General features: G+C 40.8%; 57 protein-coding genes and 2 pseudogenes (1 of these 59 running past the window's edge). 10 read left to right on the top strand and 49 right to left on the bottom strand.

Translation table 11 applies throughout. The features are described from left to right. Window positions 1-104 precede the first annotated feature (104 nt). Entirely contained in the window at window positions 105-1,454 is a 1,350-nt protein-coding gene (gene trkA / locus ACFSN5_RS02535) for a Trk system potassium transporter TrkA (protein ID WP_004225985.1), read from the top strand. A 10-nt stretch (window positions 1,455-1,464) separates the two neighbouring features. Beyond that, a complete protein-coding gene (locus ACFSN5_RS02530; protein ID WP_165209156.1) occupies window positions 1,465-2,904 on the top strand; it encodes a TrkH family potassium uptake protein in 1,440 nt (479 codons plus the stop codon). Window positions 2,905-3,006: 102 nt separating this feature from the next. Here the strand turns inward: ACFSN5_RS02530 and ACFSN5_RS02525 are convergent, their stop codons facing one another. From ACFSN5_RS02525 to yycF, 3 genes are read right to left on the bottom strand one after another with little or no spacing between them, the layout of a single operon-like run. After that, window positions 3,007-3,816, bottom strand: a complete 810-nt coding sequence (locus ACFSN5_RS02525; protein ID WP_165209776.1) for an MBL fold metallo-hydrolase — start codon at window positions 3,814-3,816, stop codon at window positions 3,007-3,009. Then, window positions 3,806-5,170, bottom strand: coding sequence for a cell wall metabolism sensor histidine kinase VicK (vicK, locus tag ACFSN5_RS02520; RefSeq protein ID WP_165209153.1), 1,365 nt, complete (start codon window positions 5,168-5,170; stop codon window positions 3,806-3,808). The genes ACFSN5_RS02525 and vicK overlap by 11 nt, the downstream gene beginning before the upstream one ends. After that, entirely contained in the window at window positions 5,163-5,870 is a 708-nt protein-coding gene (gene yycF / locus ACFSN5_RS02515; RefSeq protein ID WP_165209779.1) for a response regulator YycF, read from the bottom strand. Before yycF ends, vicK begins: the two co-directional genes overlap by 8 nt. A 222-nt stretch (window positions 5,871-6,092) precedes the next feature. Between yycF and ACFSN5_RS02510 the strand changes: the two genes are divergently transcribed. Genes ACFSN5_RS02510 through ACFSN5_RS02495 form a run of 4 tightly spaced genes read left to right on the top strand, consistent with a single transcriptional unit; the run spans window position 6,093 to window position 9,080 of the window. After that, window positions 6,093-6,857, top strand: coding sequence for an amino acid ABC transporter ATP-binding protein (locus ACFSN5_RS02510; RefSeq protein WP_165209150.1), 765 nt, complete (start codon window positions 6,093-6,095; stop codon window positions 6,855-6,857). Window positions 6,858-6,870: 13 nt separating this feature from the next. Further along, window positions 6,871-7,692: a transporter substrate-binding domain-containing protein gene (locus ACFSN5_RS02505; RefSeq protein ID WP_165209147.1), complete on the top strand. Its 822-nt coding sequence runs from the start codon at window positions 6,871-6,873 to the stop codon at window positions 7,690-7,692. Between the two features lie 17 nt (window positions 7,693-7,709). Then, a complete protein-coding gene (locus tag ACFSN5_RS02500) occupies window positions 7,710-8,414 on the top strand; it encodes an amino acid ABC transporter permease (protein ID WP_165209144.1) in 705 nt (234 codons plus the stop codon). Window positions 8,415-8,429: 15 nt separating this feature from the next. Next, window positions 8,430-9,080: an amino acid ABC transporter permease gene (locus ACFSN5_RS02495; protein WP_165209141.1), complete on the top strand. Its 651-nt coding sequence runs from the start codon at window positions 8,430-8,432 to the stop codon at window positions 9,078-9,080. A gap of 272 nt (window positions 9,081-9,352) precedes the next feature. Here ACFSN5_RS02495 and ACFSN5_RS02490 read toward each other — a convergent pair whose 3' ends face one another. From ACFSN5_RS02490 to ACFSN5_RS02475, 4 genes are all read right to left on the bottom strand, one after another. Continuing rightward, window positions 9,353-10,258, bottom strand: a complete 906-nt coding sequence (locus tag ACFSN5_RS02490; protein ID WP_165209773.1) for an HAD family hydrolase — start codon at window positions 10,256-10,258, stop codon at window positions 9,353-9,355. Between the two features lie 61 nt (window positions 10,259-10,319). Further along, window positions 10,320-11,051: a DUF4767 domain-containing protein gene (locus ACFSN5_RS02485; protein ID WP_241154180.1), complete on the bottom strand. Its 732-nt coding sequence runs from the start codon at window positions 11,049-11,051 to the stop codon at window positions 10,320-10,322. Between the two features lie 317 nt (window positions 11,052-11,368). Then, window positions 11,369-11,851, bottom strand: coding sequence for a hypothetical protein (locus ACFSN5_RS02480; RefSeq protein WP_165209770.1), 483 nt, complete (start codon window positions 11,849-11,851; stop codon window positions 11,369-11,371). 21 nt (window positions 11,852-11,872) lie between these two features. Further along, window positions 11,873-13,009, bottom strand: a complete 1,137-nt coding sequence (locus ACFSN5_RS02475; protein ID WP_165209135.1) for a LysM peptidoglycan-binding domain-containing protein — start codon at window positions 13,007-13,009, stop codon at window positions 11,873-11,875. 270 nt (window positions 13,010-13,279) lie between these two features. Between ACFSN5_RS02475 and lysS the strand changes: the two genes are divergently transcribed. After that, on the top strand, window positions 13,280-14,770 hold the full coding sequence (gene lysS, locus ACFSN5_RS02470; RefSeq protein ID WP_165209132.1) for a lysine--tRNA ligase: 1,491 nt from the start codon (window positions 13,280-13,282) through the stop codon (window positions 14,768-14,770). Between the two features lie 172 nt (window positions 14,771-14,942). Here the strand turns inward: lysS and ACFSN5_RS02465 are convergent, their stop codons facing one another. The 14 genes from ACFSN5_RS02465 to rplK all read right to left on the bottom strand — a co-directional run bounded on the left by ACFSN5_RS02465 (window position 14,943) and on the right by rplK (window position 28,569). Beyond that, window positions 14,943-15,893 (bottom strand): sensor histidine kinase, encoded by a 951-nt coding sequence (locus ACFSN5_RS02465; protein WP_165209129.1) that lies wholly within the window; start codon window positions 15,891-15,893, stop codon window positions 14,943-14,945. After that, entirely contained in the window at window positions 15,890-16,558 is a 669-nt protein-coding gene (locus ACFSN5_RS02460; protein ID WP_165209126.1) for a response regulator transcription factor, read from the bottom strand. Before ACFSN5_RS02460 ends, ACFSN5_RS02465 begins: the two co-directional genes overlap by 4 nt. A gap of 130 nt (window positions 16,559-16,688) precedes the next feature. After that, on the bottom strand, window positions 16,689-18,647 hold the full coding sequence (locus ACFSN5_RS02455; protein ID WP_165209123.1) for an ABC transporter permease: 1,959 nt from the start codon (window positions 18,645-18,647) through the stop codon (window positions 16,689-16,691). Between the two features lies 1 nt (window position 18,648). Continuing rightward, the gene (locus ACFSN5_RS02450) at window positions 18,649-19,401 is read right to left on the bottom strand and encodes an ABC transporter ATP-binding protein (RefSeq protein ID WP_165209120.1); all 753 of its coding nucleotides are present in this window, start codon (window positions 19,399-19,401) and stop codon (window positions 18,649-18,651) included. Window positions 19,402-19,625: 224 nt separating this feature from the next. Then, entirely contained in the window at window positions 19,626-20,315 is a 690-nt protein-coding gene (locus tag ACFSN5_RS02445) for a methionine ABC transporter permease (RefSeq protein WP_165209117.1), read from the bottom strand. Next, on the bottom strand, window positions 20,315-21,376 hold the full coding sequence (locus ACFSN5_RS02440) for a methionine ABC transporter ATP-binding protein (RefSeq protein WP_165209114.1): 1,062 nt from the start codon (window positions 21,374-21,376) through the stop codon (window positions 20,315-20,317). The genes ACFSN5_RS02445 and ACFSN5_RS02440 overlap by 1 nt, the downstream gene beginning before the upstream one ends. Further along, complete coding sequence (locus ACFSN5_RS02435; protein ID WP_165209111.1) at window positions 21,369-22,742, bottom strand: M20/M25/M40 family metallo-hydrolase; 1,374 nt, start codon at window positions 22,740-22,742, stop codon at window positions 21,369-21,371. Before ACFSN5_RS02435 ends, ACFSN5_RS02440 begins: the two co-directional genes overlap by 8 nt. A gap of 177 nt (window positions 22,743-22,919) precedes the next feature. Beyond that, a complete protein-coding gene (locus ACFSN5_RS02430; protein ID WP_165209108.1) occupies window positions 22,920-23,810 on the bottom strand; it encodes a MetQ/NlpA family ABC transporter substrate-binding protein in 891 nt (296 codons plus the stop codon). 165 nt (window positions 23,811-23,975) lie between these two features. Then, window positions 23,976-24,809: an amino acid ABC transporter substrate-binding protein gene (locus tag ACFSN5_RS02425; RefSeq protein ID WP_165209105.1), complete on the bottom strand. Its 834-nt coding sequence runs from the start codon at window positions 24,807-24,809 to the stop codon at window positions 23,976-23,978. Between the two features lie 166 nt (window positions 24,810-24,975). Further along, window positions 24,976-25,836 carry a CvfB family protein gene (locus ACFSN5_RS02420; protein WP_165209102.1) on the bottom strand — a complete coding sequence of 287 codons (861 nt, stop codon included), beginning with the start codon at window positions 25,834-25,836 and terminating at the stop codon, window positions 24,976-24,978. Between the two features lie 61 nt (window positions 25,837-25,897). Beyond that, the gene (gene frr, locus ACFSN5_RS02415; RefSeq protein ID WP_165209099.1) at window positions 25,898-26,455 is read right to left on the bottom strand and encodes a ribosome recycling factor; all 558 of its coding nucleotides are present in this window, start codon (window positions 26,453-26,455) and stop codon (window positions 25,898-25,900) included. A 22-nt stretch (window positions 26,456-26,477) separates the two neighbouring features. Then, a complete protein-coding gene (gene pyrH, locus ACFSN5_RS02410; RefSeq protein WP_004226566.1) occupies window positions 26,478-27,209 on the bottom strand; it encodes a UMP kinase in 732 nt (243 codons plus the stop codon). Window positions 27,210-27,358: 149 nt separating this feature from the next. Further along, complete coding sequence (gene rplA / locus ACFSN5_RS02405) at window positions 27,359-28,048, bottom strand: 50S ribosomal protein L1 (protein WP_165209096.1); 690 nt, start codon at window positions 28,046-28,048, stop codon at window positions 27,359-27,361. A 95-nt stretch (window positions 28,049-28,143) separates the two neighbouring features. After that, on the bottom strand, window positions 28,144-28,569 hold the full coding sequence (rplK, locus tag ACFSN5_RS02400) for a 50S ribosomal protein L11 (protein WP_165209093.1): 426 nt from the start codon (window positions 28,567-28,569) through the stop codon (window positions 28,144-28,146). Window positions 28,570-28,747: 178 nt separating this feature from the next. On the opposite strand from rplK, the gene ACFSN5_RS02395 reads away from it, so the two are divergent. Beyond that, a complete protein-coding gene (locus tag ACFSN5_RS02395) occupies window positions 28,748-29,107 on the top strand; it encodes a DUF3397 family protein (RefSeq protein WP_165209090.1) in 360 nt (119 codons plus the stop codon). 177 nt (window positions 29,108-29,284) lie between these two features. On the opposite strand, the gene ACFSN5_RS02390 is transcribed toward ACFSN5_RS02395, so the two are convergent. Continuing rightward, on the bottom strand, window positions 29,285-30,538 hold the full coding sequence (locus ACFSN5_RS02390) for an NRAMP family divalent metal transporter (protein WP_165209087.1): 1,254 nt from the start codon (window positions 30,536-30,538) through the stop codon (window positions 29,285-29,287). 217 nt (window positions 30,539-30,755) lie between these two features. Between ACFSN5_RS02390 and ACFSN5_RS02385 the strand changes: the two genes are divergently transcribed. After that, window positions 30,756-31,586 (top strand): exodeoxyribonuclease III, encoded by an 831-nt coding sequence (locus ACFSN5_RS02385; protein ID WP_165209767.1) that lies wholly within the window; start codon window positions 30,756-30,758, stop codon window positions 31,584-31,586. Between the two features lie 143 nt (window positions 31,587-31,729). On the opposite strand, the gene ACFSN5_RS02380 is transcribed toward ACFSN5_RS02385, so the two are convergent. Genes ACFSN5_RS02380 through ACFSN5_RS02370 form a run of 3 tightly spaced genes read right to left on the bottom strand, consistent with a single transcriptional unit; the run spans window position 31,730 to window position 34,146 of the window. Next, on the bottom strand, window positions 31,730-32,467 hold the full coding sequence (locus ACFSN5_RS02380; RefSeq protein WP_165209084.1) for an ABC transporter permease: 738 nt from the start codon (window positions 32,465-32,467) through the stop codon (window positions 31,730-31,732). A 1-nt stretch (window position 32,468) separates the two neighbouring features. Then, window positions 32,469-33,221 carry an ABC transporter permease gene (locus ACFSN5_RS02375; RefSeq protein ID WP_165209081.1) on the bottom strand — a complete coding sequence of 251 codons (753 nt, stop codon included), beginning with the start codon at window positions 33,219-33,221 and terminating at the stop codon, window positions 32,469-32,471. 13 nt (window positions 33,222-33,234) lie between these two features. Beyond that, window positions 33,235-34,146 (bottom strand): ABC transporter ATP-binding protein, encoded by a 912-nt coding sequence (locus ACFSN5_RS02370; RefSeq protein WP_165209078.1) that lies wholly within the window; start codon window positions 34,144-34,146, stop codon window positions 33,235-33,237. 764 nt (window positions 34,147-34,910) lie between these two features. Here ACFSN5_RS02370 and ACFSN5_RS02365 point away from each other — a divergent pair. Continuing rightward, window positions 34,911-35,149, top strand: a pseudogene (locus tag ACFSN5_RS02365) (exodeoxyribonuclease); the annotation flags it as partial. A gap of 62 nt (window positions 35,150-35,211) precedes the next feature. Here ACFSN5_RS02365 and ACFSN5_RS02360 read toward each other — a convergent pair. The 24 genes and pseudogenes from ACFSN5_RS02360 to ACFSN5_RS02245 all read right to left on the bottom strand — a co-directional run. After that, on the bottom strand, window positions 35,212-35,397 hold the full coding sequence (locus ACFSN5_RS02360; protein ID WP_277423761.1) for a M13-type metalloendopeptidase: 186 nt from the start codon (window positions 35,395-35,397) through the stop codon (window positions 35,212-35,214). Window positions 35,398-35,407: 10 nt separating this feature from the next. Continuing rightward, window positions 35,408-37,255 (bottom strand): M13 family metallopeptidase, encoded by a 1,848-nt coding sequence (locus ACFSN5_RS02355; RefSeq protein WP_165329214.1) that lies wholly within the window; start codon window positions 37,253-37,255, stop codon window positions 35,408-35,410. Between the two features lie 184 nt (window positions 37,256-37,439). After that, window positions 37,440-38,048, bottom strand: a pseudogene (locus tag ACFSN5_RS02350) (lipase); the annotation flags it as partial. Window positions 38,049-38,082: 34 nt separating this feature from the next. Beyond that, window positions 38,083-38,805, bottom strand: coding sequence for an ABC transporter (locus ACFSN5_RS02345; RefSeq protein WP_165209072.1), 723 nt, complete (start codon window positions 38,803-38,805; stop codon window positions 38,083-38,085). Window position 38,806: 1 nt separating this feature from the next. Continuing rightward, window positions 38,807-39,481, bottom strand: a complete 675-nt coding sequence (locus tag ACFSN5_RS02340; RefSeq protein WP_165209069.1) for an ABC transporter ATP-binding protein — start codon at window positions 39,479-39,481, stop codon at window positions 38,807-38,809. A gap of 74 nt (window positions 39,482-39,555) precedes the next feature. Next, entirely contained in the window at window positions 39,556-40,743 is a 1,188-nt protein-coding gene (locus ACFSN5_RS02335) for a hypothetical protein (protein ID WP_241154248.1), read from the bottom strand. Between the two features lie 504 nt (window positions 40,744-41,247). Next, entirely contained in the window at window positions 41,248-42,111 is an 864-nt protein-coding gene (locus ACFSN5_RS02330) for an Rgg/GadR/MutR family transcriptional regulator (RefSeq protein ID WP_165209764.1), read from the bottom strand. A gap of 301 nt (window positions 42,112-42,412) precedes the next feature. Further along, complete coding sequence (locus ACFSN5_RS02325) at window positions 42,413-42,766, bottom strand: arsenate reductase family protein (protein WP_165329215.1); 354 nt, start codon at window positions 42,764-42,766, stop codon at window positions 42,413-42,415. Between the two features lie 12 nt (window positions 42,767-42,778). After that, entirely contained in the window at window positions 42,779-43,273 is a 495-nt protein-coding gene (locus ACFSN5_RS02320; protein WP_165329216.1) for a methylated-DNA--[protein]-cysteine S-methyltransferase, read from the bottom strand. Next, window positions 43,270-43,500, bottom strand: a complete 231-nt coding sequence (locus ACFSN5_RS02315; RefSeq protein ID WP_165209060.1) for a DUF6440 family protein — start codon at window positions 43,498-43,500, stop codon at window positions 43,270-43,272. The genes ACFSN5_RS02320 and ACFSN5_RS02315 overlap by 4 nt, the downstream gene beginning before the upstream one ends. Window positions 43,501-43,598: 98 nt before the next feature. Beyond that, window positions 43,599-44,780: a phosphoglycerate dehydrogenase gene (locus ACFSN5_RS02310; protein WP_165329217.1), complete on the bottom strand. Its 1,182-nt coding sequence runs from the start codon at window positions 44,778-44,780 to the stop codon at window positions 43,599-43,601. 87 nt (window positions 44,781-44,867) lie between these two features. Continuing rightward, window positions 44,868-45,416: a GNAT family N-acetyltransferase gene (locus tag ACFSN5_RS02305; RefSeq protein ID WP_165209054.1), complete on the bottom strand. Its 549-nt coding sequence runs from the start codon at window positions 45,414-45,416 to the stop codon at window positions 44,868-44,870. Between the two features lie 46 nt (window positions 45,417-45,462). After that, window positions 45,463-46,557 carry a 3-phosphoserine/phosphohydroxythreonine transaminase gene (serC, locus tag ACFSN5_RS02300; protein ID WP_165329218.1) on the bottom strand — a complete coding sequence of 365 codons (1,095 nt, stop codon included), beginning with the start codon at window positions 46,555-46,557 and terminating at the stop codon, window positions 45,463-45,465. Between the two features lie 729 nt (window positions 46,558-47,286). Beyond that, window positions 47,287-48,468: an NADP-dependent isocitrate dehydrogenase gene (gene icd / locus ACFSN5_RS02295; RefSeq protein WP_165209048.1), complete on the bottom strand. Its 1,182-nt coding sequence runs from the start codon at window positions 48,466-48,468 to the stop codon at window positions 47,287-47,289. 333 nt (window positions 48,469-48,801) lie between these two features. Next, window positions 48,802-49,668, bottom strand: a complete 867-nt coding sequence (gene rsmI / locus ACFSN5_RS02290; protein WP_165329219.1) for a 16S rRNA (cytidine(1402)-2'-O)-methyltransferase — start codon at window positions 49,666-49,668, stop codon at window positions 48,802-48,804. 3 nt (window positions 49,669-49,671) lie between these two features. Further along, window positions 49,672-49,992, bottom strand: a complete 321-nt coding sequence (gene yabA, locus ACFSN5_RS02285) for a DNA replication initiation control protein YabA (RefSeq protein ID WP_004225156.1) — start codon at window positions 49,990-49,992, stop codon at window positions 49,672-49,674. Further along, window positions 49,985-50,785, bottom strand: coding sequence for a PSP1 domain-containing protein (locus ACFSN5_RS02280; RefSeq protein WP_165209042.1), 801 nt, complete (start codon window positions 50,783-50,785; stop codon window positions 49,985-49,987). The genes yabA and ACFSN5_RS02280 overlap by 8 nt, the downstream gene beginning before the upstream one ends. Next, window positions 50,782-51,645: a DNA polymerase III subunit delta' gene (locus ACFSN5_RS02275; protein WP_165209039.1), complete on the bottom strand. Its 864-nt coding sequence runs from the start codon at window positions 51,643-51,645 to the stop codon at window positions 50,782-50,784. Before ACFSN5_RS02275 ends, ACFSN5_RS02280 begins: the two co-directional genes overlap by 4 nt. After that, window positions 51,642-52,301, bottom strand: a complete 660-nt coding sequence (tmk, locus tag ACFSN5_RS02270) for a dTMP kinase (RefSeq protein ID WP_165209036.1) — start codon at window positions 52,299-52,301, stop codon at window positions 51,642-51,644. The genes ACFSN5_RS02275 and tmk overlap by 4 nt, the downstream gene beginning before the upstream one ends. Before the next feature lie 123 nt (window positions 52,302-52,424). Next, a complete protein-coding gene (locus ACFSN5_RS02265; protein WP_165209033.1) occupies window positions 52,425-53,084 on the bottom strand; it encodes a CBS domain-containing protein in 660 nt (219 codons plus the stop codon). A gap of 503 nt (window positions 53,085-53,587) precedes the next feature. Next, on the bottom strand, window positions 53,588-54,307 hold the full coding sequence (locus tag ACFSN5_RS02260) for a YebC/PmpR family DNA-binding transcriptional regulator (protein WP_165209030.1): 720 nt from the start codon (window positions 54,305-54,307) through the stop codon (window positions 53,588-53,590). Window positions 54,308-54,773: 466 nt separating this feature from the next. Then, on the bottom strand, window positions 54,774-55,865 hold the full coding sequence (locus ACFSN5_RS02255; RefSeq protein ID WP_165209027.1) for a glycerol dehydrogenase: 1,092 nt from the start codon (window positions 55,863-55,865) through the stop codon (window positions 54,774-54,776). Window positions 55,866-55,909: 44 nt separating this feature from the next. Next, window positions 55,910-56,578: a fructose-6-phosphate aldolase gene (locus ACFSN5_RS02250; RefSeq protein WP_165209024.1), complete on the bottom strand. Its 669-nt coding sequence runs from the start codon at window positions 56,576-56,578 to the stop codon at window positions 55,910-55,912. 18 nt (window positions 56,579-56,596) lie between these two features. Then, a protein-coding gene (locus ACFSN5_RS02245) for a glycyl radical protein (RefSeq protein ID WP_165329220.1) crosses the window boundary here: on the bottom strand, window positions 56,597-57,459 show its 3' end. 1,594 nt of this gene lie beyond the right edge of the window; the window shows 863 of its 2,457 coding nt (coding positions 1,595-2,457); its start codon lies off the right edge, out of view; its stop codon occupies window positions 56,597-56,599.

The raw sequence follows: 57,459 nt of genomic DNA, 5'->3' as shown, positions 1-57,459 counted from the left end.
ATCTCAGCTAAGCATCGCACAAATGCAATGAATGTAAGCCCATGCTTAAAAAACATTAAGGCTTATAAAAATTCGGTCCATAGATTAACATATAAGGAAAAGCAATGAAAATTATTGTTGTCGGCGGTGGTAAAGTCGGTACCGCCCTTTGTCGTTCTCTAGTCGAAGAAAAGCATGATGTGACCTTAATTGAAGAAAAGGAAGAGGTCTTGGGGCGTGTTAGCAGACGCTTAGATATTATGGGAATCGTTGGCAATGGTGCCAACTATAAAATTCTGGAGCAAGCTGATGTCCAGCACTGTGATATTTTTGTTGCTATTTCCGACCAAGACGAAGTCAATATGATTTCGGCCGTCTTAGCTAAAAAAATGGGGGCCAAGGAAACCATCGTTCGGGTCCGTAATCCGGAATATTCCAATGCCTATTTTAAGGATAATAATTTCTTGGGCTTCTCCATGGTGGTCAACCCTGAGCTTCTAGCAGCCCGTTACATTGCCAACAGTGTTGATTTTCCAGGAGCTCTATCGGTTGAACACTTTGTCAACGGCCGCATTATGTTGATGGAATTCAAAATCACTGAAAAGAGCAGGCTTTGCGACCTTTCACTCGATCAATTTCGCCGGAAATTTGGTAATATCTTGGTCTGTGCCATCAAGCGTGATGGCCAAGTCATTATTCCTGACGGAGATGATCAGCTGCTCACTGGTGACAAAATCTACGTGACCGGCGACCGCATCGAAATGATTCTCTTCCACAATTTTGTCAAAAGCAAGGTCATCAAGAATATGATGATTATTGGAGCAGGACGAATTACCTACTATCTGCTCAATCTCTTGCGCAACACCAAAATTAAGCTCAAGGTCATTGAAATTACTGAAAAGCGTAGCCAATACTTTAGCCAAGAATTTCCAGAAATCCCTATTGTTTTGGGAGACGGAACCGCTAAAAATATTCTGGTTGAAGAAGGTGTTGAAAACTACGATGCTGTGGCTACACTGACAGGGGTCGATGAAGAAAATATCATCTCTTCCATGTTTCTTGATACCTTAGGAATTGAAAAAAACATTACCAAGGTTAATCGAACCAGCCTTTTGGAAATTATCGACACCGATGGATTTTCCAGCATTGTTACACCAAAATCCATTGCGGTCGACAGTATGATGCATTTCATCCGCGGCCGGGTCAATGCTCAAGAATCGTCAAGTTTGGATGCTGTCCACCATATTGCTAATGGTAAGATCGAAACTCTCCAGTTCGAAATCCGTGAAAAGAATAAAATCGCCGGTAAGCATCTGGCTGATGTGCAACTCAAAAAAGGAGTCTTGGTGGCTGCTATCATCCGTAAGGGCAAACCGCTGTTTCCAACCGGACAGGATACTTATGAGGTCGGTGATAAAATCGTCGTGGTAACCCTGCTGACTAATATCACTGATATTTACGATCTTTTGAAATGAGGTGGCCTGAATGAATCGTTCTATGGTCCGCTACCTCCTAGCGAAATTATTACTGATTGAAGCCGGTCTGCTGACTGTTCCCTTGTTTGTCGCTCTCATCTACCATGAGGATTGGCAGGTATTTGCCAGCCTACTGACTACGATGGGAATTCTTGGTCTGCTGGGCTTGACAGGCTCTGCCTTTAAACCCAAAAACTATCGTATTTATACGAAGGAAGGGATGTTGATTGTCGCCCTCTGTTGGATTCTCTGGTCCTTCTTCGGAGCGCTGCCCTTTGTCTTTTCCGGTCAAATTCCCAGCCTAGTGGATGCCTTCTTTGAAGTCAGTTCAGGTTTTACAACGACTGGCGCTACTATCTTGCCCGATGTCAGCGTCCTCTCCCATGCCCTGCTCTTTTGGCGGAGTTTCACTCATTTAATCGGGGGGATGGGAGTATTGGTCTTTGCTTTGGCAATTATGGAAAATTCTAAAAATGCTCACTTGGAAGTCATGCGAGCAGAAGTTCCTGGCCCCGTCTTTGGTAAAGTAGTCTCCAAACTTAAGAACACCGCTCAAATTCTCTACATTATCTACTTGGGAATGTTTGCTATTTTTGCAGTCATTCTTTGGTCTTGCGGTATGCCCTTTTACGATAGTGTCATTACTGCTATGGGCGGTGCCGGCACTGGAGGCTTCGCTGTCTATAACGATAGCATTGCTCACTACCACAGCAGCCTGATTACAGTTATCGTTTCCATTGGAACCTTGATTTTCGGAGTGAATTTTAATCTCTACTACTTCCTCTTGATTCGGAAGTTCAAGATTTTCTTTGGTGATGAAGAACTGCGAACCTACCTAAGCATTGTAGCCATAGCTACAGGACTGATCTTCCTCAATATTTTCCACCTGTATGGCTCTTGGGCTCAAAGTTTGCGCTACTCCTTCTTTGAAGTTTCCAATGTTATCACCACGACCGGCTTTGGCATTACCGACCTAACCAAGTGGCCCCTTTTTTCTCAGGTTATCCTTTTAGTGCTGATGATTATTGGGGGATCTGCTGGTTCTACAGCCGGTGGTTTCAAGGTTATGCGTTCATTGATTGTCAGCAAGATTACCAAAAATCAAATTCTAAAAACCCTTTACCCCAATCGGGTCATGTCCCTCCATATCAACCATAGCCCGCTGGATAAGGCTACTCAGCACGGTATTCTCAAGTATCTGACTGTCTATGCTATGATTTTCATAGGACTGATTTTATTAATTAGTTTGGACAATAATGATTTTATCATTGTTGTTAGTGCTGTCGCCTCCACTTTCAACAATATTGGTCCAATGCTGGGAACTGCGGATACCTTCGCCATTTTCAGTCCCTGGGCTAAGTTTCTCATGTCTCTAGCCATGATTGCCGGACGTCTGGAAATCTATCCGGTTCTCCTCCTCTTTATCCCAAAAACTTGGTCTAAATATTAAGACTAAATCAAAAGGAGCTGTTCGGTAAGAATGGCTCTCTTGCTAAAAAACGGAGCTAGGTAGAACCAGCTCCGTTTTTTTGTTTATTAGTGCCTGTAGTTTTTATATATCCGTCAGCGGGGTAGCCTCATCCGGCGAGGTATCTAAGATTTTAAAGTCATGACCAACACCAAAATCAGCCTGAATCAGGTTGTTTTCCATAGTCATGTGGGCCAATTCCTTGATATTATTCTCCTTACTGAGATGGCCCAGATAAATCTTCTTGGTCCGATTGCCAATGGTGCGAATCATGGTTTCAGAGCCATCCTCATTAGAGAGGTGACCCTTATCCGATAAGATTCGCTGTTTAAGACTCCAAGGATAGGCACCTGAGCGTAGGATTTCGATATCGTGATTGGACTCAATCAGATAACCATCCGCATTTTCAATCAGAGCTGCCATCCGATCACTGACATAACCCGTATCTGTCAGCATAACAAAACTCTTGTCGTCTTTCATAAAGCGGTAGAATTGAGGATCAACGGCATCATGACTGACACCAAAACTCTCAATATCAATATCGCCAAAGGTCACGACCTTACCCCGCTCAAAAATATGTTTCTGCTCTGGGTCAATCTTACCAATCATATTGTGAGCATCCATGGTCTGCCAAGTTTTTTTATTAGCATAGATAGGCAGTCCATACTTTCGAGCCAAAACACCAACACCGTGGATATGGTCTTTATGCTCATGGGTAACTAATATAGCATCCAAATCTTCAGGTTTACGGTCAATTTCAGCCAGAAGACTGGTAATCTTCTTTCCTGAAAGGCCTGCATCAATCAAGAGCTTCTTCTTGGGAGTTTCCAAGTAAAAGGAGTTCCCTGAGGAACCCGATGCTAAAATACTATATTTAAAACCTTTATTGGTCATCGACTGACTCATCTTCCTCCCATTCATCCTCAAAGTCGTCGGGCTCCTTATCATAAGGGAGAACAATGGTAAAGGTCGAACCCTGACCATATTCACTCTTAGCCCAAATAAAGCCATGATGTTGCTTAATAATTTCCTTGGCAATAGCCAAGCCCAGACCGGTACCACCTTGAGCCCGACTGCGTGCTTTATCTACACGATAGAAGCGATCGAAAATCAAAGGCAGGTCCTTCTTAGGAATACCCAGCCCTTGATCGGAGATCGAAATGATTAACTGAGTATCCGTAGTAGTCATTGAAACTGTAATCTCACCGCCATCAGGCGAGTATTTGATAGCATTATTGAGAATATTATCCAGCACTTGAGTCATTTTATCAGTATCAATTTCAACCCAGATTGGATTGAGCGGATAGTTACGAATAATTTCATAATCCTTATCGGAATCCTGCTGACTCTTAATTTGGTCAAAACGATTGAGAATAACCGTGATGAAAGCTGTAAAATTAGTCATTTCAACTTCTAAATGGCTGGTATCATTATCAATCCGCGACAACTGCAAGAGGTCAGAAATCATCCGCATCATCCGGTTAGTCTCATCCAGCGAAACCTGAATAAAACTAGGGGCTACATCTTCATTAAGAGCTCCTTCATTGAGAGCCTCTAAATAGGATTTAACCGAAGTCAAAGGGGTCCGCAGTTCATGACTGACGGTCGAGACAAAGAGACGGCGCTCTCGTTCCTCCTTTTCCTGCTCAGTTGTATCATGCAAAACAGCAACCAAACCAGAGATAAAGCCACTCTCCCTTCGGTTGAGAGCAAAATTAACCCGCAAGGTGATAAATTCATCGTATTCATTGCGGCGATAAAGAGTCACCTCTGGGGTCTGAGTAATTAAATCGCGATAATCATAGTCATCCGAATCAATCAGATCCATGATATTCATCTCAAGAGCTTCTTCTCGGGTCAGATTCAGCTGTTTACGGGCTGTATCATTAATCATGGTAATCTTTCCAACTCGATTGGTCGCCAAAACTCCATCGCTCATATAGGAGAGGACAGAAGCTAGACGGTTGCGTTCCTGCGAAAGGTTTTCATGGGTCAGATGGAGGACATCCGACAGGTCATTCAAGTTGGTCCCCAACTCAATTAACTCAGAGTCGCCCTTTAAATGGAGATCTTCTGTGTAATCACCAGCAATCAAACTGGTCACCTTTTGACTGATCGCCCGAATAGTCTTAGCATTGCGGTATTCTCGAACTGCCTGATAAATAAAGTAAAGGGCAACCAAAGCCAAGAGAATAAGTAGGGCTAATTCAAAGGTATTAAGATTTTCAACAACAGGATTATTATTCATAAGATTTCATATAATAACCAACGCCACGACGGGTTAAAATATATTCTGGTCGGCTTGGGGTATCCTCAATTTTTTCACGGAGACGGCGGATGGTAACATCAACAGTTCTGACATCACCAAAATAATCATAACCCCAGACCGTTTCTAATAAATGCTCCCGAGTCATAACTTGACCGATATGAGTCGCCAAATGATGGAGCAGCTCAAATTCACGATGAGTTAATTCCAATTCTTCACCGCGTTTTTTAGCAACAAAGGCATCTGGAACAATTTGCAAATCACCAATAATGAGCTCACTGTCTGAAATACTGTTTTCCTCAGCGACGGCCGTTTCAATCGTTTCAGTTCGACGCAAATGAGCCTTGATTCGAGCCAGAAGCTCACGATTAGAAAATGGCTTAGTGACATAATCATCGGCACCAATTTCCAGACCGATAACCTTATCAAATTCACTGTCCTTAGCCGACAGCATGATAATCGGTACATGACTGCCCTTGCGAATCTCCTTAGCCACTTCGAGCCCTTCCAATTCTGGCAGCATCCAATCTAAAATAATCAAATCTGGCTTTTCATTTTCAAACTGCTTAAGGGCTTCCTTACCATCAAAAGCAGTGACAACCTCATAACCTTCTTTAATTAAATTAAATTTAATAATATCTGAAATCGGCTTTTCATCGTCGACAACAAGAATCTTTTTCATCATTCTTACCTCTTTTTTCCTAATTAATTGATATTTTATCCTTTATTATAACAAAAGTCATGAAATAATAGAAATACTAAGGGTTTACAAGTCTATTTCAAGTCTGTATAAATTTTCTGAAAATATTGACAAGAAATCTTTCTTATGATAAAATTTATACCACGTTAGGTTTTCTGACATCGGAATTCAAATCAGCTAACGTCTTCGTCAAAGGAGGAATCTATGGCACTTATCGAATATAAAAATGTAGAAAAATACTATGGTAACTACCACGCCCTTCGTCATATCAATCTTGAAATTGAAAAGGGACAAGTCGTTGTCTTGCTAGGGCCTTCTGGTTCAGGAAAATCAACTCTCATTCGCACTATGAATGCCTTGGAAAGTATCGAAACTGGCAGCCTCAAAGTCAATGGTCATGAAATTTCTCATGCGTCTAACAAGGAATTGGTACAGTTGCGCAAGGAAGTCGGCATGGTTTTTCAGCATTTCAACCTTTATCCTCACATGACCGTGCTAGAAAATGTGACATTGGCTCCTATTCGCGTTTTAGGCATGGATAAAAAAGAAGCAGAGAAAATTGCTGAACAATACTTGACCTATGTTAACATGTGGGATCGCAAGGATTCTTACCCAGGCATGCTGTCCGGTGGTCAAAAGCAACGGGTAGCTATCGCTCGTGGTCTAGCCATGAATCCTGAACTCCTGCTCTTTGATGAACCTACCTCTGCCTTGGACCCTGAAACTATCGGGGATGTTCTAGCTGTCATGCAAAATTTGGCCAAGGAAGGGATGAACATGGTAGTGGTTACCCACGAAATGGGCTTTGCCCGCAGTGTAGCCGACCGCATCATCTTTATGGCTGATGGCGAAATTTTAGAAGATACTACTGATGTGGACGGTTTCTTTGATCATCCAAAAGAACCGCGCGCCAAACAGTTTCTTTCTAAGATTATCAACCATACCAGTGAAAAAGTTTCTATTGAATAAGGAGGGATGACACATGAAAAAAATACCCCTCATACTGGCAACCTTGCTACTTGCTTTAGGAAGCTTTTCCCTTTTCAAGGGAAATTCAGCACAGGCAGCCACCCAAGGCAAACTGCCAGCACAAGTACAAAAAATTAAGAATTCAGGAGCTCTCAAAGTCGGTGTTAAACAAGACGTTCCTAATTTTGGTTACTATGATTCTAAAAAAGATAAATACACCGGTATGGAAGTGGATCTTGCCAAGAAAATCGCTGATACTTTAGGTGTTAAGGTCCAATATACAGCTGTTACGGCTCAAACTCGAGAAGCTCTGCTGGATAATGGTCAAACTGACATCATGATTGCCACTTACACAATCAATGACCAACGCCAGGCTAACTTCAGTATTTCAAAGCCTTACTATTATGATGAAATTGGCTTTTTAGTCAACAAGGCTTCTGGTATCAAGAATCCCAAAAATTTGGACGGAAAAACGATCGGTGTCGCTCAAGGATCTACAACCAAGGCTTCCCTAGAAACCTTTGCTTCTGATAATGGCATTAAATTCAAGTATGTTCAGCTAGGAAGCTACCCTGAATTGGCTACAGCCTTGCGAGCTTACCGAGTTGACGCCTTCTCTGTTGATAAGTCTATTCTGACAGGTTATGTCAGCAAAAACAACAAGATCCTTGATCAAGGTTTTGACACCATGGAATACGGGATTGCCAGCAAAAAATCAAACAGTCAAGTCACCCAATACATCAACGGTCTCTTAGACCAGTGGCAAAAAGATGGTAGTCTGCAAAAGCTGTATAAGAAGTATAACCTCAAGCCTGCCAGCCCTGACAATAAGTAGAAAGGAGCTCTGAGTCTATGTTTATTTTAACGACAACAACTAGTCCTTACGCCCTTTCACGCTGGGCCGATTACTTTGCCAACTTTGGCCAATTTGCTAAAGGCTTCTTTTACACCTTAGGCATGGCCATTTGCGCCCTCTTGCTAGCTCTAGTCCTTGGTTTAGTCTTCGGAGCTATGTCTTCATCTCGCAACAAGTTAGCCAAGGCCATCGCTCGTGTTTATGTAGAACTTTTCCAAAATACACCCCTGCTGGTTCACTTTGTCTTTGTCTACTACGGACTCTCCATTTTAACCAATGGAGCCATCAAGGTCCCAGCTTTCTGGACTTCTGTGATCTGTGTCGGCGTCTATACCGGAGCTTATATGTCCGAAGTCATCCGCTCGGGAATTGAATCTATTCCTAGAGGACAAACCGAAGCTGCTCTCTCTCAAGGGTTTACCTACCGCGAAACCATGTCTATGATTATCCTACCTCAAGCCATTCGGATCATCATTCCACCGATGATTAACCAAGTCGTCAATTTAATTAAAAATACAGCGACAGTAGCGATTATCTCAGGGGCAGATATCATGTTTACTGCCAAAGCTTGGGCCTACGAAACAACTAACTATATTCCTGCCTTTGCAGGAGCTGCCCTGCTTTATTTCATTGTGTGCTTTCCCGTTGCCACCTGGGGCAGGCATGTTGAAGAAGCTAATAAGAAAGCTTATGATTTATAGGGAGGAGGAAAACTTATGTCTGAATTATTTGCACCTTACAACTTAAAATTCCTCGCCCAAGGTCTCTGGACAACCATTTATCTGGCCTTTATCATCATTGTTCTCTCGACTATCTTTGGGATGATTTTGGCTGTCATGCGTAATAGTAAAAATACTGCTTTAAAGCTGATTGCCAGCATCTACATTGAATTTGTCCGCAATGTTCCTAATCTTCTCTGGATTTTTATCGTTTTCTTGGTTTTCCAACTTCAAGCGACAGCGGCAGGGATTACAGCCTTTACCATCTTCACTTCGGCTGCCTTGGCAGAAATTATCCGCGGAGGACTCAATGCCATTGACCGTGGGCAAACAGAAGCTGGCCTTTCACAAGGATTGACTCAGTTTCAGGTCTTACGAATTATCGTTTTGCCACAGGCTATCCGCAAAATGCTGCCTTCAATCATCTCTCAGTTTGTTACCGTTGTTAAGGATACCAGCTTTCTCTACTCGGTTATCGCTCTCCAAGACCTCTTCGGAAAAAGTCAGATCCTGATGGGGAAATATTTTGAAACCAGCCAAATTTTCGCACTCTACCTTACCATCACCGCTCTTTACTTCTTAATTAACTTCAGTATTTCTAGTTATTCCCGCCACCTCTCCAAAAAGTGGGAGCAAGCAGCGGAATAAAGGCTCAAAACCATTCTTATCTCGCTGACAAAAGCAGCTGGTGACTAACAAGGAAGCACTATGCCATCTATCTCCCTTACTCTAAAGCCGTCGTCAATATTGAGTCATCTCATCTCAAAATAAGAAGACAACTTGAGGCCTTATCCACTCTAATAACCCTACCCTTGATAGGATTTTATTACTGACTGTCGGGTACAGGAACTGACCTATCAAAACAGGCAAAAAAGCCAAGCTTGAGACATTTCCAAGTTTGGCTTTTTCTATATTTTTTATTATCGTAAGGCATATTTCATTCGCAATACTCGTTCTTGCTGCTTGCTCAAGCGCAGAAGAATAACCACCTTATCCACACTCATATTGCTCTCTAAAAGTCGCTCTGCTGCCATCATCAAGCCGTTTTCGATTCCCATCTTCAGAACAGGATTTTCTGTGTCATTAGCATCAAAGAAGAACTTGCTGTTAGGAAGGTCAAAGAGGATTTTCACTGCCCCAAAAAGTTGCTCAAAGCTATCAATAGCTACATCATAGACAGGCTTAGTCCCTGTCTTAAGCTTTCTACCACGGTGGTTGAACCACATGGCCTGCCAACCACTGGCCTTAGCACCAACCACATCATTGTCATAGGAATCACCGACGTAAAGAGTGGTGGCGGGATTCATCCCGAATTGCTCTGCTGCCAGATTAAAAATTTCCTTCTCAGGTTTTTGGAAGCCTGTGGCCTGACTAACGAGAACGTGCCCCGGCTCAATATAATCATAGAGACCTAACTTGCGGACTTTCTTGAGCTGATGCTCGGTTGGACCATTGGTGATGATTCCCATAGTAACCCCTTTTTCCTTTAGAAAATCAAGGGTCATCCGCATTTCGTCCAACATGGTGATATTTTCTAATTCGTGCTCGTACACTTCTTGGAAGTGGCTGCCTGCTGCTTCATCTATTTCGCGGTAGCCAAATTCTAAGAGGGTCTCCTTGCAGCGCCAGAAACGGAAATATTCTGTTGTCCATTCCCCAGCCATAACACGAGGAAAACCGATATCAGAATAATGACGGAACCTGATATAAGCTTGGTTTATTTGGCTCATATCAAAGTCTGGAAAACACTGCTCTATAGCCAGACGATAGGGAGCTTGCTGATCATAAATCGTATCATCAACGTCAAAAACAATAGAAGTAATCATGATAGACCTTTCGATTTTATTTCCCAAAAATTATACTATCTTTTGGGCAGAATGACAAACGCTAATCGCCAGTCACAATATCGCTAAAACCAGTTTTTAGCTCTTGGTTTTCCGTTTCCTTAACAACATAACGGTCACCATTGGTATCTTGCGAGTAGAGAACCTTAGGTTCACCAGAAGCACTGATCACAAAAATGTAGCGATGGACGCTGGTACCGTTACCGTACCAATACTCATAAGCATCCACAATTGTCTCATCACTGCTAAGTTTGCTGCCATCCTGCCAATAGACTGGGAGTTCAACCGCTATTTTCTGGTAGTTGGGCTGCTTCATCTGTCTACCCCAGGAATCCATAAAGTCTGCCAACTGACTGGCCTTGTTAGAATTCCAGTACTGGGATTTCGCGTTTTGATGATCAGCTCCTGAGGAAGAATGGGAGGATTGACCTGAGGAAGAACTCTGACTAGAAGAGGACGAGGGCTTTGATGATGAGCGAGATTTGCTGACACGGCTATCTCTCTGACTAGTCTGTTGAGTGCGGACAGGCTGGGACTTCTCTTGCCTTAATTGAAAAACCAACACTGCGATAACAATTAATAAGACAAAAATCAGCAGACTGAGCGCCAGCTGACGCTTATTCTTACGATCACTAGAGGCAGTCTTAGCCTGACTTGAACCCTGCTTTTGCTGATTCGCAAAGGCTTCCTGAACCTCTTTGGGCGTCGGTTTGCGATGATTGATTTCTTCAAAAGCTGCAATCCATTCCAGCTCTTTCTGACTTAATTTTTTCATCAATAACTTTCCTTTCATAAGGTACTAAACGTAAAGCACTCCAAAGAAAATGGAGAATCTGATGGTGCCCCCCTAAGGACTCAGGGACGATAAGCCTTTTATCACAGGAGTGTAGACGTGTTTAAGTAATCATACTTGCCCTTATTGTAACATAGTCGACAAACTACAGACAAGACCTCATTAATGCTTTGTTTCAGGCAAATATTGCCATTCTACCTTCTAATCAAAAAGAACTTAGTTTTCATCACAAAACTAAGTTCTTGTAAAAAACATTATGTATAGCAACATTGGAAGCCATGTCTCTAACGCTTCTAATACTAGTCAATCTGTTTAAAAATCATCTTTTGTTTGACTTGACCTTGACCCGCCTTGGCAATTTGATAAGTAAAATTACTAGAGCTAAAATGTTTACCAAAGGCCAACACATTATTATATTGCCATTGGGAAAGTTGATTTCCTTCAACCTTACCCAAAGTTAGTTTATTATCACTGGCCTTGTATTTCCAACTAGCATTTTTACTCTGTTCCTTATAGACCTGCTCGAATTGTCCACTGCTTCGTGTAGCTTTTAGTGCTTCTGATTTATCTTGAGTTACAATTGCCTTATCGCTATTTTCTGAAAAAGTAACATACATGGTCCGATTATTATCCTTGCCATTGAGTTTACTAGAATATTGATAGGCATGGCCTGAAATCATCTTTTCAACATGGTGGCTAGCATAATAGTAAAAACTACCACCCCCAATAATACAGGCTAAAAGTAATACAACTAGGATGGATATCAATTTACGTTTTGTCATCATTTCTCCCATTCTCTTTTACTAATCGTCTTCGCTGAATTCCGTAACAGAATCCGGTGAGTCTGTTTGACTGGAATCTGAAGAATAATTATCAGTATCTGTACTGTTGTCAGAAGCCTCACTATCCTTGCTACTGCTTGATGAACTATCGTCAGATTCTTCAGATTCCTCAGATTCATTGTAGACACTAACATTGAAACTAATTGTTGATTGGCCATCTTGCATAATATGCAGTTGAACTTCTCTAGCGTCTACCAAATTTCCTAGATAGCCATCTTTATTCAACTGTTCATAAATAGCTTGAGCCACTGCTTTAGCACCTTTGTTCGTAGAAGCGATGTCACTAACAGTTACAGTTTGATCTTGAGCATAGAGTTCTTCCTCTTCCAATTCATTAGTTCGACTGGCCGTATCAGCTCCTGAATTATGTGGAAGGAAATTAATTCCATCATCAAGCAACGCATTTAACTCATTTTGAACAGCATCCTGATAAGTTTCATTGTCTAAAGTCTCATCTTTTTCTGACTGACCACGTTCTACTTTAGCAGATTTTTTAGCAGATGAAGTAGTACTATTGTCTTGGTTATTTGATGATGATTCATTTTTTTCTACCTCAGATGAAGAAGTACTACGACCTTTTTCTACAATAGGATAGGTATGTTCGATATGGTTATCTTCATAGAATGAGGTATTATTGACAATAACAATGGTGTTATTGTCTTGATAACTGAAATTAATAGTAATCGAAGTCTGGGCAACATAGTGTCCAGAACCTTTATAATGATATTCCGCTGGTACTTGACCATCACGCTTGAGAATCAGGATATCTCCAGCATAGATCAAGTCAACATTAGCAATGTGGTTATCGTAGGCCAATTTTTGAACAGAAATACCTGTCGCTTGTGAAATGCCCCAGAGGGTATCACCCCATTGGATAATATAACGTTCACCATCTAGATGATTCACATTGATCTTTTGCGATGACATATTTTGACTAATCTGTGTTGGCGTACTAGCCACCCAATTAGTAATATCTGCCCGCTGAGCGTTGGTTTGATTGTCATAAAAGCTATTGGCAGCCGCCTTAGCTTCTACAGACATTGGCAAAACGAGAGCACTCATCATCAGAGCACAACCCAGAACTTCTTTTTTACGCATTGATAATCCTCCCAAAACTATCTTTTCCTGCCTTTCATCGATAATAAAGACAAGAAAACAAAAAATAATAAATATTAGAAATATTTCAATTTATTTACTTATATTATATTAAAATTTCAAAAACATTGTCAACCTATTTCCCTATTTTCTTAGGTTCTTACTGAACCACTTCTTTCTTTTTGTCTAGAAAGAGAGAAAGCACTTATTTTCCTATATCGCATGTCCCTATTTTATGATAAAATAGATTGGAGTAATTACTGGAGGATAAACATGTCTCAGGAACATAAGCAAGAATTGAATGACCAACAAATTGTCCGCCGAGAAAAAATGGCGGCTTTGTCCGAAACGGGCATTGACCCTTTTGGCCAACGCTTTGAACGAACTGCAAATTCGGCTGAGCTCAAAGCTAAATATGATGATAAGTCCAAGGAAGAACTTCATGAGCTTAACGACACCGCTACTATTGCTGGCCGCCTCATGACCAAACGTGGTAAAGGGAAAGTCGGCTTCGCTCACCTGCAAGATCGTGAAGGGCAAATTCAAATCTATGTCCGTAAGGATGCCGTTGGTGATGAAAACTACCAAATTTTCAAAAAGGCTGATATCGGTGACTTCTTGGGCGTTGAAGGTGAAATCATGCGGACCGATATGGGAGAACTTTCTATCAAGGCAACTCATATTACGCATCTGTCCAAGGCCTTGCGTCCCCTACCTGAAAAATTCCATGGTCTAACAGATGTAGAAACTAAGTACCGCAAACGCTATTTGGATTTGATTACCAATCGTGACAGCTTCGAACGCTTTGTCACTCGCTCACAAATCATTTCTGAAATTCGCCGATACTTAGATAGCCTTGGCTTTCTGGAAGTTGAAACACCTGTTCTTCATAATGAGGCAGGCGGTGCAGCAGCTAAGCCTTTTATCACCCACCACAATGCTCAGGATATGGACATGGTACTGCGGATTGCAACCGAACTCCACCTCAAACGCCTGATTGTTGGTGGTATGGAGCGTGTTTATGAAATCGGCCGCATCTTCCGTAACGAAGGAATGGATGCTACCCATAATCCTGAATTTACCTCTATTGAAGTTTATCAGGCCTATGCGGATTTCAATGATATCATGGATCTGACCGAAGGCATTATTCAGCATGCTGCTAAATCCGTTAAGGGGGATGCTGCTGTCATTTATCAAGGCACTGAAATCAAAATCAACGCCCCCTTCAAGCGTGTGCACATGGTTGATGCCATCAAGGAAGTGACTGGAGTTGATTTTTGGCAGGAAATGTCTTTAGAAGAAGCTCAAGCGCTGGCACAGGAAAAAAATGTTCCACTTGAGAACCACTTTACATCTGTTGGACATATTATTAACGCCTTCTTCGAAGAATTTGTTGAAGAAACGCTGATTCAGCCAACCTTTGTCTACGGACACCCAGTTGAAGTCTCTCCTCTGGCTAAGAAAAATGCAGATGACCCACGTTTCACAGATCGTTTTGAGCTCTTTATAATGGCCAATGAATACGGCAACGCCTTTACAGAACTTAATGATCCGATTGATCAATTGGAACGTTTCGAGGCTCAGGCAGCTGCCAAAGAACTTGGGGATGATGAAGCTACTGGTATCGACTATGACTACATCGAGGCTCTCGAATATGGTATGCCGCCAACAGGCGGACTGGGTATCGGCATCGACCGTCTGGTCATGCTGCTAACCGATACCACAACCATTCGCGACGTATTGTTGTTCCCTACGATGAAATAATAGGAATATAGCCACCCGCTTGACGGGTGGTTTATTTGTTTTTCTCTTTTAGAAAACTGGCTGGAAGTCATAATAAATTTAAAACCACCTTTTTAACAGGTGGTTTTATTATTATGTTAAGAACTAAGATTGACTGACTAGCAATCAAGGACTTGGCCATTGTGATATAGAACTATGATTTTGTAATTCTGACACTGGTTCCCTGACCGACTTGGCTGGTTATTCGGATAGAAAGCCCTAGACTGTCTAATATCTGCTTGGTCATGTAAAGACCAAATCCAGTGGCCTTTTGGTGCTCATGCCCATTATAACCGGTAAAGCCTTCATCAAATAATCTTGGCAAATCTTCTTGTAAAATACCTATACCTTGATCACTGATTGTCACCCCTTGATCAGTCATTATAAATCTGATTTGGCTATTGTCCTGAGAATATTTAATAGCATTGTCCAGGATCTGAGCTAGGGCAAAAGTCAGCCATTTTTTATCTGTCTTGATCTGCCAATCACCCTCAATGGACACCGATAGATTTTTAGAAAGACAGAGTGTCCGATAGCTCTTAACAAGATCGACAGCTATCTCACGCGCCGAGATAAGTTCAAAGCGAAAGTCATCATTATGCCGGCTGAATTTAAGGTAGGCCAGTAAGGTATTGAGATAGTGCTGCAATCGTTGAAGCTGCTGCTCGACTTCACTCTTGTCCAGCTGCTGGGTTTGAGCCATGAACGATAAGGCAGAGATAGGAACTTTCATCTGATGGGACCACATTTTTATCATAGATTCCAACCGATTGCGTTCTTGAGCCGCATCCAATAAAATCTCAGCCTCTTTGGCCTTTAAATCAGCGATAATCGCCTGATAGGCTCGATCACTAGGAGACTGCCATCTTTTAAAATCCGCCGGCTCAAAATTAATTGTAGTATTATTTAGTTGTTGTAGCTTACTATAAAAATGGGCATAAAGCCAGAGACTAAACCCTAACAAAATAACGATATTTAAAGCCAGACTATTGATAAAATACTCCAAAGGCAGGTGATAGAGCCAAAAAGTTAGACAAAACAGACCAGCTATAAGGCCATAAATCAAGTACCAAAGGCCGTATTCTTGTATGTACTTCCTAATCATTTGAGTAAATACCCTACTCCTCTCACCGTATGAATATGATTAAACTCTAAAGGGCTTATCTTTTTACGCAGGCGGGTCATATTAACACTCAAGGTATTCTGATCAATAAAACTCTCGTTTTCCCAAAGCTTTTCCAACAGTTCTTCCTTAGAAACAACCTGATCCTTGTGAGACAGTAAAATAGCTAAAATCTTATTTTCTGTCGGTGATAAGGTAACCTGCCTGTCACCATTAGACAAAAGGCCGTCACGTGTCAGACTAAAATCACCTATCTGCAAAACATCAGCCGTAAACTGCTGGGCTCGGCGTAGAAAAGCTGAGATTTTAGCATCCAAAAGGGGCAGTGAGAAAGGTTTGGCAATAAAATCGTCACCTCCCATATTGAGAGCCATGACCATGTCCATCTCATCATCACTGGACGATATAAAAATAATAGGGACAGTCATAGACTTGCGAATCTCTGTTGTCCAATAAAAGCCATTAAAATAAGGCAAGGTAATATCCATTAAGATGAGATCTGGTCTAAAATTTTCAGCTTCTTGACGGACATCACGAAAATTACGGACACTGGCAACCTGATACCGGTCTGATAGATGCTGGCTAAGGAGCGCTACGATGGTCGAATCATCTTCAACCAGATAAATTTTCCCTTTGGGCTGATTCATAAGTATCCTTTCTATAGCTGGCTCTTGCAACGAGACTACTAGTCATTTTAACTCATTTTAACATAAAAGGACCTGAGTCGAAACTATCGACTGGGTCCTTGGACATTTAATCCTAATAATCAGTTACTCTTCAGCGTTCAATTAGACGATAATAGGTGCGGCTGGTCAGGCGGTAGATGATAAAGTAGATTAAGGCGATAACCGCAACCGTTATAACGCTGACAAGGTAGACCAGATTGGAACTGGTCACACCGAAAACTTGAAGCATCTGCTTGAGCATGGGAATAGCCATCACAAAGTGCAAGGCAGCAAAGGCCAAAGGCATAAAGAAGACGAGGATAATTTGTGAATTGATGGTCTTTTTTACCTGTCCTTCACTCATACCGACTTCTTGCAAGATACGATAAGATTTCTTGTCTTCATACCCTTCAGAATACTGTTTGTAGTAGATAATCAGAGCCAATCCTAGAATAAAACTGCTACCTAAAAGGACACCTGTGAAGAGCAAACCGCCAAAAATCTGGTAACCTTCTGCTAGAGAGGCCTCGCGTGTGTCCAGATGCCCCGCATTTGCATCTTTACTCTGACCGATACCGATGCCATCTGGTGCAACTTTTTTTATTTCCCTATCAGACAGATCCAAGTAGGCCGTATACGTTTCACTCATTGTTGTCATCTTAGATAAATAGGGCTTATACGCTGCTACTATAGCTTTAACTTCTTGACGGTCAGCGACGACCAGAACGCCTGGATTATAGGTCGTAGCAACGTCTGGCATTTGCACAGCTTTAAAGTTCTTGACGATATCATAATGCCGTCCTAATAAATCGAGGGTTTTTAGCCGACTCTTCCCCTTTTGAATATAGAAAGCTGCCTGCTTCTTTTTTAGGTGGGGGAGATTATTGCCTAGTCTTCGGAAATCCTTCTGCGTCAGGACATAGACAAACCCTTGTTGACTAACATCCTCTAGAACATCCTTATCGGTTACACGCACAGATTTTTGAGTGCTTAGGGGCATAAAGATCAGGTTCGTGGTGTAGTCAATAAGGTCCTTATCCGATTTCTCCAGTTTATCTAAGACATCAGCCTGCAAGCGCTGCCGTCCTTCGCCATGCTTAGTGCCATAGGTAATTCTGACGGATTTTGGAAAAGTCTCTCTGGCCACATTTTGAGTATTACTGTAGAGGGATACTGTCGTTCCGATGGTGACCAGAGCCATGACCGCCAACAGGGTAATACTGGCTAGACCTGTTGCATTTTGCTTCATGCGAAAAATCATCTGCGAGGTGGTGACAAAGTGCTCAGGTTGATAGTAATAAGTCTTGTTTTTACGGCGGTGTTTGAGGTACCAGGTCATAAAACTGATATAAAAGAGATAGGTCCCAGCAATAACCAATAGCACAGCGATAAAGAAACGGTACAGTACTACGAGAGCAGCAGAATTGGTAGATGTTAAAGCGAGATAATAAGCCCACCCAAGTGATAAGAGTCCAGCTGCCGCCAAAATAATATTGCCTCTAGGTTCTTTTTCCCCCTGCTCCTGCTTACTAAAGAGGTTGAGAGGGGAAGACTTTCTGATATGCCAGAGAGCTGTTAGCTCCAAGATCAGAAAGATCCCTGCAAAAATAAGAACAGTAAGAATAAAAGGCAGAACGGTCAGCTTTAAATTAAGCTTGTCATAATCGATGATATTGACAAAAATGAGATAGAGAAACTTTGAGAAGACAGCACTGAACACCGATCCCAGAATAATTAACCCCAAAAAGATCATTCCTAACTCCAGCGTCGCTATCACTCCAACTTGAGCTTTATTCATACCCAGAATATTATAGAGGCCAAACTCACGGCTGCGCTGCTTGAGTAAGATTTTATAGCTGTAGCGCTCCATGATAAGAGAAAAGATGGTCAGGACAAAAATGCCTAAAACCAAGGTAGTGGCCCCAGTGTTCATTCCTTTCCCCATAGGACTGAGCAAAATCAGCCAAGAGGAACATAGCAAGGAGAAGAGCAGGAGGCTAGCCAGCATGAAGGGACCATACTGACTCATAGAGTTTTTGAGGTTGCGAACAGCCATTTTGAGATAGAACATCCTACTCACCTCCTAACAGGGCTGACATGGCTAGCGAGATTTCCTTACTAAAATCTTTATTACTCTTATCACCACGGTAGAGCTGGTGGAAAATCCGGCCGTCCTTGATGAAAAGCACACGTTTAGCATGACCTGCGGCATTGGCTGAGTGGGTGACCATAAGCAAAGTCTGACCATCTAAATTAATAGCTTCAAATAGGTTGAGCAGGTCTTCAGAATTGCGGTAGTCTAAGGCGGCTGTCGGTTCGTCAGCCAGCAAAACCTGCGGATTGGCCATCAGGCTTCTAGCCACTGCTACTCGCTGCTTTTGCCCACCAGACAGTTCAAAGGGGCGTTTATCCAATAAATCTTGAATTCTGAGTACAGGAGCCAGATCATTTAAACGATGATTCATTTCCTGATAAGACTTACGATCCAAAACCAAAGGCAAAAAGATATTGTCTCTTACAGACAGAGTATCCAGCAGGTTAAACTCCTGAAAGACAAAACCTAAATTTCTGAGGCGAAAGCCAGCCAGCTGACTCTCCTTGATTTTGGTAATATCCTGACCATTGAGCATGACTGAGCCCTCTGTTGGCTTCTCCAAAGTCGCCAGAATATTCAAAAGCGTGGTTTTACCAGAACCTGACTCTCCCATGATGGCGATAAATTCGCCTGTATCGACCTTAAAATCAACATCCTGCAAGGCATGGGTCTCTTCCTTGGAAAAGCGTGTACGGAAAATTTTCTTGAGATGATTAATTTCTAACAGCATGTGGTCTCCTCTTTTCTATTTATTATAACTTAAGTACCAGCCAGCTTAAAGCTGAATTGGCCTAACAAGTTCTTTGATCTTTAACCATCTTTAGTTTACCGAAAATTTTCCCCTTGAACCTTACAATCGTTCTCTACTTTCTTACAATATTGTAAGAAAGTAAAAAAGCACCCCACCGCTGGATTCTCATCCAGACAAAGCAGGGTACTCTTCTTAGCTGTTTATTATTTATGACTCAACTTTCTTGTTAAAAAGTCACCAGTAAACTGAATGATAAAAATTAAAAGAAGGATAAAGATAGTCGCTACCAGAGTGATATCTCCTTGGAAACGCTGATAGCCATAAGCAATGGCCACATTTCCCAAACCGCCAGCACCAATGGCACCAGCCATGGCTGTTTCTCCAACCAATGAAATCAAGGTAACAGTAGAAACACGAATGAGCTCAGGAAGACCTTCACTGAGATAGATCTTGATGATATCCCATAGTGTTGCGCCGCTAGCCTGTCCTGCTTCAATCACCCCTTTATCCATTTCGGAAAAGACCACCTGAACTTGGCGGGCAAAGAAGGGGAAGGTAGCTGCTGAAAGAGGAACCAAGGCGGCAGTCGCACCAAGCGTTGTCCCAGCGAGAAAGAGTGTGATACCTGATAAGATTGCCAGCAAAATAATAAAAGGAATCGCACGGAAAATTGAAACAATCTTATCCAGCACCCAAAAGACTGGTCGATTTTCAATAACACCGCCTGGGCCCGTCAAAACGAGAAAAAGACCTGCAACCAGTCCCAGAGAAGCCCCTATCAAAAAGCTCCAAAAGGTCATGTAGAGAGTTGCCAAGATAGCAGACCACCAGCCTAAATCACCAGACCAGCCCAACTCATAGGCATTGGGTAAATACTTTTCAATCAGCTCCATTATTTCCTACCTCCCTTTAAAATCGTAACAGATACATCTGCCTCTTCAATAACTTTTAGAGCAGACTCAACCTGTTGACCGGACAGTATCACGACCATCTCCCCAACAGGCGTGTCTCCTAAAATTTCAATATTGGCGTAAAGAATATTGGCCGAAACCTCATAGTCCTTATAAAGCTGATTGAGAAGGGGCTCATCGGTCGAAGCTCCAGCATAACGCAGTAAGACCAGACGATCATTTGTTCCCAGATTCTCAACCACCTCTTGACGATTAATTTTAGCCAAGGCATCATCAATCCCCGTTGCTGTTTTGATAAAATCCTGCGTCAAGGCTTCCCTAGGATTAGAAAAGATTTCCAAAGTGGATCCCTCTTCAATCAAAGAACCATTTTGCATGACAGCTACCCGATTACAGATATCTTTAACAATCTGCATTTCGTGGGTAATCATAACGACTGTCAAGCCCAATTTCTTATTCAAATCTTGTAAAAGAGCCAGAATTTGCTTGGTTGTCTTGGGATCGAGAGCTGAGGTCGATTCATCGGAAATCAGAATCTTTGGATCATTAGCCAGCGCACGAGCAATGGCCACCCTTTGCTTTTGACCGCCAGATAATTGAGCTGGATAATTATCGGAGCGATCTGCCAATCCCACCAATTCCAACAGTTGGTCAACCTTTTTAGCCTTTTCTTCCTTGGATAAATCTGAGTGGCGTAAGGCAAAAGCGATATTTTGCCTAGCCGTTTTTTGAGCCATCAGATTAAAATGTTGAAAAATCATTCCGATTTCACGACGTTTCTGCCGCAATTTAGCAGAATCCAAGGTCACCTTTCCCTTATCAAATAAGGGATCGCCAGCAACTTGAACCTTTCCTGCTGTAGGAATCTGCAAGAGATTGATGGCCCTGACTAAGGTGGACTTCCCAGCACCAGAGTAACCAACGATTCCGTAGATATCCCCTTGATTGATGTGGACCGTCACGTCCTTAACGGCCTCAATGACTTTTTTCTTTTGATGGAAAGTAATATCAATATGATCTAATTGAATAATAGTTTCATTCATATGATTTTATTAACTCCTTAACTAGTTCAATGTGAGTATAATAATCTGCAATCGAAATATTTTCATCTCCGGCATGATCTCGACTGTTAGCATTTCCTAAGCCAAAGGCGACCATAGGAACCTTAAGAGCCTGATGAATCATCTTCATAGGGCCTGTCCCAGCAGCTGTCGGTAGGACTGCTAGACCTGCTGGATAGAATCGCTTAGCCAAATCAATCACACGAAGAATAGGCTCAGCCGACATATCAGAACGATAGCTTTCCTCCCCTAAAGTGTAGGTTACTTGGACAGCATCAAAGCCATGCTTGAGCAGATGACGCTTAATTTTATCAATAACAAATGCCGGTGTCAATCCGGGTACCAAGCGCATCTCCATCTTGGCTTGAGCCGTTGACGGAATAATTGTTTTGACACCTTGGCCCAGATAACCTGAACGGATTCCTTCCACACCAAGAGCAGGTTCGAAAAAGTAGCGTTTCAGAAAAGCTTGTCTATCTTCTAACATAACAGGTAATTCTAAGCCATATAAATCTGTCAGACCTTTTCCATTTTCGATAGCATATTTTTCGACCAATTCCAATTCCCTTTCTGTCGGCTTTTGAACCTGATCGTAAATACCATCAATCAAGATACGCCCTTGATCGTCACGCATACTGTCAATAGCCCTAAGAAGGTACCAAGTTGCAGACTCAATAACACCTCCAAATTTTGAATGGATATCAACGCTAGCACTTTTCACAGATAAATCAAAAGTAACAATGCCCTTATTGCCACCAGTAATCTCCAGCTGCCCCTTGGCATTTTTAATCCCCTGTTCCCAGATTAAAAAATCAGCAGGCAGAAGGTCTTCTCTATGCTTAGTCAAGTACTCTTCTAAATCCGTTGAGGCTGACTCCTCAGCTCCTTCCATCATGAAGGTTATATTAAGGGGTAAGGCACCCACTTCTGCCATATACTGACACACAGCCGTCAGGCGAGCAATAATGTGTCCCTTATCATCATCAACACCCCGGCCATACATATACCCGTCCCTGAGGCTCAGTTTAAAGGGATCCTCTGTCCAGACCTGATCGGCATCCGCTGGGACCGTATCATAGTGATTATAGAAAATAAGGGTCTTAGCCTGAGGATTAGGGCTCTTAAACTTGGCAAGCACCAAGGGCGCCTGATAACTCTCATCAACCAAGACCTCCCCTCCAGCTTGAGAAAAAATATCCTTTAGATAGTTAGCCACTTCTTTCAAGCCAATTCCTTGAGCAAAGATAGATTTTTTGGCAATTAGTTTTCTCAAAACCTCAAGATACTCCTGAGCAAGTTTATCATTCTCAAACTTCGCTATTTGCTCTTTCTCATTTGATCCCATCATTTTGATCTCCTCTACTTAAAATACTAAGCCATTCTCAATAGAAAATAGAAAGTTAACACAGATGCTGCAACATCTAAGAAACGTTATCTTCTTCTGCAGAGTCATAGGCGTGTTCCATTAATAAAAAAGAAGCTGAAAACAGTTACGATCCAGCTCCCCTTATTTATCATCTAGCCTTTAGTTATTACCGGATGATGCTGGTTTTGGAGCACCCTTCCATGCAGCCCGATCAACACCATGAGTGGACTTGTTAATCAATTTTGCAATCTTATCAGACTGGTAAATTTTAACCAAAGTCTTAATAGCATCAGCTTTGTTTGATTTTTTCCAATCCTTCTTAGCCGCAATAACATTGACCCAATCTTTAGACGTTGCATCAATTTTTTCCGTATACAGTGTCGTCTTGTAATCAATCTTACCTTCCTGAGCATAAGCATTATTGATAACCGCAGCGTCTAAAGACTTATTCTTGAGATTGGTAACCAACTGTTCAGCACTAACCTCTGTGATATCAATATTCTTAGAATTTTCGGTAATATCTTTCAAAGTTGCTAGGTCACCATTCTTGGTAGAAAGCTTAATCAAACCAGCAGCCTGAAGCAAGAAGAGAGCACGACTTTCATTTGAAGCATCATTAGGAATGGCAATCTTAGCACCTTCAGGTAGATCTTTAACATCTGAGTATTCTTCCTTACCAGATGAGGTTGTTTTAGAGAAGAGGCGGATTGGACTGATTAGGGTATCCCCTACCGCTACCAAATTCCCCTTATTTTCCTTGTTCCAGTTATTAAGGAAATAATAATGCTGGAAGGCATTGACATCGACCTGACCAGTCGATAGGGCCTTATTAGGTTGGTTATAGTCTGTAAATTGAACATACTTGATGGTGATGCCTTTCTTAGCCGCATCCTTTTTAACCTGATCCCAGACAGGTTTCGTCGTATCATCTAAAGTCATAATCCCAACCTTGAGTTCATTTTTACTATTTGATTTAGAACCACAGGCAGTCAAGAACAGAGTCGCCGCAGCTACTACCGTAATGATACCAATAATCTTTTTCCACTTCATATAGAAGACCTCTTTTCTAATTATCGTGAATTTATTATCCCACAAGGATAGACTGCTTTCAAATTGTTTATTATTGTATAAACTTATAGTTAATAACTATATCGCTAGCATCCGAACATGAGCGACTTTTAACAAAAAAGGAGGACTGACCTCCTTTATGACGATTTATTTTTTAGCAGGTACCTTCATTTCCTTGGCTGTAGGAATATAATCTTTATTGCCTAAATGCTTTTCTGCTAACTTCGCTAAGGTACCATCCTTCTGTAGCTTTTCTAGACGCTTGTTGACATAGCTTTGCAAATCCTTTTGATCGCTAGAGAAAACGAAGTAGATAAATGGTTTTTGCTCAGAAGGTACATCAATGGTCTTCAAATTTGACAGATTCTGACTCTTAATAACTGAATTAACAGTCGGAGCATCAAAGAGTTTAAAATCAAACTTACCATCATTCAAGCTGCCTAAGATCTGAGTAACATCTTCTTCTGTATAATTGATGTCAACCGGATTATCACTGTGCTTCTTATTATAGTCTTCTAATTGTTTAGCGGTCGTTGTCCCTTGAACAACTTGAGTAGAATGACCAGCAATATCATCGTAAGATTTAATATCACTATCCTTAGGCACAGTCAAAACAGTTGGAGTTGTTCCTGTTGGCTCAGAATAGAGATACTTCTTAGCGCGATCAGTAGAGTAAGAAATGTTGTTACCGCCCATTTGATATTTGCCAGAATCCAACCCAGCAAAGACTGATGACCATTCAGTTTTCTTGAACTCAACCTTATATTTATCAGAGCCCTTAAAAACGGCCTTGGCCACTTCAATATCGTAGCCAGTCAAATTACCGTTCTTGTCTTCATAAGAGAAGGGAGCGGTAGTTCCTACAGTTGCAAAATTGACAGTCTCTTTTCCACCAGATGCTCCCTTAGAACTGCAGGCTGCCAAAATGGCAACAGAGGCCACAGCTACGGCACCTAATTTCACAATATTTTTAAGTTTCATAAAAAACTCCTTACAATTTTAATTGTAAACTCATGATATCATCTTTAAGCTAGGCAAACAATTATTTAAAACTTATCAAGCGATAGACAATTTTTATCACCCTTTAATCTTTCTCTATCAGAACAATCCGAACTAAGAAAAAGCCGAGCCAAAACGGCTCAGCCCACTAACCTTTAATCAGTTCTGTCCCAGTTGGATCCTGCTTTATCTTACCACTTTTCATGAGCCCCCCCAAAGCCTTCTTGAATTGTCCTTTAGAAATACCGAAGGTCGCTTTAATATCCTCTGGAGAAGATTTATCATTCAAGGTCATAAAACCGCCATGACTTTCCAGATAGACCAAAATCATCTGAGCATCATTTTCCAGCATCTCAAAGGAGCGTGGCTTCAGCGAAAGATTGAGAGTACGATCAACGTGACGGTAACCAATGACACGCGCTTCCAGCTCCTGACCAAGACGGGGCTCTGAATAACGTTCACTCGGATGGATAAAGCCCAGCATGTTATTATCAGGCAGGTAGACGAAAGTTCCTGACAGTTTGAGACGATAGACGATGGCCCGCAACTTCTCATTCTGCATATTGTCGTAAGCAGGGCCAGCCATCTTTTGGAAGACTTCTGCTTGAGCTGGGAGAGCCCAGATACGGTCCTTTTTATCAACCTCTAATTTTACATAGAGCTTATCCCCTTTCTTAGGCCAAAGTTCCTTGATATCAGGCAAGACATCTAAAGAGACCACAACTTCCTTATCAGGCAGGCCCGTATCGAGGAAGATACCTAAATCTCTACGGACATTGGTCACCACACCCCAGCCATAGCTATCCTGAGTAGCAGAGACCTTAAGAGTTGTCAGGCGAAGCTTTTGACGCTGGTCTAAGTAAACAAATCCTTGAATCATCTGGCCCAGTTGGTACTCCCCTTCCTTTTTATCCAAGGCTAGAGTCAAGCCATCTTTTTGCACATAGTAATAGTGATCATTTTGGTCTGTCACCATAGCTGTGATCGTTTTTGCTAGTAAATTGTTCATCTTATTTCCTCATTGACTAAAAAGGTCCGAGACGCTCTTGTCCCAGACCCCCTCAGTGCCATTAAACGGTTAGCAATTCTTTTTCTTTTTCGTTGGTCATGCTATCAATCTTCTTGACAGCTTCATCGGTTGCTTTTTGGATATCCTTTTCCAATGACTTAAGTTCGTCTTCGGTAATTTCCTTAGCCTTCTCTTGCTTCTTAGCCTCATCCATAGCATCACGGCGGATGTTACGGATAGCAATCTTAGCATTTTCACCAACCTTTTTCACTTCCTTAGCCAGCTCTTTACGTGTTTCTTCGGTCAAGGACGGAATAACTAAGCGAATAACAGAACCATCATTAGCAGGGTTAATACCGAGGTCTGATTCATTAATCGCCCGTTCAATATCTTTGATAGAGTTTTTATCAAATGGTGAAATCAAAAGGACACGAGCTTCTGGTACTGTGATAGAAGCCAATTGATTGAGGGGAGTTGGAGCCCCATAATAATCCACTTCGATGCGGTCCAAAAGGCTAGCGTTTGCTCGACCAGCGCGGATAGCTGAGAACTCACGAGCCAGTGACTCATGCGAGTGTTTAAAACGATCGTTTGCTTTATCAATAATTGAATTTGCCATTATACTTTTTTCCTTTTCTTCCTTAATTTGATGATTTGTTAGAAACAGTTGTGCCGATGGATTCCCCAAAAACGACGCGTTTGATATTGCCAGATTCGTTCATATTGAAGACAACCAAGTCAATATCATTGTCCATAGACATTGTAGCGGCTGTTGCATCCATAATCTTGAGACCGCGTTTGATAACTTCTACATGAGTCAATTCATCAAACTTGACGGCATCAGCATTCTTGCGGGGATCATCATTGTAGACACCATCAACACCGTTCTTAGCCATGAGAATGGCATCAGCTTCAACTTCGGCAGCCCGGAGAGCTGCAGTTGTATCAGTCGAGAAATAAGGAGAACCAATACCGGCACCGAAGATAACAATCCGCCCTTTTTCCAGATGCCGCAAAGCTCGACCGCGAATGTAAGGTTCTGCCACAGATTGCATAGCAATAGCCGTCTGCACACGGGTATCAACACCAACCTGCTTGAGACTATCTGCCATAACCAAGGCATTCATGACCGTTCCCAGCATGCCGGTATAATCAGCCTGAACCCGATCCATACCAGCCGCTGCCGCTGGTTCGCCCCGCCAGAGGTTACCGCCACCAATGACCAAAGCAATTTGGATCCCTAATTCATGCACTTCAGCGATTTCCTTAGCCATAGCTTGGACGGTTGGCAAATCAATGCCAACACCTTTGGAACCCGCCAAGGCTTCACCAGAAAGCTTAATTAAAACGCGTTTATACTTGGGTTCTACCATTATTCCTTCTCCTCATATTTTATCCCTACTATTTTATCATAAAAGAAAGTTTTCTCCTAGCAGTTTAAAAAATAATTCTACTCAAAAAATTCTTGAACAACTGTAAAAAAAAGAGACTGGATATTCCAATCTCTTTTGACAATAAAACATTAAAGCGAGTTATTATCTACCTTAATTCCCACACCTTGAGTAGTGGTAATAGCAAGGTTAGTGATGTAAGCACCTTTAACAGTTGCTGGTTTAGCTTTCACGATCACATCATTGAAAGCCTTGAAGTTTTCAACCAACTTATCAGCATCAAAAGATACTTTACCAATGATAGCTTGTACGTTACCAGCCTTGTCAGCACGATAAGTAATTTTACCGCCCTTAGACTCTTCAACGGCTTTGGCAACATCCATCGTTACTGTACCAGTCTTAGGGTTTGGCATGAGGTTACGTGGTCCAAGGACACGTCCAAGGCGACCAACAATCGCCATCATGTCAGGTGTTGCGATAACAACATCGAAGTCTAACCATCCATCATTGATTTTCGCAACAAGATCATCTTCACCAACAAAGTCGGCACCAGCAGCTTTCGCTTCTTCAGCTTTAGCACCACGCGCAAATACAAGAACGCGCTGTGTTTTACCAGTACCGTTTGGCAATACCATTGCCCCGCGAATTTGTTGATCAGCTTTTTTAACATCAATGTTAAGGTTGTAAGCAACTTCCACTGTTGCGTCAAATTTTGCAAAGTTTGTTTCTTTTGCCAATGCTACAGCTTCTTCAACGCTGTATGCTTTTGAAGTATCTACCTTCTCCAAGGCAGCACGCATTTGTTTGCTTTTTTTAGCCATGTTATCTATTCTCCTTGTGTTATGTGGTCCTATCGATTTTCATCTTCCACACCGTCATCGAGATCCGATGATATCAGGTGCAGCCCGATTCACACTTAATCAGTAACAGTGAATCCCATTGAACGTGCAGTCCCTTCGATCATACGCATAGCTGATTCGATGTTGGCAGCGTTCAAGTCAGGCATTTTTGTTTCAGCAATTTCTTGCACTTGTGCACGTGTTACTGAAGCAACTTTTGTTCGGTTTGGTTCACCTGAACCTTTTTCGACACCTGCAGCCTTTTTCAAAAGAACAGCAGCTGGTGGAGTTTTAGTGATGAAATCAAATGATTTGTCTTCATACACAGAGATAACAACTGGGATCAGCATACCAGCTTGGTCAGCTGTACGAGCATTAAACTCTTTAGTGAATCCCATGATATTGATTCCGGCTTGACCAAGTGCAGGACCAACCGGTGGAGCTGGTGTAGCTTTACCAGCAGGAATTTGAAGTTTTACGACATTTTCGACTTTTTTAGCCATTTGTAATTTCCTCCTTTGTGGTTTTGGCGGTAAGGAAAGATTTTTACCTCCCACAAGTATATCTGGATAACCAGACACACCTTTAATATTATACAGAAATACGCTGATTTTGCAAGGATTTTTGACTTTTTCCTTAGAATAAGTTTACTTTATTCTCTAATCAGGATAAAATAGTCTTATGATATATATTCTCGCAATTCTTTACTTCTTTTTAGTCCCATTTTTAGCCCAATCACTGGTGCGTTATTTCGACCTCAAACGATTTAGTATCAAATTTCCCGACCTCTCCTTGCCCTTCTTAGCTTGGGCTATTATTCATTATTCAGGCACTTATTTTACCCACAGCCTCTTCCCTCAGTATCTCCTGATGATGTGCCTCTTGGCTGTTGCAACATGCCTTTTCATTGTCCGTCGTAATCGGAACAGCAGGCGGAAAATATTCTCTTACCAGCGATTCTTCAAGCTGTTTTGGCGGATGGGCTATCTGCTAACTGCCATCTTCTACATTGTTACAGTCATTTTGATTGCCCTTCGATAAGATAAAAAAATCGGACATCCAAAAGGAAATCCGATTTTTCTATGCTGTTCACTTGTATTCAATATCTTAAATGTGAGGGTGAGACAGACGGCCATGACGGCTTTGCCCTCATCCACAAAGTATTGTAATTTGGGAAGATTACGTATTAGAGATAAGCCTTTTTCCCGACTTCTTGTCTTAAATATGGCCCGTCAGCCAAGCAACAATAAAGAAGATAGCAAATCCAAAGAGATAAATCAAACCTGCGATAGAGAGCCACTTGAGCCATGAGGCAATTTTATGACCGTCATTAATAACCAGCTTATAATTGAGATAAGCAAAGAAAGGTGTGGTGATAAAGGAAGCAATCATGGAGAATCTTACCATATTAGCCACATTTCCGGAGAAAAAGTAAACAACAATAAGACCGATTGCTGCAGTGGCAGTCATCCAAATATTAAGAGCCTTTTGGGATGAATTTTCTCTGTCTAAAATCAAACGCAGAGTTTCATTATTAGCTCGAGAATATCCATCAATAACGGTGATAACTGTACCAAAAATACACAAGAAAGCAATCAGAGCAATCAAGAAACGAGCCCAATCTCCCAAAACGGATGTGTACATCTTAATAAATTGGGCAATATAAGGAGCCGAAGCCCCTTGAATAGCCTTGCCTGAGCCAAATTGAATCAAGGCTCCCAAAGCAAGGAAAATCAAAGCCAAAATAGCTGTTCCGATGTAGCCCACATTAAAATCGAAGAGACCGTCCAAATAGGACATCTTAACGCTCTTTCGTTTTTCTGCTGACCACATAGAATTAATAGCAGAAATTTCAATTGGAGCTGGCATCCACCCCATTAGAGAGACAATAAAGGGCAAGGCCGCTAAACGCCAAGGCGTGGGGGCTACAAAATTAGGAGCATATTCACGGTGTTTAAACATAGCAATCACGACTGCTGCTACCGTCGCCAGAGTTAAGGCCGTCATGACCCATTTAGCCAAGCCGTCTAGGAATTTATAACCGCCAATTAAGAGCATAGCCCAAATTAAGACAATCAAAATGGTAGTCAGCTGAGAAATACTCAGACCAAAGCCATTTGGAAAAATATTATAAAGGATGGCCGCACAGAGAATACCAACAGCTGCTGTGTTGACAATAGCCGAAAAAACATTCAGGATAAAGAAAACCCAAAGAGTCAGTTTTCCCCGCTCTGCATAACCTTCAATCAATGTTTTACCAGTCTGCATGGTATATTCCGAACCAAAGCGGAAGAAAGGATACTTAAAAACATTAATCAAGAGGATAACAATGGCCAACTGCCAGCCATAAATAGCACCGGCTTGAGTTGAAGAAACGATATGGGAACCACCGACGGCCGCTGAAGCCATCAAGATTCCAGGTCCCATAGCCCTGAGTTTTGTCTTCCAAGTGGATGTCACTTGTTCTGTCATAAAGCTACCTCGCAATTCCATAATTTTCTGACTTTTCTGTCAAATGTGCTTCCTATTATAAAGTCTTCTAAAACTACTGTCAAGACTATTTTTGAAATTTTCTGTAAATTTTTGTAACTTTAACAGGTTTACTTCTCATGACCTATTCAGCCAAATAATTCACAGCCTGCTGACCAATCTGCTATAATAGAGGAAATTTGAAAAAAAGGATATGACTATGAAACTTATTTCTTGGAATATAGATTCGCTCAATGCAGCTCTAACAAGCGATTCAGCTCGGGCACTTCTTTCGCGTCAAGTTCTCGATACACTTATTGCACACGATGCAGATATCATCGCCATTCAAGAGACAAAACTATCAGCCAAAGGACCAACCAAAAAGCATATACAAGTCCTAGAGGATTATTTCCCAGACTACAGTCGTGTCTGGCGCTCATCTGTCGAACCCGCTCGTAAGGGGTATGCAGGCACCATGTTCCTCTATAAAACCAGCCTGCCAAAACCAGTTATCACTTATCCAGAAATAGACGCTCCTTCCACCATGGATAGTGAGGGGCGGATTATTACCTTAGAATTTGATGACTTCTTCGTCACTCAAGTCTATACCCCAAATGCCGGAGACGGGCTCAAACGCTTGGACGAACGCCAGATATGGGATCAAAAGTACGCCGATTACCTAGTCCAACTTGATGCCCAAAAGCCTGTCCTTGCTAGTGGTGACTACAATGTCGCCCACAAAGAAATTGACCTCGCTAATCCCAATAGCAACCGCCGTTCTCCCGGCTTCACCGACGAAGAACGTGAAGGCTTCACGAACCTGCTTGCTAAAGGCTTTACCGATACCTTCCGCCATGTGCACGGAGATATCCCAGATCGCTACACTTGGTGGGCACAGCGCAGTAAAACCAGCAAAATCAACAATACCGGCTGGCGCATTGACTACTGGCTGACCAGCAACCGCATCACCAATAAAATTATCAAATCTGATATGATCGACTCGGGCGACCGCCAAGACCACGGACCGATTTTGCTGGAGATAGAGTTATAACATTCCATATAGAAAAGCCACCTATACAAAATGGTATGGTGGCTTATTTGTATTATTGAAGTTAATGTTTATTACTATTAACACGATAGACCTTACTATCCATAGAAATAAAGTGCCTCACATCTTATCTTCCTATTGAACCATTAGGATACTATTTTTTTAAGATGACGAATCTGTAAAAAGCTAGCTCCTAAAACAAGTAACACAGTATAGAGAATCAGTCTCAGCCATTCAAAACTTGTAATCTCTGGATTAACAGCAGTCATCTGATTCATGGAAGCGGCCAGTTTAGCAAAAGGGAGCACATAACCTAATTCTGGGACTATATGTTGCGCCGTTAAAATAAATCCAAACACACCGATCACCATAGCTAGGGCAACAGGTGGAGCAAAACTTTTGATCCGCAAAGACAAGTAGGTCTGAATAGCAACTAGTGATACTGAAAAAAGGCTAGCTAAAATGGCCCATAAAAGCAGGGGTGTTGGAAAAGCCATCTCAAATTTAAAGAGGAGCCCACTGATGGCATAAAGACTCAAAAAATATAATTGCGATATTAAAATTAAGCCAAAGGCAACGATTATTTTTGCCCAAACAATACTAGAAAATGAGTAAGCAGATGTTAAAAGAAGTTTTAAACTATTACGCTTGTGCTCACTATTCCAAATATAGGCGCACACAATACCGATCATACCTGGAAAGAAAAAACTTCCGTAGAAAAGATAAACTTGGGTCCATAGGCTAAGCCATTCTCGTTTAAGAACTCCAATATTACCAGCAAAATTAACACTGCCATAAACAACTGATAAGAGTGGCAGAACCAAAAGTGGTAGCCAGAAACGAGCTCGTCGCAGTTTTAGCAGTTCAATCTTTATTAGAGCCATCCTAATCACCAACCTTTACATGTTTGCCTAATTGAAAGAGAACAATCCCAAGAATAAGAGAAGCTATAAGAGGAAAAGCATTGAAACTTCTCAGATGTCCAATAAATTCACTGCCCACCCTCTCCATATCAACTGATATTAAAAGGCCATACCAACTGTAAATCCAGATATGAGCAAATCCTTTAGAAATAAAGAGAACAAGCAGACCAACCAAAGACCCCACAAGAGCAATTGATAGACTGATGAGCTGATTGCTCCATTTTAGAGATAAAAGGTAGTGCAAGAGGAGCACTACGGCTGACACCAAAACCATAGAAAAAGCAAAAAGCCCCAGACGCGCCAGTGGAATATTGACAGTAAACCCATGAATTTTAACCAATAGCAGGATGATTACCCATTCAATAACTTGAGATACTAAGTAACAAAGGTAAATACAGGTAAATTTAACGGCGTAAATAGAACTATAATGGACTCCGCTGCTGTAAAGCATCTTCCACATCTTATGACGATTTTCCAATTGCACCGCCATACTGGCTAGACTAGCCAATATAATCGGAGCAGAAATAATTTTGAAAACAGCATTGTTGTCAAACACTTGATAAAGTTTTACGATATCCCCTAGTTGGTCCGCTCCTTTTACCCGAAAGATCACAAGGGCACAGATGGCAACATTTATGATAACAGAAAGTCCCAGCAAACGCACAACAGGCAGACCATGATATTTTCGCATTTCTATCTGAAATAATTTTTTCATCGTAAACACCGCCTTACAAAGTATCTTCGGCCGTAAAGTCAATGAATAGCTCTTCGAGAGACTTGGTTACCTCATAAATACGATAGACATCCACATCAGCAGCCAATAAACGTTTGACAATCTCTGCTATCTGCTCATCCGATAAATGCGGTAGAAGCAAGCCTTGTTCAGTCGCTTTGACATCATTCGGCGCAAAGTCCAGTAAAGATACCACAAGCTCGTCATCTGAAGTTTTCAAACAAATATTGCTGCTGTGTTGACTCTTAAACTGCTCAATTGTCCCTTGGTAGAGTAGCCTTCCCTTACCAATAATCCCTATCTGAGTCACCATTTTTTCAATCTCATCCAGAGCATGTGAGGAAATCATCACAGTCGTGTTAAATTTTTGAGGCAACGCACGAATAAGCTTGCGGATCTCTTCACGCGCCTGCGGATCAAGACCATTGGTTGGTTCGTCAAGAACAATCAGTTTAGGACGCCCCATAATTGCCATAGCTATCCCCAAACGCTGCTTCATCCCCAATGAATAATGCTTGACCTGTTTATTTTTATTCTCTGTCAAATGGACAGTGGCCAGAGCTTCAATAACATCTTGATCCTTCAGATTTTTCAGCTCTTTAAGGATCTGCAAATTCTCGTAGCCCGTTAGATTATCATAGTAGGCAGGCTCTTCAATGAGAGAACCAATCTGCTTCAAAATAGCGGTACGATTGCTTTCACTCATAACAGAACCTGCGACATTAACCTGACCAGATGTTGGTGTCAGAAGCCCACAAATCATTTTCATAATAGTGGATTTTCCAGCACCATTTGGACCAATCAAGCCATAGATTTCTCCCTGCTCAATTTTTAGATGATTAAGATCAACAGCCGTTTGCTGTCCAAAAGTCTTTCTGACTTGGTTGAGTTCAATCATTGTTGTCATATCAACTAGTTATCCTTTCATAAGATACAAAGGGCGCCCGCGGATAAAGTTAAAATAGGGAGTACGACGACGAATCACTAAGGATTCTAGGAGGACTCATCTTTTTGACACAATCCGCAGCCCGTGTTCAATTGACAAAGTATCGCTAAGACCTTAGGTCTTGCTCTACTACACAAACTACTATGATAGTTTGCTATGCCAATTACTAACTTCGAACCTTCGGTATAATCGACCGTAGGTTCGAAGTGCCGCAATTAACAAGATACAAAGCTGTTAAGCGACTCAAAGAATTTTAGGGAACTTGACCTAGGTGATAGGAGATAAGACACCTAGGAAATTTTATTTAATTCCATAGGAGTGTAGGCGTGTTCAATTGCCTCATATCTAATGACAGTTTACTAAAAAGCATGCTCCAACAACCTTACAGCTGTCCCTAGTTTTCTTACAATTTTGTAAGGATCTAAAGTTTCTGGATGATGTTTTATTATTAAAATCTTCGTTGCTAAGTAACTCTTAATCTTATTACTTCTTGATTTTCGTTTTTAGGAATCAAAATTTTTGATACAAGGTATACAAGTTATTTAAATAATCTAGGCAAACAAAAAATAAGGCAGTAACCAATACCGGCTACTGTCTTATAACATTATTTTAGAAAAAATTCTTGATATCCTTGAAATGTAACATTACATACCTCTCACCAAGAATGCAATCTCACTAAGTCAAACCAAACGCTGTTTTTTTGACTTCATCGATAAAGATTATAGGGCTTCACTACTACGCTAGCCCAGAGTTTCACCGACACTTTCTACTATAAGTGCAGTGACATTATATCTACTCCTGATAGACGCGGCGCAGTAAAATCAATAAAGCCAACAACACCGGCTGGCGCATCGACTACTGGCAGACCAGCACCCGCACCGCCGATAAAATCATCAAATCCGATATGATCAACTCAGGCGACCGCCAAGACCACGGACCGATTTTGCTGGAGATAAATCTCTAATACTAGACGCAAAAATTCCTACTCAAATGAGATAGGAATTTTTTTTAGCTAAGACAAGATAATTACCAAATAGTTAAGCGGTCCTTCTTATCCATATACATCTTGTCGCCTTTTTTAATATCATAAGCCTTGTAGAAATCATCCATGTTTTTGACAACCTGGTTAACCCGTAGTTCAGCTGGAGCGTGAACGTCTGTAGGAATCACTGATTTATAATATTGAACATATCCGACCTCACGGAAGCTAATGGCATAACTCTTAAAAAAAGTCCTTGAGATTAGGTGAATAATCCTGTTCTTTTAAAGCTTGCAGGGCGACATTGGCACCACTCAAATCGGCAGCATTTTCAGTTACAGTCTGCTTAGCATTGACCTTGACACCAGCGTACTCCAGACCATTCCATTGCTTAATCAAAGTATTAATCTTCTTATCAAAAGCCTTGCGGTCTGCCTTAGTCCACCAGTTCTTATGATTGCCATTTTTATCATAGTTGGCACCATTACTGTCAAATGCGTGACTGATTTCGTGACCAATGACAATCCCAATACCACCATAGTTATCTTCATCACTATTCTTTTTCGAATAAAATGGATCCTGCAAAATAGCAGCATCTAAATTAATAGAATTATTCGTTGGATCATAGAAGGCATTAACATCAAAAGAAGAAACTCCATCTGCTTGTTTATTGACAGGCTGATCATATTTTGAAAATTGATAGGACATCCATTTCTTGGTAATTTCCATATCATTATCAAGAAGAGACTTAGATTTATCAATTGAAATATTTTGATAAAAATCCTTTTCGACATAATCGGAATAACCGATGTTATAGGTAATACTATCCAGCTTCTCAATAGCCTTATTCTTGGTGGCTTGAGATATCCAGCTATTATTCTCCAGACGTTTCTTATAGGTTTTAGTGATGTTTTTAACCATCTTTGTCACATCATCCTTAGTCTTTTGACCAAAATGCTCTTGACCGTAATAAACACCCAGACTATCTGAAAATGATTGAGAGACCAAGTTATAAGCTAGCTTCTTCTGGCTTGGAAGCTGACTTTGTCCTGTCATCATCGTTTGATACTTACCGGCATCTTCTTGCGTAGAGCGATCCAGATAGTTTGTCATGTTCATAGCGTTTTGAACTAAGATCCAAGCCTTGACCTCTTTAAAATTTTTCTGATTGATAAACTTACTGAGGGCTTTAAAATACTTAGGATTGGTTACATTCACCTTGTCGACCGAATATCCAACCAAATTACTACCCAAGCCCATCAAGTCCAAATCTTTTGAATAAGATTTGAACTGATTAGTAGAAACTTCATGATAGATTTTTGTTTGATCTGAAGCATCTTCTGCTGACATGCGATATTTAGCCATCTTCTTATCCAAGGAAATAGTTTGCTCAACCATCTTTTCGGACTCAGACTTACTGTAACCCATATCCTTCATAACAGCTGTCGCCGCCTCTTTATAGGCCCTGAAATATTGCTGAGATTGATTCTTATCCCTATAAATGCTGGTATCAGGAAGAATTCCACCAGTTTCACTGTAACTTAAAATATAGCGACTGGTATCAGTATCTTGGGGAACCAGAGAAACATTAACGGGCAGCACCATCCCTTCCATTGCCAGATCTTTATAAGATTGATTGAGCTGAGAAAGACTATCAAGATCATCCAGTTGCTTAAGGTATTTCTGAGCTGGCTTAGTACCAGTTTTATTGCGGGTCTTACTGTCTGCCGCCATAGAATAGTAGTCGATAACCACATTCATCCCATCAACCTTGGTAGACTTTTTCTTAGCAACCAGTCCATCCAAATCTGATATAAGCTGCTTGTCCGCCTTGTCCTGAAGCTCTTCAGTAACACCTTGTGTCGCTCTATCCTTAGGAATCTTTGTTTTGGTTAAATAGTCCTTATTGATATATTGGAAAAAATTGGACTGAGCCGTTGCGTCCTTATCAAAGCCCGCCTTGTGAGGAATGAAATTCTGATAGGCATAGTAACTACCACCAGCCAAAGCTAGGATTAAAACTGCTCCTGTCCCCCATAAGACTCGCTTAGTTCGTCTCTTCATCTTCTTTTTCGCTTTAGCTTTTTTCATTTTAAAAACCTTTCTCTATTGTTATACTTTCTTGGTACAATTGTATAGTAGAACAACTATATCACAAAAATATTTCTAATACATTAACGAAAAATAACATAAATTTAGATTATTCAAATAATTTTTCAAAAAAACTGACCTCCTTGCCTTTGTTTAAAGAAGATCAGTTATTTTAATTAGAAAATCAAATGGTAGTCCATTGTTTCACACTAGCCACCTGCTTGGCATCTTCCGCAATCGTTTTCAAATCGTGATTGCCAGAATTGGGAATCACATATTCTTTACCAAGATAAACCGCTCCTAACCATCGCATAGCATTATTGAACCAGTCTTTTTGGGTTGTGATACGGATAACATCACCCGTAAAAGCCTTGATATCACTCTTAATATCCGCAATAGTTCGCTGAGCCTCAGCCTTATTGGAAGGGAGATTAAATTTTCCCTGAAGGTTTTCCCGAAGGGAATCATAAGCTTTATTCCCTAAATAGGCAACAGATGGAATATAAAGCGGGGCTGCATTATAAACAACCGTTGTGGCAACATTCTTTTTCAAGGCTACCCGCTGAGCGACATTGCCACCCAAGGAATGACCGGTAATAACAATGTTCCCAGCCCCATACTGGTTGGCAATCTTATCGTAAAAATCATAAGCTGGCTGGTAATGTTGCCCATGTGCTAAACCAATCCCAATTAAATCGGCTCCCAGAGCATCTTGCAATTCATTGCCATCATTATTAGTAGCTGTATAAGCGATAATAACCTTACTGCTGGCTTTATCTCGAAAGGCAGTCCCCCGACCCCTATTTCTAATCTAAATTATGTTTTATTCATTTAGCTGATCTTTGTTTCAACTGACCATGCGGGATCAAGAAATACAACACAAGAATATTAAGGAAAAATGTTACTATGAACAAAAGAATATCACTTGTTTTAACGGGATTATCTCTTATTAGTTCATTGATAAGATTACTATAGTAGTAGCCTGGAAATATCATTTGAACTTTAGTCAAAAAATCTACAAAATTTCCTGAAGCTCCTAAGTTATTGAAAGGAATAATCATCAAAGCTGCTAAAATAATAATCGGAAAGCTAACTGTATCAATAATTTTCGAATCCAATCGAACCCCCATAACAAAACCAATGATACTAAAGTAGAGCCCCATAAACATTAAAAGTAAGCACTGAACAAAAACAGTATTTGATATAGAAAAGTTAAAAAATACAACAGCCGAAAAAAGAAGAACAAAGAAAATTAGAGCATTGAGAACAATTTGGACAAAAGTCTGGTCAAAAAGATACTTCTTAACACTATAATGAGTAAATCGCGATTCAAATGAATAGAAATCAATATTAGACGAGATTCTTTTGCTAAATGTCGCTAAGCTATTACCGATAATACCAATAAAAACTGCAATCCCTAAAATAATATTAGATGAGACATCACTTTGAACATTATGCAAAAAAGCATACCAAACTACGGGAATAAAAATCGTGAATAGCAAAAACCGTTTGTTCCGTATGACCTGTTTTAACTGAATGAACCTTGGCATCTTACTCCTCCTTACCGTTAATAGTCCTATAAAATTCTTCAATTGTTAAACCCTGTTGATGAATAGCCTCAACTTTCTCATCAGCAAAAATCTTACCATTTTTCAAAATCAATACTCGGGAAAAAAACTTATCAATTTGATTAAAATCATGAGTTACTATTACTGAGGTTACGTTTTGTTTTTTTAGTAGTTCCCAGAACCGATCAACAGATTCTAAATCCATTCCAGTAGTTGGTTCATCAAGAAAAACCAATTTAGGATTGTTTAAAATTACTAATAATAAAGAGAGACGCCTTTTTTGTCCACCAGAAAGACTGGATACAAAGCTATCTTTCTGGTTCTTTAAGTCAACCCTATTTAGAAGACCATCAATATCTAAACTACCTAGGTGGTTCATATAAGTCTTTAAAGCTACTATTTCTTTTACCTTTAAATCATTAATCAAAATATCTTCTTGCGGCATCATGCCAATTTCACTTTGAAAATCCAATTCCGTGTCAATCGTCCCTCCATCTCGCTTCAATTGTCCGGAAATAATTTTTAACAAAGTAGTTTTGCCAGCACCATTACTTCCCAACAAAGCAATTCGCTCACCATCTTCAATTGAAAGAGAAATATCTTGTAAAATCTTATTCGTTGCACCAAATGCTTTTTCAATATTAGTTAATGTAAACATCTACATCTCCTTTTTACTATGTACGGAATTACACCTGCTTCGTTGTGAATTCTTACTTTTACCACGATTAATAGCTATTCACCAGAATTTGTATTTTTACTTTCAAGAATAAATTCTATTAGATGATCCTGATTAAACTCAGGTTGAGGTGCTTCGAGCGTTACCCAGTCTACCTTTTTAACATAATCTATAAGATTCTCTAGCCCCAAAGAACTATTTAGATTTACGAAAATTGGTTTTTTTATTTTATTTTTGAAATTACTATCAATAAAAAATTCTCTAACAAATAATGAAGAGTAGGGGCAGATTTTTTTTAGCCCCAGTAAAACTTGAGCATTATTTTGACTATCATTAAAAATTTTTCTCAGAAACTTCGTTCGCACTAACGTTTTCCTTCTGGATAAAATAATTTCTTTATCTAGAAAATAAATCTGAGGAGAATCAAAAACATCTAAATCCTTATTCTCTGCATATTTCTTTCTTAAAACCAAATCAGACAAGTCAAAATACATTCCACCTGTTAATGACAAACTATTGAACATGGCTAATGTTCTAGGAAATACTATCTGCGTCATATTTCCTAAAAATGAAAAATAAAACTCTTTGCCATGATTATCTAAAAATCTAAGACATTTTTTTGAATTGTCAACGGTTATCGTTATATCTCGGTAATCCAACTTACTTTCCTTCGAATACTCAGATAACCCCAAAACATCAAAGCTTGGATGCTCAGGCCTTTTATTAGCATTAAAGCCAAAGTAATAAGGAATATCTAGAATTTCTCCAAAATTATAATTTTGTTCAAAATCACTAACAAAAAAGTTCTCTCGATATCGATTATTAAAGATTCCTAGACCTTTATAGACATGGTTTAAATATAAACCATCTTGACCAATTTGAGCAAAGAATGCATAGGAGTGATCTGAATTATATCTTTTTGACTTTAACATTTTTAACAGTTCTTCTAAATCTTCTTCTGTAAAGAGAACGGACTGTGAATTAGATGAGCAGATTCTTTTGATAACAAAAGCTATCAAAGGATAGTCAGCAAATTCAAAAAAACCTGAACGTAGGGCACCTAAATTTATTTTTTCAAAAACAAATTCAGCCATTTCTTTAAAGAATTCATCTAAATCCATGAAATTCTTGAAAGATTTCCCATTTGGATACTGATAGACCATAAAATTATAGGACAATTCTTCAACTTTTTTAGAAGCATCAAAAATTGAGTAAAACTCACTTAAACGCTCTTTTTTACTCATGAAGTTTCTTAAAAATCTCTCTTGCCGCTGAGATAAATTAAACTTATCTTCATAAGTATCGATGGTAAGGGGAGGGATTCCCAATGTATCTACATTATACTTTCTAAAATTATTATTAGCACAGTACTAGCTAGCATTGCACTCACTAACAATAATTAGCAAATTGAAAATGTAAAATTCTAATTAAATATTTTACGCTAATAATATACCATCTCATTTACTGTCTTTTAGAAATTCGCAAATCTGATATTTTTTTTTTGAAAATTTTCATATTTGCGAATATGCCGTTTTACAAAAATTTCTTAGTAGAATAAGTATGAAGGAGGTTGAGGTGCCTTATGCTAAAAAGAATTATTTATTTCACCATTTGCTTGCCGTTTTTACTCCTACCACTTTTGTAGTTAACAAGGCAATAAAATACTTTATATTTCCATCTTTATATTCTCCCAAAAGAAAGGCACCGACTCCTTTAATAGCTCGATGCCTTTTATTATATTTTGAAAACTATTTTCTCTTTGTAATCTGTTCCAAATTTGTTTTGAGAAACATGACTAATGTAGGATTATCAAGCTTCTCTATTAAACTAATATACACTTCCACATCTGATAAATCGGCTGTTTCACCTTTAAGGTAGTTCATCACCTTCTTTAAAAAATTCAGAACCACCCTAGCAAACATATCTTGATAAGTAAGCATATTCTCAAGGTTTTCAATAAAATAAGAAGCGTGATAAAAATTTCGGTGTTCAATCAAGATAAGAATAAGATTTATTAAAACCAGTTCAGAACGTTTCTTATGCTCTGGAAGTTCCCGATACAGTTTATCTCGTTCCACAAAAGCCTTACCCAAAAAAATCAAATCATCATCGGATAAAATAAATAGAGTATTGCCAAAAAGATAAAGCTCGTACTCTGTCCACTCCTCAATAGCATAAAGATAAGAAGTTAGAAATTCCTTTTCTTCATTCGTAATTTCAAGGCTAGAATCTAGGCTATGAACTGTGGCCTTAATAATAAGTCTATTAAGCCGATTATAAACATCGTAAGTCTCTGTATCTTGATAATCTTTCAATATTTTCTTTATGCCCTTAATATTCCTTTTAGCTTGAAACTCCACAATCTTTTTGCCAGTTTTAAATAAGTCAGATTCGTGATATTGCGTCAACGCGTGACCAAATTCTGAGAAAGTCATGTGAATTCCTTCAATGGCTAAAAGAAGTTTGTCTGCCGCCAACATGGTCTTGCCCATTTCAAACTTGGATAGCTGAGAAACCGATAGATTATCACGAGCAATATCTTTCAGCTTCAGTCCTCTGGCCACTCTAAGTTCTTTATAGAGTTCGCCAAGTTCAAGTGATTTTCCCAACATCTCAATTCTCCTCCAATAAGATTCTATATATATCATTACAATGACTCATCTAGTTAGCACAATAAATTATCAGTTATAAGTGATTCTATATTTTCTAAGCTAATTTCAACGTCTGGCAAGATTTCCAATAGTCAACTTACATCTCCTCGCTCCTCCTTTATCAACACAGTTAGCGTTATGTTGATAAATCCATTATACTCGTTTTTTTTATTTTTGGATTATCGATATCATGAATTGGCGTTATTTTGTCGTGAATGGTTATTAAAAAAACCGCCTCAAAACAAGAAGCGGTTTCAATATGCTATAGATTCAAATTTCTATAAGGAGTACGATAACCAATCTGCAAGAGTTTTCCGTCCTTCACGAGGAGAGGTCGCTTGATCAGCATACCGTCGGCTGCTAGTAAATCAGCGGCTTCCGACAGACTGATTTTATCAATCTTGTCCTTCAAATCAAGTGCTCGATAAGACTGGCCTGAGGTGTTGAAGAATTTTTTTACCTCTCCTCCACTGTCTCCAATCCATTTCTTAAGCTCCTCAGCTTTGGGCGGAGTAGCCCTAATATCAATGGCTTCATAGTTCCATCCAAGTTCATCTAATTCTGCCTTAACGCGTTTACACGTTGTGCATTTAGGATATTGATAAAAAATAATCATGTTTTTCCTCTCTTATTTTTTCAATGTGATAGTCAGACCCTCATGCTCAAGCAGCCAAGCTTTTTTATCAAGACCACCAGCATAACCCGTCAACTTTCCTTGGCTCCCCAGCACACGATGGCAGGGGATAAAGATACTAATGGGATTTTTTCCGACAGCAGAACCGACGGCTTGGGCAGATCGACAGTTAAGTTTTTTGGCAATTTGACCATAAGTCAGGGTGGATCCGGCAGGAATGGCAACGAGAACCTGCCAGACCCGCTTCTGGAAAGCCGTCCCTTGAGGAGCCAGAAAGTCAACAGCTGAGGGATTTTGACCCGCAAAATAAGCATCTAGCCAAACCTTAGCTTGTTCAAGAACAGAATTAGCCTTGAAGACTATATCAGTCTCTTCAAAACCTCTTTCATAGTATTTCTGACCGAGGAACCAGGCTCCTAAAAGAGTTTGGCCATCAGCAACCAAGGAAATAGGTCCCAAGGGAGATTGATAGATTTGTTTACAAATCATAATTCTCCATTTCGCCACTTTTCATTGATTTTTGGACTGCCATCAGGATTAAGCAAAGGTATTAAACTGCCTCCAGAGACACCAACAAAAAGATACTCTATACCTGTTTCACAATCAACATACAAGATATCCACTCCATGAATACCTGTGCCTTTGGCCGTAAAATGAAGCGCATAAAACCGCTCTCCTAACGATTTCTGATAATCTTTTAAATCTTTTTTATCCATAAGATTCTCCTAACTCATAGTCAATGGTCTTATTGTACCAAATTATAGAAAAAACAATGCCTTCAAAGAGACATTGTTTTTGGCAAAAGAACAGGGGTTCACTTATAAGCCTTAATCAAGCGTACCTTGATGATATTGTCACTGGCTTCAAAGGCCGCTACTAGAGCATTAATCTTCTCTTTATCGGTTTCATCTAGATCCAGCAAAGTGTAGGCAAAATCCCCCTTGGAACGGTTGAGAATATTGGCAATATTGATGTTAGCATCAGAAACCGCTGTCGAAATCTTAGCCACGATATTAGGAACATTGCGGTTGATCAAAGTGATACGGTAAGGGGCCTCGAGAGCTTGGTGCATATTGGGAAAATTAACTGAATTGGTGATTTCACCAGTTTCGATAAACTGACGAATTTCCTGACTGGCCATTATGGCACAATTGAGCTCTGCTTCCGCTGTCGAGCCGCCCACATGCGGAAAGACCGTAATCTTGTCTTTATTGAGCAATTCTTCGCTGCCAAAATCTGTGATGTAGCGTTTGACTACGCCTGCTTCGATGGCTTCAAAAAGATCTTGATGATTAACTAATTCTCCTCGAGCAAAGTTGATAATGGTGGTTCCCTTATTCATAAGGGCAAAAGCCTCAGCATTAAAGGTCTCACGGGTATCGTCTGTCAGAGGAACATGCACGGTAATATAGTCAGCATTGGCGAATATTTCCTTGATATCTTGAACCCGCTTGACATGGTGGGAGATATTCCAAGCCGCTTCAATAGAAACGTAGGGATCGTAACCCAGAACCGACATACCTAAGCGTCTGGCATCATTAGCAATACGGGCGCCGATAGCTCCAAGCCCAATAACACCCAGTGTTTTTCCTCGGATTTCAGTACCGGCAAATTGTTTTTTTCCAGCTTCAATCTGCTTAGGCACATCATCACCTGAAAGCCCATTAACCCAAGCGTTAGCTGAAATGTAATCACGCGCCGATAAAAGAATAGATGCCGTCACAGCCTCTTTCACCGCATTGGCATTAGCACCAGGGGTGTTAAAGACGACAATTCCACTTTCTGTTGCCCGATCAATCGGAATATTGTTCGTCCCTGCACCGGCACGCGCAATAGCCTTAAGATTGCTCGGAAAGGCATAATCGTGCAAATTCTGACTTCGGATAATATAAGCATCTGGGTTTTCTGCTAAATCCCCATCAACCTGAAATTTATTCCCCAATTCTTTTAAGCCAACTTGATTGATATTATTGAAGGTTTTTACACTGTAAACCATAATTTACTCCTTGTTATAATCTATTATTAAAAACTAATACGAAAAGAGCTATCTAGGAACACTAGCCTGATAGCTCTTTTCACCAGTCTAGATGATATGATGATCAGCCTCATCCACTTCCTGATAAAAGCCTTTTTCAGCCTTTGACTTAATTTTTTGATAAGCCAAACGCTCACCCTCATAAACAACTTTCCCACAGTAGTGGTAGCCTAATTTTTCTAAGATATGCTGCATGGCCTTATTTTTCTCGTGTGTGTCACAGCGAAAATCCGGACCATCGTGCCCTTCAATCAGACCCTGCAAAAAGATTTGAGCCACCCCCCGTCCTCGGGCTGAATCCGCCAAAGCAATTCGATGAAAGGTAACATAACGATAATTATTGTGTTCCCACTTGCCATCATAAATACCATCGTAGGCAGGTTCATGACCTTCAATAACTGCAGCATAGGCCACCAAGAGTCCTTCCTCTAGGCCCACCCAAGCGTGTCCCTCGAGGACATCTTCAAAGATATCCTCTTGACTCGGATAACCATTTTGCCATTGGTCACTACCTGATTGAGCCAAGTAGCTCCTCGCTTCTTCAATAATTGTCATGATTTTGTCCACTTCGTTCGGATGGGCCAGACGAATTTCCATTATTCTCTCCTACTTACACATATCAAAAAGAGATTAGTTCCATTCTCTACTTATGTTGATCTTCAAACTGCTTCATGAAATCGAGCAAATCCAAAACGCCTTGTTTTGGAAAGGCGTTATACAGACTAGCCCGCATACCGCCGACACTGCGGTGACCCTTGATATTCTTGAAGCCAAGTTTATCAGCCTGAGCGACAAATTCAGCATCCAATTCCTTACTTGGGGTCACAAAAGGAATGTTAGTGACAGAACGGTCTTTAACGTTTTTTACAGGACTGGTATAGAAGTCAGATTGCTCGATGAAATCATAGAGCAGGCCAGATTTTTCACGATTGATCTCTGCCATCTGATCAACTCCGCCGATAGTATTCTTCACCCATTCAAAGACAAGTTTTGAAATGTAGATACTATAAGCTGGCGGCGTATTGTAAAGCGAACCTGCTTCTGCCTGAATACGGTAGTCCAGCATAGCAGATAATTGGGGCTGATCATTGAGAAAGTCTTCTCTGACAATAACCACGGTCACCCCCGCTGGGCCAATATTTTTTTGAGCGCCAGCGTAAATCAAAGCAAAATCTTCTACATTGTAACGCGCTGCTAAAATATTGGAAGACATATCCGCCACAATTGGAACACCGTTAGTGTCTGGCAGATCATAGATAGACGTTCCTTCAATCGTATTGTTCGTCGTGATGTGGACATAGGCCGCATCTTTATCAATACTAGCTGGATCAAAGTCAGGAATATGGTCATAGACCGTATCTTCTGAAGAAGCCAAGAGAATCGGTTCAAAAGGAATTGTTTTGGATAATTTGACTGCCTCATTGTAGGCCTTCTTACCCCAAGAACCGCCAACCAAATAATAAGCCTTCTTGCCCTGAGCAAGATTGAGCGGCACCATGGTGAATTGGAGGGAAGCCCCACCTTGCAAGAACATGACCTTGTAATTAGCAGGAATAGCCATCAATTCTCGCAAGAGTCCTTCCGCATCTTTAATAATGTTGTCGAATTCTGGAGAGCGATGGGACATTTCTAGCACGGACATTCCGGAACCTTGATAATCAAGCAGCTCATCACGTGCTTGTTCCAAAACTGGTTTAGGTAAAGTAGCAGGTCCTGCTGAGAAATTGTAAACAGTCATAACGACACCTCCAAAATTTTAATGGCTTTATTGTAGCATAGTTGTCTGAATCTTGTAAAGATTTTCATGAAAACGATTCCTTTATTTTAGCTAAATCCGAATATTTTCAAAAATAGATAGTTGATGGGGTAAAAAAGAATGGAATCAACCCCAAAATTGAAAATTTTGGTTCTCACTACGTTCTGGTTTTAAAGTGATAATCTGAAACGATCTCCCCCCAGACCGTTTTTGACACTTACTTTGCAGGCTTCATTTCCCGATTACAAAGGTCTCCCAAATCTTTTTAACCCACTCCCGCACAATTCAAGAGGTCTGAGGGAGCTTTTGAGATGGAAATAAGATGAACGATGGTCATCACATTCGTTTAGTTTTCCGCTTTGGACTTGTGGCAAAAGGAAAACCAAAACCAGCCAGCAGTGATTCATTGGTGCTAAAGCACGTCATGAACTGTGCAGGGGTAAGACTAAGTTGCTGGCATAGCCAACAAGTCTTGCTCCCAACCATTGTGCTAAGAGGTTATTCCAAAACAGAAATACTGGACAAGTTTGTTCCCAGCCTTTTGAGCTGCTGGGACTAATTCTTAAAACTGAAAGTTTTATAGCCAACTTTGAGAGAGCCAATTAGCTACTGACTGCTAATATGATTAAGATGAATCACTTGTCCAGCCAGTACAGGTAAATAGAATAAAATCATACTAACATTTTTTCGTCGGTCAGCCTGTCTCCTGTCTTAAAGTTTGTCAATAATCTTCTGAGCAAAATCGCTAGTCGAGAGGGCCTCAACATCCATAGCAGAAGCAAAATCAGCCGTGACCTGTTTAGCCTGAATCGTTTCTTCTAGCGCAGCTTCAATCTGATCGGCAGCTTCTGTCCATCCCATGTAGTCCAACATCATAACAGCTGATAAGAGCAAGGAACAAGGATTAGCCTTATTCTGACCTGCAATATCCGGTGCTGTTCCATGGGTCGCTTCAAAAATAGCATGACCCGTTTCATAGTTGATATTAGCACCCGGGGAAATGCCGATTCCACCAACCTGTGCAGCTAAAGCATCACTGGCGTAATCGCCGTTAAGATTAGTCAGAGCCACCACTTGAAAGTTTTCCGGATGAAGCAATATCTGCTGAAAGAAATTATCAGCAATGATATCATCGATGACCAAGCAGCCATCTGCAAGGGCTTCGGCATAGTCTCGCTGGGCCAATTCATAGCCCCATTTTCTGAAACCACCCTCGGTAAATTTTTGAATATTGCCCTTATGGACTAGGGTGACTTTTGTTAGACCATGGGTCAGAGCATAATCTATAGCAGAACGAATCAGCCTTTCACTTCCCTGAACTGAAATCGGTTTGATGCCAATGGCTGAGGTCTCAGGGAAGCGAATCTTCTTGACAGCCATTTCTTCTTGTAAGAAATTGATAACTTTTTTAACCTCCGCCGTTCCGACCTCCCATTCAATACCTGCATAAATATCTTCGGTATTTTCACGAAAGATGGTCATCTGAGTTTTTTCAGGTTCCTTGAGCGGGCTGGGCACACCCTTGAAATAACGGATAGGACGCACACAGGCAAAGAGATCTAATTCTTGACGCAGAGCTACGTTAAGCGAACGTCTGCCTTGTCCGACTGGCGTCCCCAAAGGTCCCTTGATAGCAATCAGATTTTCTTTAATCACTGACAAAGTCTGCTTCGGCAAAGATTGACCAGTCAAGGTAAAGGCCTTTTCACCCGCCAAGACCTCTTGCCAGTCAATCTGGCGGCAGCCTGCATAAACCTTTTTTATGACTTCATCAATAATGCGACGGACATTTTTCCAGATATCCTGACCGATACCATCCCCTTGGATATAAGAAATAATTGGATAATCAGGCACCTGTAAAGCGCCTTTTTTCATAAAAATTTTTTCAGACATAAGGGCCACCTCCTGTGGACTAGAATATGAGTTAATTTTTAAGTCAGCATAATTGGAGCAAGGGGCGAATAAGCTTATTATTCTTCCGGTGCCCTCAAACTCGAACATAAGCCATCCAGTATGCAACTCTTGACAAAGATGGCAAAAATACAATCCCACATAAGTCTTCCAACTATCAAATACTTCATCAAATTTTTCTAAGTCAGCTTGCCCAAGCTAATTTGACAATTTAGGTATACTAAAAACACTCCTGTTTTCCTACTTATACTAGTTCCAATAGAAGTGTTTTGTTTGTCTATCAATTTATGAATCCATGCCAAAAATGCCTGATCCTTATAAATCGTGATAAAGCTTATAAACCTCTTGGCGGTTGAGCTGATAAGTCTTAGCGACTTCTTTAATGGCCTTATTGGGCTTGACACCTTGAGCAATCGCTTCTTCCACTAAACCTGTAATCGCCGAATCATCCAGCTCAGCAGCTTGTGCTTGCTGACCACTCGAGCCAGAGACAATCAAGAGACACTCCCCCTTGGCAGGAGTATGCGCCAGATGGCCGAGGATTTCAGAAATTGATCCCCGCTGATATTCCTCATAAATCTTGGTCAGTTCCCTCACCAAGACCGCTTGACGGTCGCCATAGATTGATCTCATATTGGTCAGAGTATCCACTAAGCGATAAGGAGATTCATAGAAAATCTGTGTTTCTGGATAGGTCAGCTTCTGTTTGAAGAATTCCTCCTGCTGCCCCTTCTTGCGCGGTAAAAAACCATAAAAGACATGAGGCTGAGGAGCTAGACCACTGGCAATCAAGGCTGTAATCCCAGCCGAAGCCCCCGGCAAGGCAACCACAGAAATCCCCTGTTCAATAGCTGCTTGCACCAAATCATGACCTGGGTCAGAAATGCTAGGTAGACCGGCATCGGAAACCTGAGCTAAATTTTTCCCAGCCAACAGCAAATTCAAGAGAGCCGGAATCTTCTCATAAGCATTGTGTTCATGGAAGGAAATCTGCTTGGTAGCAATTTCAAAATGCTTGAGCAGAAGGCCAGTATTCCTAGTATCCTCGGCACAGATAAAATCAACAGATTTGAGGATTTCTACCGAGCGATAGGTCATATCCTGCAAGTTTCCGATTGGAGTCGGCACGAGGTAGAGCTTTCCTGTCCCCTCTTCTCCCTTAAAAGATTTTTGCAGCTGCATGCCCTACTCCCTGTTCAATAATTCCATACAAAAGAGACAATCTTCGTTATTATCACGGCGTTTGCCATAATCATTGTTGCAGACATGAAAACCATCCTCATAGATAGACTCTAAATTTTCTCGGCCCTGACTGAAAGATTTGGCAGGCATTTTCTCATCGACATCAGATAGACGTTCCCGCAGTTTGGCATTTTCCAACCGCAGCTGGGAATTTTCCTCCATGATTTCCTGCATCTTCTTCTTCATCAATTCGACCTGAGCAAAATTTTCCATCAAATTATTGGAAACATCGTCGAAGGCAGCAAAGAGTTCATTTTTATCCATGTAAGCTAATCTCCTCCAAACTATAGGTCAACAAGCTAGCCCGATCTTCAAAACGAACCTTAACAGTTTCAGCAAAGACATCCATCCCTGCCACAGTCCCCCTACCTTCAGCAGTCTCTACTGGGCTGCCGAAATCAGGAAATTTCTGCTTGGCTTCTCGGTAAAAATCATCTTCAAAACTGAGACAACAGAGCAAACGACCACAAAGGCCAGTTGTCTTACCAGTATTGAGAGAAAGGCCTTGATTCTTAACCATCTTAATCGAAACCGGCGGAAAATCACCGAGGAAACTGGAACAGCAAAGGGGGCGGCCGCAAGGACCCAGACCGCCAAAGATTTTCGCTTCCTCACGGGTATTAATCTGCCGCAATTCAATCCGTGCTCGGAAATGAGCAGCTAGATCCTTAAGCAACTGTCTGAAATCCACCCGATGCTCAGCTGTAAAGGAAATGAAGACATGACTGCGATCCAAAGGAAAGGCAATATTAACGAGCTTCATATCTAATTGACATTTGGTAATCATCTGATTAACCGCCGCTATATTATCATGAGCATAACGACGATTAGCTTGATGGCGGTCAAGATCCTCTTGCCGGGCCAGCCCTAGAACCCGATCCATCTTAACAGGCAGATCAGCTTCTTTTAAATCAATATTAGCCTGAACCACCTGAGCCAGACGATTGCCCTTACGCAAGCGAACCACCACTAAATCTTTTTTTTCATAAGTTTGGTCTGGCAAAACATAGGAAATGAGATCATTTTCCTCATATTTTACCCCTATTACTTCTGTCATTCTAACACCATATATTCTAAAACATTTTGAAAACTGACATTACTAAGCCACATCTGTCTAGCTTGATAAACCTTAGTAACCTGACGAGGTTGCCGAGTCCGTCCCAGCATCACCAGCAAGAGTTTAAAAGCCAAATCTTGCTCCGCTTTATCAGTTACTAAACTAGCTAGACGTGTCACTTGCAAAAAAGACTGGTCAGGATCCTTATCTAAGCCAGCAATAAATTTTTCTAAACTGCGACACAAGTCGTCAAATTTAGTCATTTCTGTCAACGCTAACGCTGAAGCTTCATCATCAGCCACAGCGGCAATCAAGCTAGCCTTAGCTTTTAAAAGACCATTTTGCTCCAAGCGATTTTTTAAATACTCTTGATTCTTTGGAAAACGAAAAATCTGACAGCGACTCTTGATTGTTGGCAGGACCTTGCTCTCGTCTGACGTCAGAAGAATCATGTAAGAAGACGATTGAGGTTCTTCAATAAATTTCAAGAGACTGTTGGCCGCATTAATGTGCATTTTATCGGCATCTCGAATAATGAAAACCTGAGACTTGCCTTCAAAACCCGACCGCGTAAAATCACGCAGGAGCTCGCGAATAGTATCTGTCTTGATGACATTGCCCTGAGGCTCAATTACCTTGACATCTGAGAAATCCCGCTCAGCAATCAAACGGCACTCCCGACATTGTCCACAGGGCAGACTATCTTGCAAGTTTTCACAAAATTGACTTTGAGCCAGAAAAAGAGCCATTTCATAGCTGCCAAAATTCCCCGAAAAAAGGTAGGCATGGCTGAGTCTGCCCGTCTTCAGGATATGATGAAATTCTTGAAAAATCTTAGGTTGTAAATCAGCTAATGTCATCCTCGATCCTTTGCAAGTGCCAGCTGAATAGTCGCTAAAGCATCAGCGACTACTTTTTCTAAGTCTTGAGCAGCATCAATAATCTTAATCCGCTCGGGCTGACTCTGAGCCAAATCCAAATACCCCTGTCGCACCCGTTGATGCAGATCCAGCTTTTCCAAATCCAAACGGTTCACTTCTCGAACCTCAGCTTGCTCAATACGTGCCAAACCAACCTCTGAAGGCAGATCAAAAAGCAAGGTTAACTCTGGTTTAGTTTCTTCAATAGCATAATTATTAAGCCAGTCAATATCAGCAACCGACAGGCCTCTCCCATAGCCCTGGTAGGCCACTGAACTATCAATAAAACGGTCAATCAGAACCAACTTGCCTTGAGCTAAAGCCGGCAGAACTTTCTCAACCAAATGTTGTCGCCGCGCTGCGATATAAAGTAAGAGCTCTGTCTTTTCATCCATGGCTGTATTATTGACATCCAAAATGACCTGACGAATACTCTCAGCGATAGCTACCCCACCAGGTTCCCGAGTGGTCACCACTTGAAAGCCTTGAGCTTCTAGTAAGGGGACCAATTTTTCTAAGACGCTGGTTTTACCAGCCCCATCAGGTCCCTCAAGGGTAATCAAATGCCCTTGTTTTTGCGTGTTCAGATTTTCCATAACACCTTTATTTTACCAAAAAACTGGTAAGATTTCTCCCACCAGTCTCCAAAATATGAATATCAATCAACCTTCATTTCTGACGAACTAAAGGAACTACCCAAGGAATTTCCCAATCTCTAGTTAAAACAAAACCTTAGCTTGCGTCTCTTGAATACCATCAACTACCAAGCCAACAGTTTCTAACTTGGCCTTGAGATCAGCAATGTCAGCTTTACCATCAATTTGGATTTCATTGACAACCTTACCATCCTTAGCCCCAGCAATTACTGTCCGACGGATATTGAGACCTTCTTTGGTAATAGTGCTGACAATCTTTTCCAAAACGCCAACGCTATCATCAGCCAGAATACGGACACGCACCCCCTCTTCACCATAACCAGAGACTTCCAAGAAGGTACGGAAAATATCTTTATCGGTAATAATCCCTGAAACCACACCGTTTTCTTCGACCGGCAACACACCAACCTTGTGCGTCATCATCAGATAGATGGCATCTTCTACGCTGGCAAAGGGCGACACAGTTACCACATCCTTGATCATGATATCACGAATCTTGGTCTTGTTGAGCAGGTAATTCATTTCATAAATAGACAGACTGGTTGCCTTAGATGGACTGTTCTCAGCCATGGTTCCAGCCGTCACAATCCCTACTAATTTATCATTTTCAATAACTGGCAAACGGCGTAAGCCTTGTTCCCGCATGATATCCGCCGCATGGGCAACGGTCGTATCAGGTGATACATAGACAACCTTTCGGGTCATAAAATCTCTAACAGCCATAATCTATCAACCTCACTTAGACACTAAAAATTTAACAGAGCAGACCTTTCCTGCCCCCTATCGCAATCCTATTATATCATTTTTTTGAGAACGGTTTCAATATTTTCATGATTTTTTCAAATATTTCTGTTATAAAAACCTGCCAAAGAACCCCAGTAATGCTTTGCAGCGGATTCTAAGAATCAACTTTTTATCATAGCTAGTCATATCTCCTTTGAAAATCAAAACCATAAGCCGTTGCAGATAGAACACGCCCATAAGACAGGGCAAAAAAGATAGCCCTATCTAGAATCTTAAATGACCCTTCGGCAGGAGGCATCCTATTTGCTTAACCTTTGATGGTTTTGTACCTTCTTTCAGCTCACCATAGTTTAAAGCTCAGGTTATCCATTCCAGAAACCTCAAGAGGCCTCCTAAAACTTTTGAGCTGCCTACAACCTGTCTATCTTTGAGCATTTAAAAGAGATAAGGAATGTTTCCCTACCTCTTCTAATCTAAATATTTTAGTCATCAAGGTCCACATTGTGATAAACCTTTTGCACATCCTCATCATCTTCCAGAACATCAATTAAGCCTTGGAAAACATCCAAATCTTCACCAGACAAGGTAACTTCTGACTGAGGAATCATTTCTAATTCGGTCACTTGGAATTCTTCCACACCATTGGCACGCAGGGCTTCCATGCCCTTATGAAGATCTGTTGGAGCTGTATAAACAGTGATGCTACCATCTTCTGCTTCGACATCATCAACATCAACATCAGCTTCAAGAAGGGTTTCAAAAATACTGTCCGCATCATCCCCCTTGAAAACAATGACTCCTTTGCGGTCAAACATATAAGAAACAGAGCCAGAAGCTCCCATGTTTCCACCATTCTTACCAAAAGCGGAGCGAACATTAGCTGCTGTCCGATTAACATTTGATGTAAGAGTATCAACAATAATCATTGAACCATTTGGCCCAAAACCTTCGTAACGCCCTTCAACAAAGGTTTCATCAGTATTTCCTTTAGCCTTGTCAATCGCCTTATCAATAACGTGTTTAGGTACTTGCGCTTGCTTAGCCCGTTCCAAAACAAATTTCAAGGCTGAATTAGATTCTGGATCTGGTTCCCCTTGTTTAGCAGCTGCATAAATTTCAACACCAAACTTAGCATAAACCTTTGAGTTAGCACCATCTTTAGCCGTTTTTTTTGCAACAATATTGGCCCATTTACGTCCCATGGGTAAGTCTCCTTTTATCAATTTTGATTTATCCAGTAAAGCTGAAATTCAAAGTTAGAAAATCAGCTAAATCCTAAGTTATTATAGCAAGTCAGCCCCTAAAAATCAAGGTAGAAAAGAAGGCTGGAAAGTTAAGCAATCTTCTTTCTATTACCACAAGACGATTAGTTAGTGGGAGAGGCTTTTATATAATAATGCTTTTTTAGGTACTTTTTTCACTAAGTCATCGGCAATTAGCTGCCATTATTTATTATAAAGAAGCGAAGGATTTCAACAGCAGTGTTTTTCTAACAAGTCTATTATATACAATTACATCTACTCATCCTTCTGATCTACCTCTATTCTAGCTCTTTCAAACACAAAACAGTCTGATTCTTTGGTATTCAAAAAATCAGACTGTCCTTTTAATATTTTTTGATTTTCATTCCTTATTCATTAGGAATACTTCACTAACTTTTATTGCTTTTTATTCCAGCGACTTGCTGTACTGGTCGACTGCTAAAAGTGCATGGGCAACATCACCAGCACTGATTTCAAACGGCATTTGATGGATTGTCTCACCTTCAATTGTCGCCTGTTTGCCGACCTTTAGAAGTTCAGAATCATCAACATTTTCTAAGTGTATCTCTTCTAAAGTGGTTGGCATTCCAATAGCTCTATAGAAATGAATATATTTGTCAATTTCTTCTTTTGGACGGTTTTCAAGGAAAAGCTGTGTCAATGTTCCATAAGCAACTTTTTCACCATGTGTTAGATGATGAATATCTCCTTCTAGGGCTGTAAATCCATTATGAATGGCATGAGCAGCAGCCAAGCCTCCGCTTTCAAATCCTAGACCACTTAATAAAGTATTGGCTTCAATGACATTCTCAAGAGCCTTAGTCACTACTTTGGCTTTACAAGCTGATAAGGCCTGCAAACCATCAGCGAATAAAGTTTCTTCACAAGATCTAGCAATTGCAAGACTGGCTAAACTTTGTCCGGCACCAGCCATGGTCTGGCCATTTTTTTGGAGCACGGCTCTTGCCTCTACCCAGGTTGCCAAGCCATCAGCAATTCCTGAAGCCAACAACCGTACGGGTGCCTTGCTGATAACAGCCGTATCTACCAAAACTAAATCAGGATTTTTTGAATAAAAGATATATTTTTCAAACGCTCCTTCTTCTGTGTAAATAACTGATAAGGCTGAAGTTGGAGCATCTGTGGACGCTACGGTCGGAGCAATGACAACAGGTATTTCTAGGATATCTGCAATTGCCTTTGCACTGTCAATCGTCTTGCCTCCGCCAAGGCCGATAATCAAATCATTCTTGTTTTCTTCTGCAATTGAGACAACTCGGTCAATTTCTTTTGTCGAAGCTTCTCCATTAAAAGGAACATATTTTACAAGCAGGCCTTCTTGATTAAGATAAGTTTCAAACTGCTGTCCAATAATCTGATAAACAGTCTCGTCAGAAAGTAGAATTGGGCGACTTCCTAAATTGATAATGGCCTTTGGATTATTAAATAAGGCATTTTCTCCCTGAATATAGCGAGAGGGACTGGCAAAAATTCTCATCGTAGGATCTCCTTTTATCTCAAAAATTTTTAAATACTATAATACTATATAGTTGAACGTCCTTGGGTACTTTCCCAATCCGCAGTAAAATCATCAACTGCCTTTTGAATAGACGGATTGGCAAAACCAGCAGCAAAGATATCTGCTCCAGCGGTAACAGCTTGAGCACCGGCAGCTAGAGCTTTGGTCATTTGAGAAACATTTTTAAAGCTTGCGGCTAAAATTTTTGTAGTGGCTTGTTTACGCTCAATAGCCAAAGCAAGCTGACTGATTACCTCAACTGGATCTGTATTAAGATTTTCCATACGATTGTAATAAGGTGCTAAATAATCTGCTCCAGCTTCAATGGCCAAAAGGCCTTGAAAAACAGTATAAATAGCCGTTGCTGTAATTTGAAACCCTTCTTTTTTAAGCTGCTTAATAGCTGTCAGACCTTCTGGAGAAACAGGTATTTTAATATAGAGATTGCCTCCAAGTGTATCTCGAAGTTTATGAGCATCTTTGATGATACCTTCCACATCTTCTGCAACAACTTGAGCATGAAGACTTGGTTCTTCGCCAACAATAGCACGAACCTTTTTCATCTGTTCGAAAAAGTCAATCTCCCCTTCTTTTTTAGCGATAGATGGGTTGGATGTCACACCGGCTAATGGCAAGATGGCAGCCCATTTTTTAATCTCCTCTAAGTTGAGTGTGTCAAGCATAAATTCCATTTTCTTTTCCTCTTTTTCTTAAAATGCGTGTTCTGTCCGTGCAATAATATCATCTTGAGTTGCTTTAGAAAGAACATTGAAGAAGGCTGAATAACCTGCAACACGAACAATCAAATCACGATGTTTTTCAGGATATTTCTGAGCGTCAATCAAAGTCTCGCGGGAAACCACATTATACTGGATATGATAGCCGTGAAGACGGTTGAAGAAGGTTCGAAGCAGAGCAATAAGTTTTTGTTTGTCCTCTTCTTTTGCTAGGGTTTGTGGATTTACTTTTTGATTGAGAAGAACTCCGCCGACAATTTCATCCGTTGGTAATTTAGAAACAGATTTAAGCACAGATGTTGGACCATTCTTATCCATATTGTGGGATGGCGAGCAGCCTTCAGCAAGCGGTGTTCCGGCATGACGGCCATCAGGAGTGGCTAAAGTTCCGCGGCCCTGTCCAACATTGGCTGAGATAGAAGATGTTCCTGAATAACGGATACCGCCGATTGGACCACGACCATAGCGTGTATTAGGGTATTTAGCAATTTCATCAACATAAACATCATAGCAATCACATACCAATTGGTCTGCGTAATCATTGTCATTACCGTATTTAGGAGCTTCATTAATAAGCATTTGACGGATTTCTTCACCGTGCTTACCAGCATAATCTGATTGAAGAGCTTCCCAAAGTTCAGCCGTTGTTAAACGTTTTTCTTCAAAGACCAATTTCTTAACAGCAGCCAGAGAGTCAGAAAGATTAGCGATACCAACTTGAAGTCCAGAAATGTAGTCATAGACTGCACCGCCTTCTTTCAAATGCTTACCACGACCGATACAGTCATCAGTCAAAGCTGAACAAAGAATATCTGGAACCTCACGTTCAAGACTTA

It is taken from the genome of Streptococcus tangpeifui, from assembly GCF_044503215.1.
Taxonomy (GTDB): Bacteria; Bacillota; Bacilli; order Lactobacillales; family Streptococcaceae; genus Streptococcus; species Streptococcus tangpeifui.
The sequence above is the reverse complement of the archived record's forward strand: the minus strand, read 5'-3'. Positions and strand labels throughout refer to the sequence as shown.

Excerpts from the sequence above, each read along its gene's own strand:
- ACFSN5_RS02260 (WP_165209030.1), bottom strand. The coding sequence starts at position 54,307 with ATGGGACGTAAATGGGCCAATATTGTTGCAAAAAAAACGGCTAAAGAT.
- ACFSN5_RS02335 (WP_241154248.1), bottom strand. The coding sequence starts at position 40,743 with ATGAGTAAAAAAGAGCGTTTAAGTGAGTTTTACTCAATTTTTGATGCT.
- trkA (WP_004225985.1), top strand. The coding sequence starts at position 105 with ATGAAAATTATTGTTGTCGGCGGTGGTAAAGTCGGTACCGCCCTTTGT.
- ACFSN5_RS02355 (WP_165329214.1), bottom strand. The coding sequence starts at position 37,255 with ATGAAAAAAGCTAAAGCGAAAAAGAAGATGAAGAGACGAACTAAGCGA.
- ACFSN5_RS02255 (WP_165209027.1), bottom strand. The coding sequence starts at position 55,865 with ATGAGAATTTTTGCCAGTCCCTCTCGCTATATTCAGGGAGAAAATGCC.
- ACFSN5_RS02345 (WP_165209072.1), bottom strand. The coding sequence starts at position 38,805 with ATGCCAAGGTTCATTCAGTTAAAACAGGTCATACGGAACAAACGGTTT.
- ACFSN5_RS02440 (WP_165209114.1), bottom strand. The coding sequence starts at position 21,376 with ATGAATGAAACTATTATTCAATTAGATCATATTGATATTACTTTCCAT.
- ACFSN5_RS02395 (WP_165209090.1), top strand. The coding sequence starts at position 28,748 with ATGATATATATTCTCGCAATTCTTTACTTCTTTTTAGTCCCATTTTTA.
- ACFSN5_RS02460 (WP_165209126.1), bottom strand. The coding sequence starts at position 16,558 with ATGAATCAGCCCAAAGGGAAAATTTATCTGGTTGAAGATGATTCGACC.
- ACFSN5_RS02505 (WP_165209147.1), top strand. The coding sequence starts at position 6,871 with ATGAAAAAAATACCCCTCATACTGGCAACCTTGCTACTTGCTTTAGGA.
- ACFSN5_RS02310 (WP_165329217.1), bottom strand. The coding sequence starts at position 44,780 with ATGGTTTACAGTGTAAAAACCTTCAATAATATCAATCAAGTTGGCTTA.
- ACFSN5_RS02500 (WP_165209144.1), top strand. The coding sequence starts at position 7,710 with ATGTTTATTTTAACGACAACAACTAGTCCTTACGCCCTTTCACGCTGG.
- ACFSN5_RS02530 (WP_165209156.1), top strand. The coding sequence starts at position 1,465 with ATGAATCGTTCTATGGTCCGCTACCTCCTAGCGAAATTATTACTGATT.
- ACFSN5_RS02390 (WP_165209087.1), bottom strand. The coding sequence starts at position 30,538 with ATGACAGAACAAGTGACATCCACTTGGAAGACAAAACTCAGGGCTATG.
- ACFSN5_RS02510 (WP_165209150.1), top strand. The coding sequence starts at position 6,093 with ATGGCACTTATCGAATATAAAAATGTAGAAAAATACTATGGTAACTAC.
- ACFSN5_RS02380 (WP_165209084.1), bottom strand. The coding sequence starts at position 32,467 with ATGGCTCTAATAAAGATTGAACTGCTAAAACTGCGACGAGCTCGTTTC.
- ACFSN5_RS02280 (WP_165209042.1), bottom strand. The coding sequence starts at position 50,785 with ATGACAGAAGTAATAGGGGTAAAATATGAGGAAAATGATCTCATTTCC.
- ACFSN5_RS02490 (WP_165209773.1), bottom strand. The coding sequence starts at position 10,258 with ATGATTACTTCTATTGTTTTTGACGTTGATGATACGATTTATGATCAG.
- pyrH (WP_004226566.1), bottom strand. The coding sequence starts at position 27,209 with ATGGTAGAACCCAAGTATAAACGCGTTTTAATTAAGCTTTCTGGTGAA.
- ACFSN5_RS02305 (WP_165209054.1), bottom strand. The coding sequence starts at position 45,416 with ATGGAAATTCGTCTGGCCCATCCGAACGAAGTGGACAAAATCATGACA.
- rplK (WP_165209093.1), bottom strand. The coding sequence starts at position 28,569 with ATGGCTAAAAAAGTCGAAAATGTCGTAAAACTTCAAATTCCTGCTGGT.
- frr (WP_165209099.1), bottom strand. The coding sequence starts at position 26,455 with ATGGCAAATTCAATTATTGATAAAGCAAACGATCGTTTTAAACACTCG.
- rsmI (WP_165329219.1), bottom strand. The coding sequence starts at position 49,668 with ATGCAGCTGCAAAAATCTTTTAAGGGAGAAGAGGGGACAGGAAAGCTC.
- ACFSN5_RS02445 (WP_165209117.1), bottom strand. The coding sequence starts at position 20,315 with ATGGAGCTGATTGAAAAGTATTTACCCAATGCCTATGAGTTGGGCTGG.
- ACFSN5_RS02455 (WP_165209123.1), bottom strand. The coding sequence starts at position 18,647 with ATGTTCTATCTCAAAATGGCTGTTCGCAACCTCAAAAACTCTATGAGT.
- tmk (WP_165209036.1), bottom strand. The coding sequence starts at position 52,301 with ATGGAAAATCTGAACACGCAAAAACAAGGGCATTTGATTACCCTTGAG.
- yycF (WP_165209779.1), bottom strand. The coding sequence starts at position 5,870 with ATGAAAAAGATTCTTGTTGTCGACGATGAAAAGCCGATTTCAGATATT.
- lysS (WP_165209132.1), top strand. The coding sequence starts at position 13,280 with ATGTCTCAGGAACATAAGCAAGAATTGAATGACCAACAAATTGTCCGC.
- ACFSN5_RS02315 (WP_165209060.1), bottom strand. The coding sequence starts at position 43,500 with ATGGATAAAAAAGATTTAAAAGATTATCAGAAATCGTTAGGAGAGCGG.
- ACFSN5_RS02465 (WP_165209129.1), bottom strand. The coding sequence starts at position 15,893 with ATGATTAGGAAGTACATACAAGAATACGGCCTTTGGTACTTGATTTAT.
- ACFSN5_RS02480 (WP_165209770.1), bottom strand. The coding sequence starts at position 11,851 with ATGACAAAACGTAAATTGATATCCATCCTAGTTGTATTACTTTTAGCC.
- rplA (WP_165209096.1), bottom strand. The coding sequence starts at position 28,048 with ATGGCTAAAAAAAGCAAACAAATGCGTGCTGCCTTGGAGAAGGTAGAT.
- ACFSN5_RS02375 (WP_165209081.1), bottom strand. The coding sequence starts at position 33,221 with ATGAAAAAATTATTTCAGATAGAAATGCGAAAATATCATGGTCTGCCT.
- ACFSN5_RS02450 (WP_165209120.1), bottom strand. The coding sequence starts at position 19,401 with ATGCTGTTAGAAATTAATCATCTCAAGAAAATTTTCCGTACACGCTTT.
- ACFSN5_RS02340 (WP_165209069.1), bottom strand. The coding sequence starts at position 39,481 with ATGTTTACATTAACTAATATTGAAAAAGCATTTGGTGCAACGAATAAG.
- yabA (WP_004225156.1), bottom strand. The coding sequence starts at position 49,992 with ATGGATAAAAATGAACTCTTTGCTGCCTTCGACGATGTTTCCAATAAT.
- ACFSN5_RS02370 (WP_165209078.1), bottom strand. The coding sequence starts at position 34,146 with ATGACAACAATGATTGAACTCAACCAAGTCAGAAAGACTTTTGGACAG.
- ACFSN5_RS02265 (WP_165209033.1), bottom strand. The coding sequence starts at position 53,084 with ATGGCTGTTAGAGATTTTATGACCCGAAAGGTTGTCTATGTATCACCT.
- ACFSN5_RS02425 (WP_165209105.1), bottom strand. The coding sequence starts at position 24,809 with ATGAAACTTAAAAATATTGTGAAATTAGGTGCCGTAGCTGTGGCCTCT.
- ACFSN5_RS02430 (WP_165209108.1), bottom strand. The coding sequence starts at position 23,810 with ATGAAGTGGAAAAAGATTATTGGTATCATTACGGTAGTAGCTGCGGCG.
- ACFSN5_RS02250 (WP_165209024.1), bottom strand. The coding sequence starts at position 56,578 with ATGGAATTTATGCTTGACACACTCAACTTAGAGGAGATTAAAAAATGG.
- icd (WP_165209048.1), bottom strand. The coding sequence starts at position 48,468 with ATGTCTGAAAAAATTTTTATGAAAAAAGGCGCTTTACAGGTGCCTGAT.
- ACFSN5_RS02525 (WP_165209776.1), bottom strand. The coding sequence starts at position 3,816 with ATGACCAATAAAGGTTTTAAATATAGTATTTTAGCATCGGGTTCCTCA.
- ACFSN5_RS02495 (WP_165209141.1), top strand. The coding sequence starts at position 8,430 with ATGTCTGAATTATTTGCACCTTACAACTTAAAATTCCTCGCCCAAGGT.
- ACFSN5_RS02485 (WP_241154180.1), bottom strand. The coding sequence starts at position 11,051 with ATGAAAAAATTAAGTCAGAAAGAGCTGGAATGGATTGCAGCTTTTGAA.
- ACFSN5_RS02275 (WP_165209039.1), bottom strand. The coding sequence starts at position 51,645 with ATGACATTAGCTGATTTACAACCTAAGATTTTTCAAGAATTTCATCAT.
- serC (WP_165329218.1), bottom strand. The coding sequence starts at position 46,557 with ATGACTGTTTACAATTTCTCAGCAGGACCTGCTACTTTACCTAAACCA.
- ACFSN5_RS02420 (WP_165209102.1), bottom strand. The coding sequence starts at position 25,836 with ATGAACAATTTACTAGCAAAAACGATCACAGCTATGGTGACAGACCAA.
- ACFSN5_RS02435 (WP_165209111.1), bottom strand. The coding sequence starts at position 22,742 with ATGATGGGATCAAATGAGAAAGAGCAAATAGCGAAGTTTGAGAATGAT.
- vicK (WP_165209153.1), bottom strand. The coding sequence starts at position 5,170 with ATGAATAATAATCCTGTTGTTGAAAATCTTAATACCTTTGAATTAGCC.
- ACFSN5_RS02325 (WP_165329215.1), bottom strand. The coding sequence starts at position 42,766 with ATGATTATTTTTTATCAATATCCTAAATGCACAACGTGTAAACGCGTT.
- ACFSN5_RS02385 (WP_165209767.1), top strand. The coding sequence starts at position 30,756 with ATGAAACTTATTTCTTGGAATATAGATTCGCTCAATGCAGCTCTAACA.
- ACFSN5_RS02475 (WP_165209135.1), bottom strand. The coding sequence starts at position 13,009 with ATGCGTAAAAAAGAAGTTCTGGGTTGTGCTCTGATGATGAGTGCTCTC.
- ACFSN5_RS02320 (WP_165329216.1), bottom strand. The coding sequence starts at position 43,273 with ATGATTTGTAAACAAATCTATCAATCTCCCTTGGGACCTATTTCCTTG.
- ACFSN5_RS02330 (WP_165209764.1), bottom strand. The coding sequence starts at position 42,111 with ATGTTGGGAAAATCACTTGAACTTGGCGAACTCTATAAAGAACTTAGA.